This window comes from Tenebrionibacter intestinalis (assembly GCF_016632365.1).
In the GTDB taxonomy this organism is placed as follows: Bacteria; Pseudomonadota; Gammaproteobacteria; order Enterobacterales; family Enterobacteriaceae; genus Tenebrionibacter; species Tenebrionibacter intestinalis.
In genome coordinates this window covers 1-56,542 of sequence record NZ_JAEPBH010000015.1, presented here as the reverse complement: position 1 = coordinate 56,542, position 56,542 = coordinate 1, and the positions used below count along the sequence as shown (strand labels likewise).

The window sequence follows — 56,542 nt, the reverse complement described above, 5'->3', positions numbered from 1 at the left end:
CGCAGGCTTACTTGGTCCACAGGACGTTGAGATCCGTATTCCTTCCCACCGCAGCACACGCATTCAGGAAATGCATATGCTGACGGTAAACTGCCTGTGCGATCTGATTGATAACACGTTATTTCCACTACCAGGTTAATGAAAGGAGTATTCATGAAGGTACTGACGCCGCTGGCGGTTCTGATATCTGCGCTGCTATTACAGGGTTGTATCGGCGCCGCAATCGTCGGCACTGCGGCCGTTGCGACCAAAACGGCAACCGACCCGCGCTCTGTGGGAACCCAGGTTGACGATGGCACGCTGGAGCTGCGCGTTGATAATGCGCTATCCAAAGATGCGCAACTGAAGAAAGAGGCGCGTATCGGCGTAACCGCCTATCAGGGCAAAGTCCTGTTGACCGGCCAGGCGCCTACCCCTGAACTGGCTGAACAGGCTAAGAAAATCGCCCTGGGTACCGATGGCGCAGCCGAAGTGTATAACGAAATCCGCCAGGGCGAACCGATAGGTATTGGTACTGCCTCATCCGATACCTGGATTACCACCAAAGTACGCTCTCAGCTTCTGGCCAGCGATCGGGTAAAATCAACGAATGTAAAAGTGACCACGGAGAACGGCGAAGTATTTCTGCTGGGCCTTGTAACCAGCGAAGAAGGTAAAGCCGCTGCCGATATCGCCAGCCGAATAAGCGGTGTGAAGCACGTTACCACGGCGTTTACATACATCAAATAACGCATCACCGGTTACTCCCATACTAAAGCGCCCTGAGCGTTGAAAACGCAAAGGTAAGGGCGCTTTTTACAAACCAGCCACGCCACGCTGCAGCTTGTCCCACTTCGCCTGAGCCGCCCGCATGGCCTGCGCCTTTGTCGCGTAGACCGTGGTCAGCGCCAGCACGTTATCGGCGTCACCGGCCATGTATTCACCTTCGCGTGCTTCCTGCTCTTTTTTAGCTTTGGCTTTCCTGACCGGCTTTGCCTTCGGTTACGGCCTGCCGGAATACCTGAGCGCGCTTAATTCCGCCTGGCTGAATGAGTCCGCCACGTTGTTTCGCCGGAAGTATTACCAGAACGGTGCGCACGCTGGTTACATCATGTATGTGACCGACCCGGCGCAGAGCGCGACAGACGTCGAATCGCTACGCGAGGCGATGCGCAGCTCAAAAGGGCTGGGGAATTTCAAAAACCTGTTCTTCTACGCGCCCAATGGCAAACCGGACGGCATTAAAATTGTGCCATTGAGTGAAGTCGCCACTAAGGATGATTTTTTTAACATCAAGAAAGCCAGCGCCGCTGACCTGATGGACGCCCATCGCGTGCCGTTCCAGCTCATGGGCGGCAAGCCCGAGAATATTGGCTCACTGGGTGACGTTGAGAAGGTGGCGCGGGTCTTTGTGCGTAACGAGCTGTCAACTTTGCAGGACCGCTTCAGGGAGATTAACGACTGGCTTGGCATTGAGGTCATCAGGTTCAAAGAGTACACGCTCGACAACCCGGAATAACCACCACACAGGCCGCCATCATGGCGGCTTTTTCACACCCCGCCATTAAACCGCATTAGACGCCCCACACGCGCACCGACACACAACACCAGCCACGAACCGACAGCCACCACGACAGCGCCATCACGACGCGCTCAGACGTTATTTTTTAATAATGCGCACCACCTCTGGCGCGCAATGCTTTCCCCGCCACACCTGCCCGCTTAACGGGTCGGTTTTAATGCAGTTGCATGGTCACTCTGGATACGCGCCAGTGCTGGCGCTGCAGGGCCAGAACAGGCAAGCCCGGCGCATGCGAAAACATGCACCCGTTGCATGCATGACTGAATGCCAATGAATCAGGCAAACGAAAGCCCTTACATTATCGCTTAAAATTTGATAAACAAACTCGCATGGTGATAACTGCAATGGACGACTTCACTAATGACAGGGATCCCCGTTGGACCAATATCTGCAAGAGAAATCTTACACAGCAATATGCGTGACGCACGACTGCATGGCATGTCACGCAACATGGCAACACCGTCAACGTAGTATTGGTTTTATCAGAAAGTCAGGAATCGTGGGCCCTGGGACTATAAGCAATTCGACCCATACTGGGCCAACTTTGGTAATTTCAATTTTGGCGCAACAGGCACGGCAGCAGGCATACCGGCCAACATACTTCTGATGGGGGCCGGGTTCGCACAGTCAAGGGCTGGCACATCCAATCCGCTTTGGGGCAACTGGTATGACAAACCACCTTACGGCGATGACCCCACAGACCAGCGATTCATTCGTGAAGGAATTATCTATGCTCAACACCAGGGCTATTAGACACATACACTGCTGCATCACGCTATGTCTGGCATTGGTCACTGGGGGCTTTATTGTCATCAATTACAGTGACGACAACAGAAAAAATGACACACTACAGCATCGCTATGAAATAAATTCCGGTTTGTGGTTGTACATAACTGAAAACAGTAATGGCGGGGCTACTGTACCTGTCATTTATCGTTATTATTTATCATCCAGGCTTCAGGGCAGCGATAATGACATAACCAACCAGCTATTAACGCTAACTCCTTTTCTTGCAGGATATGGCAGCATCAGTGATGTCAAAATCCTGAGCACAGATAAAATAAAAATCTCATACAATGGACGGATTTTATTTCTGAATAATTCCACCACCTACAATGACAATAATAAAAACATCACTCTAAAAATTTCATACCTGATTGAGTAATGCCTAACGCCTCGCAAAGCTCGTTGTTCAACCTCGTCAGCGCCTGAAGCAAACTTCAGACGCCGACGGCGTTCTCGCTTAACTTCTTACAAGATTGAGCACTGAAACTGGCGAGCCGCTGGTCGTTTCTTCACAACCGCTCCGTTCCCATAGCAAAGGACGTTGAGGCGTTTGTGAAAACGAAAACTTCAGGGCGACTTTTCAACGCCAGCTATCCTCACGTTAGAACAACCCTGAAGACAATGAAACCCGACCTTCCTGACGGGCAAGCTGTACACGTTTTACGGCATACATTTGCGACACATGTCATGATTCAGGACGGGAACATTATTACCCTGCAGAGAATCCTGGGGTATGCAAACATCCAACAGACGATGGTCTATGCGCATTTTGCGCCAGACTATTTACAGGACGCCGTAACCCGGAACCCCCTGACAGGAGTGTCCATCCGATGACCACCAGTCAGGTCTAAATAAGTTTAATTAGTCGCAGGTTAATTACTTAACCTATTGATTAATAAAATACCCCCTTGTAAAACAAGGGGGGGTTATATGTCACCAGCTAACGCCTGCGTTAGCTTCGGTATAATTGCGTACGCTATTGCTAAAACCGTCTGGCGCGATATAGCCTTCACCATACAACGCAAAGCCGTTAATCAACTTAATGCGCGCGCCGCCGCCAACCGGGAACGCCAGGCCGAGAATGAGATTATACCCGGCCCCCACGCCGCCGGTCTGTTCGCCGTTATCAGTATTTTTCAGCCAGTTGCCCTGCGCATACAGACCGCCGCAACCACGTCCTGTCTCCGCTTCCACATTCGTCCAGCTTTTTCCCTTCTCCAGACTTATACCCATAGTAAAAACAGAACCCGAAATCAGCACAGAGGAAAGCGCCGCTGCTTTAAAGAAATTTTTCATTATGACAACCAAAAATAAGAAGCGCAGTCGTCCACTCGCGCTCCGCAAAGGAAAACGCCTGCCGTTCGCAGCGGCACGGCGTCGCTTAACAACAGGCAATACGAAGCGGGAGTGTAAAGTAATTCGTGCAGCAGGCAACCCGTATCAACAGGGCGTTGAGGCTGTGTTAACTCAACGGCCTAAACCAGAGGCATTACTGAGCGCTGGCGCTGCGCGCCATATCAAGTAATTTATCGGAGCGCAGAATCGTCACGCCGTCAGGCTGGGGTAAAAACGCGGCTTCGCGCAGGGCCAACGCAACGTCCTTTGCACGAATGGCCCGCCAGCGGCCGGGCATCAGACGAAAAAATGGCGCAAAGAGCGACTCGCTCAAACGCGGCTTCGCACGTCGCCCCAACAGCATAGAGGGCCGGGCAATGGTCAGCCGCGGCCAGTTCTGAGCGATAAGCGCCTGCTCCATTTTCCCTTTCACCCGGTTGTAGAATAACGGCGAGCCGGCGCTTGCCCCCATCGCGCTTACGACCAGCATATGCCGCGCGCCCAGCCTGCGCCCCACCAGGGCTGTGTCAATAACCAGCGTATAGTCGGCATGGACAAATGCCTGTTTACTCCCTGCGTCGCCGCGCGTAGTGCCCAGACAGCAGAACACAATATCAACCGGCCCCGTAACCGCGCCCAGCGCATCGCTAAGCTGGGGGTCGCAAGGGCTGATGACTTTCGCCATCGGCGGCAGCGGGTGGCGGCCCGGCGCAAAAATCCGGCTTACGCGAGGATCGCTGTTTAGCAAACGCAGCAGTTCACCGCCTACAAGGCCGGTCGCGCCAGTGAGCAATATCTGACTCATCACATCTCTCTTTCAGGAAAAGCAGTGCGTTAAGTATTTACGATAGCGCCTCACCGCGCGAACCGTCGGCCCTTTTACGCCGCCACAAGACCTTACTGCCAAAACCAAGCGTGTTATCGGTAAACTTTAATTCATCAGGCAGGATCTCCCAGACCGGTGCGGGCATCGTGCGCGCGATGGGAAAACGCCGCCAGTAAAGCTGGCGCTTTTGCGAGGCGTCTTCGCCGCTCAGAAGCCGCAGTTCGCCGCGAAACTGCACGCCGCGAATACGTGCTACGGTTTTGGGCTGCCCGTTAACCGTGCCGGCAACGCAGGCCCGTTCGCCGGCGATTTGCGCATGGCGCGTGGATGTATCGCTCAACAAATAAAAAGCGGCGCGCCCGGCGTCCCAGATATAGAACGCGTTAGCGCACCAGAAATCGTCACCGTTACTAACGCAATAGGTAATGACATGCTGTCGGTTAAGCCAGCGGCTTATGGTTGAAAGGGCATCCATTGCATCGCTCCCGTGTTTTTTTGAAGTTAAACGCAATCGCGCCGTGCCGCCAGCGCGCCGGCGTGATAAGGTGCGCTAACAGCCCCAATCAACAAAACAGCATGTCCGACTGGTCGTTATACATTATCCGAACCGCCCATAATCAGCTTTATACCGGCATTACGACCGATGTGGCGCGCCGCCTGCTTCAGCATCAGGCAGGCAAAGGCGCAAAAGCGCTGCGCGGCAAGGGGGATTTACGGCTGGCGTTCTGCCAGCCTCTGGGCGACCGCTCTTTGGCGCTGCGTCTGGAATATCGCATTAAGCAATTATCCAGAGCGCAGAAGGAGCGGTTAATCGCCGATGAAGCCGCGTTTACGGCGCTGCTGGAAAGCGTTAAAAATGGTTAAAGTGATCGGAATATTCTACCAGGCCGCCCACGCCGTTGAGCGCATCGTCGGCCAGTTTATGAATTAAAAAATAGGCCGCGGTATCCGGCCAGCGACAGCGCAGGCCATAGCGTGACGCAGGCTCAAAACCAAAGCGGCCATAAAGCTGCGGATCGCCAAGCGTCACCACCGCCGCATAGCCAAATTCATTGAGCGCATCCAGCCCTTCGTACACCAGATTACGCCCAATACCCTGCCCGCGCCGCGCGTCATCCACCGCCAGCGGCGCAAGGCCGACCCACTGTAGATCTTCGCCTTCAACGCTAACCGGGCTGAAGGCTACGTAACCAATCACCTGGCCTTCGTCATCCGTCGCCACAAGCCCAAGCGTTATCTGCCCGTCCTCACGCAAACGCTGAATTAATTCGGCTTCTGCATCGCCCTTAAAGGCGCGGCGTAGCAGGGCGTCGATACCCGGCGCGTCAATCGGAATTTCCACTCGAATTAGCATGGCTCACCTACCGAAGTTTCCTGTACCGCGCAAGCTGTTTTTAGCCCAGCTTCCACAAAAGCCGCCGCCTGCATAAGCAGCACATATAGCGGTTTAGGCATAGCTTCTGGTTCAATCGCATCCATAAGATTTTTAACATAAAGACCCAGCTCCGTATCGCCTTCAATGACCAGGCGGCGCTGGAAAAACAGCGTATCCGGATCCTGCTTACGCGCGGCAATCATCAGCAGATCGTGGGCGTCGGCGCTGAAGCTGACGTCTGCCTGCGCCGCTTCGCGCACGACAAGTTTGTTATCCTCAACCGATGTGAACCACAGCAAACCTAAATCGCGAACCTCAATACGCAGCCAACGCCCATTGAGGAAGTCGAGATCGCCTTCCTCCAGCGCCTGGCGAAACTGCCAACCCAGCAGTTGCTCCAGCGCCTGGCGCTTGAGCGCAAACGGCGCCAGTTGAAGCGGCATTCTCAACAGTGACGGTCCGGTACGTACCAGACGCGAACGCAGTTTATCCAACACGGGCATTACTCCCTGAAAAAAAGTCCGGGCTATTGTGCCACAACGTTTTACGTATATAGCGGCTAAAATCAACAATTGCACGCACAGAAAGCCAGCGTGCTCCCTTTTGATCAATACGCGATTAGCTGCCTCAAATCAAAAAGTGTCGCCAGAGGGTTAACTAAAATCACGCTTCGTTAACATTTTCGTCGCGTCACGCGCATAACGTCAGGATAGATTATGGAATTGCTTTGCCCCGCCGGTAACCTGCCAGCACTAAAGGCAGCCATTGAAAACGGCGCCGATGCGGTTTACATCGGTCTTAAGGACGATACCAACGCCCGCCACTTCGCCGGTCTTAATTTCAATGAAAAACGACTGCAGGACGCCGTAAATTTTGTTCGCCGGCATCATCGCAAGCTGCATATCGCCATCAACACGTTTGCGCACCCGGACGGCTACGCGCGCTGGCAGCGGGCGGTTGATATGGCAGCTCAACTCGGCGCCGATGCGCTCATTCTGGCGGATCTGGCTATGCTGGAATATGCCGCTGAGCGCTACCCGCACGTTGAGCGCCACGTCTCGGTGCAGGCCAGCGCCACCAATGAAGAAGCTATTCGTTTCTACAAAAATCATTTTGACGTGGCGCGCGTGGTGTTGCCGCGCGTGCTGTCTATTCATCAGGTGAAACAACTGGCGCGCGTTACGCCTGTGCCGCTGGAGGTGTTCGCCTTCGGTAGCCTGTGTATTATGGCCGAAGGGCGCTGTTATCTTTCTTCCTATCTCACCGGTGAATCGCCTAACACCGTAGGAGCCTGTTCGCCGGCGCGTTTCGTTCGCTGGCAACAGACGCCGCAGGGGCTGGAATCTCGCCTCAATAACGTATTGATTGACCGTTATCAGGATAGTGAAAACGCCGGTTATCCCACATTATGTAAAGGCCGCTACCTGGTTGATGGCCAACGCTATCATGCGCTTGAAGAGCCAACCAGCCTTAACACGCTGGCATTGCTGCCGGAGCTGCTGGCGGCGGGCGTTGTCTCAGTGAAAATAGAAGGGCGTCAGCGTAGCCCGGCCTACGTAAGCCAGGTCGCTAAAGTATGGCGCCAGGCCATTGACCGCTGCCTGGCCGATCCACAGCATTTCACGCCGCTTGCGTCGTGGATGGACTCGCTGGGCGCGATGGCCGAAGGCACGCAAACAACGCTGGGCGCCTATCACCGTAAATGGCAGTAGGAGAAACGATGAAATATTCCCTGGGGCCAGTGCTGTGGTACTGGCCAAAAGAAACGCTGGAAGCATTTTACCAGGCCGCCGCCGCCGGCAGCGCCGATATCATTTACCTTGGTGAAACCGTATGCAGCAAACGGCGCGCCACCAAAGCAGGCGACTGGCTGGCGTTAGCGCGCAGCCTGGCGGCTGCGGGCAAGCAGGTTGTGCTTTCCACCCTTGCGCTGGTGCAGGCATCTTCAGAAGTTAACGAACTTAAGCGTTATGTGGATAACGGCGATTTCCTGATCGAAGCAAACGATCTCGGCGTGGTAAACATGGCCGCCGAACGCCGCCTGCCTTTCGTTGCCGGCCACGCGCTAAACTGCTACAACGCGGTTACGCTGCGCCTGCTGCTCAGGCAAGGTATGACGCGCTGGTGCATGCCGGTGGAACTGTCCCGCGACTGGCTGATAAATCTGCTGACGCAGTGCGACGAGCTGGGGATTCGAAATCAGTTTGAAGTGGAAGTGCTGAGCTACGGCCATCTGCCGCTGGCGTATTCGGCACGCTGCTTTACCGCCCGCTCGCAGGACAGGCCAAAGGATGAATGCGAAACCTGCTGTATCCACTACCCTAACGGCCGGCAGATGCTGTCTCAGGAGCAGCAGCAGGTCTTCACCCTTAACGGTATTCAGACCATGAGCGGCTATGTCTATAACCTGGGTAACGAACTGCAATCCATGCACGGTCTGGTGGACATAGTACGCCTGTCGCCTGAAGGCCAGGAAACTCTCGCGACGCTTGAGGCCTTTCGCGCGAATGAAACAGGGGCCGCGCCGCTGCCGCTTACGGCCAACGCCGAGTGTAACGGCTACTGGCGCCGCGTTGCCGGGCTGGAGCTGGTGCAACGCTGACGTTAACGGGCAGCCCTCAGTTTAATGGCAAAGAGAACAATACCGGGGTTTTGTTTTCTTTGTCGTTATACGCTGATTCGCCTAATTTATTTTTCCGACATTTCGGGCTAAAAACGCACGTATCGGCGTTTATCAACGGCCTTCGGGCAGCCCGCCGGGGCAGACCTGTTTTATTCTCAGGTATTGGTGATAAGGGCATCCATCGCTGCCAGAATATCCCCCCTGTAATCACTCATATTGCAAACGAAATCCGCACGCTTAATTTTGCGCACATCCAGACAGGTAAGGGTTGGGGTGAAAATATACTACCCAGCGCCTTCAATACTTACCCGCGGTGTAATTCGGGTTTGACCCAAATGGCTACTCAACACCCGCAGCGCCGCCAGCCTTGTGGCGAGACTGTCATAAAAATCATTCTGAAGGATAAGTTAATATGGCCAGTGTGCGTTGCTCTTTGCCGAAGGTTTAGGGTACGCGTCGAATTGTCTGGCCACGCCTGGCTCCTTTCTTAAAGACCCCCGAAAAAGTCGTCATCTGTAATAGTGCCGACTTTTTCCATAAATGCGTTCATCGCCTGCATATCCGCTTTTTCTTGCTGACGCTTGCGTTGTATTTCTTCTATCGCCTGAGCAAGTAGCGCATCAAGAGTAGCCGACAGATTCATATCAAAGCTGCGAGCTTTCTCGACTAGCGCAACGCTGAGATATACGTTTGTGCTTCTTTTCTGGCCGTGGCGCGGGGCGGTTATTGTACTCATGGTCCTCTCCTTTGCGCACAGGTATGCGCATAATTGTGTTTATTACTGCACAAAAAGCAAACAAAACATCACACGCATGCCGATAAATCACCATGTAAATACGCTAAAATCTCGCTTTGATAACGGGAAGTATGCGCTATGAAAACCGCAGGCCAGCAGGGTCTGGCGAAATCTATGGCGCTGAAAAACAAAGTGAGTCACTATGTCTGATAAAATCGTCATTCCATTTTCCGTGCTGGATCTTGCTCCCATTACTGAAGGCTCCAGCGCCCCCGAAGCATTCCGCCGCTCGCTGGAGCTGGCTCAACTTGCCGAGAAGCGCGGCTACCATCGCTACTGGCTGGCGGAACACCACAATATGGCGGGCATTGCCAGCGCTGCGACATCGGTGCTGATTGGCTATCTGGCGGCCAATACCACAACGCTGCATCTTGGCGCAGGCGGCGTAATGCTGCCTAACCATGCGCCACTGGTCATTGCCGAGCAGTTTGGCACGCTGGAGGCGCTGTATCCGGGTCGTATCGACCTCGGGCTTGGCCGCGCGCCGGGCAGCGATCAGCGAACGATGATGGCGCTGCGCCGCAATATGCTTCATCAGGATATCGATAATTTTCCGCATGATGTAGCAGAGCTGGTGGACTGGTTCGACGCCCGCGATCCGGCAACGCCGGTGCGCCCGGTACCGGGGTTCGGCAGCAGACTTCCTGTGTGGCTGTTGGGATCAAGCCTGTACAGCGCTCAGTTGGCCGCAAAAATGGGTCTGCCGTTCGCTTTCGCCTCTCATTTTGCGCCCGATATGCTGCTTCAGGCTCTGCACCTTTATCGCAGCCATTTCCAGCCCTCTGCTCGCCTGCAAAAGCCCTATGTCATGGTATGCCTCAATGTTATCGCCGCCGACAGCAACCGCGACGCGCAATACCTGTTTACCTCTATACAACAGGCGTTTGTAAAGCTGCGCCGCGGCGAAAGCAGCGAGCTGCCGCCCCCCGTTGAAGACATCAACCGTTTCTGGAGCCCGGCTGAGCAATATGGCGCACAGCAGGCGCTGAACATGTCGCTGGTGGGAGACAAAGCAAAAGTACGCCACGGTTTGCAGGCTATCCTGAACGAAACACAGGCAAACGAAATTATGGTTAACGGCCAAATTTTCGATCATGAAGCACGCCTGCGCTCTTTCGAGCTGACAATGCAGGTATGCGAGGCGCTACAGGCCTGAGGTAAGCGTCAGAAGCGGCTCAGCGATTCTATCGCAACCGCTTTAAACTCGGCAAAATCCCGGCTGTCCCGTAGCCGGGACATGACTCTTTCTCGCAAAAAGGTAACAAACACGTCATAAATCGCCATCGCTTCTTCATATTCGCGCTTACTGATGGCCAGCAGAAAGATGACATAAGCCACTTCATCGCCCCACTGTATCCCCTGCGGCGCCAGTACGGTATACACCACGGTGCGCTGCGCCAACAGACCAAGGGAGTGCGGCAGCGCAATGCCTTCGCCCAGCATGGTGCTGACGATAGCTTCGCGCTCCACAACCGACGGCAGAAAATCGCTGTCAACATAGCCCTCAGCCTGTAACTGCGCGCACAGCTCATTAAATAATAACTGCTGCGTCACAGGCTTATCGATAATGCGAAAATGCCCGGCATCGAAGTACTTTTCCAGCATCCAGGGGCGCGTGCGATCCACCAGCACCAGTTTACCAATCTGGTCAAGCTGATAGTCGGTTGGAAATGGCGACATCACCACTACCGGCTTATCTTTTTCACTTACGCGGGCAGTGGAAATAACAAAGTCTTCCTCAACCTCTTCCAGTTGTTCATACTCGCGCAAAGAGATGATACGCATGATCTCCAGTTGCGGATATTTACGCAACAACATCGCCTGGATCATACGTACCGTGGAATTGCCGGTGTCACACACCAGCAGTACGTGCGGCTCGCGCCGATAACCGATATTGTAATGACGCTCCAGCCCAACGCCGATATGCAATACCAGAAAACCCACCTCATTTTCGCTGATGGTATACGGCGTGTATTTTCCCCAGCTCGACACCGCCGCCAGCGTCATATCCCAGGCAAGGGGATAATGCTGCTTGATATTCGCAAGCAGCGGATTGGGTAGATTAATTTGATAACGCACCCGGGTAATCATTGTCTTAATGTGGGTGAGCAGGTCAGCGTGCAACTGCTCATCAGCGAGCAAGTTGTAGTTAAAATGGGTGTTGATATAACTCAGTATGTAGTTCACCAGCGCTTCATCGTCGTCAGCGCTAATGGCGCTTGGCGCAACTTCCTGAATCTGGCGTGCGGCAATATGCACCCGTAACCAGTTCTCCTCCGAGGCGGACAGCGGCTTTCCGGCCAGGCTTTGCAACGCGTGCGCGATATCGCGCGCCGCGTCGCGCACGTTATCATCCACGTCGTCAGCGCTAAATCCGGACAGCGGATACCCTTCACGAATGCGCCGCACCGCTACAGCGCAATACAAACAGATAAATTGCTCGCCTTCGTCGGTCATACGAATACGGTAACGGCTAAAGCAGTCATGAACTATTGCCGCCATCTGCTGTGGCCCGCCATCGCCCAGCACGCCTTCAGTCAGGAGAGGGTTTTCACTCTCTTCAAGCCAGATCTGCCACAGTAAATCAGTAAGGCTGGCGCGAATGGACATTTCGTTGCCAAAGAGTTTCATACCGTAACGCGGGCGAGTTTCAATGGTCAGGTTGTAGCGGTTAAACCACTCACGCACTTCCGCCATATCATTTTGCAGCGTCGCGCGGCTAACGAACCATTCTTCGGCCAGGTCCTCAAGCTTGAGGGAAAACGCCGACGTCAGAAAGCGCACCAGCAGATATTGCACGCGCTCAGGGCCGGTACGCGGCGTGCGTAGCTGGCGCTGCGGCGACTCACGCAGCGCCTTGTAGCGAGAAGGATCGTGTACCTTAAGCTGATAACCCGCGCCGCGGTTGAGTACAAATTGCGCCCCATGCCGCTGCAAAAGCGCGTTAAGCGCGGCGATATCGGTGCGAACGGTACGGGTAGAAACAGAGAGCCTGCGTGCCAGTTCATCCTGCGGCAGCGTTTCATTTTGCAATAGCTCAAACAGGTGAGCCAGGCGTTGGTTGGGAAATTGCAACTCTGCTTCCTCTACTTAACCGCTTACTTCAACAGCGTAATAACCATCTGCGAAGGGCTGCCCACTGGAGTAAATTCTCCGGCAGGCGTTAATTTACCGCAATCACGGGCAACGCTAAAACGAGTAATATTGTCGCTGCGCTGGTTCATGGCGTATAACCAGCGCCCGTCCGGCGTTAACGTTATCGTGCGTGGATAATCGCCTCCGGTCCAGACTTCATCCTTAAACACAAATTCGCCATCGCTGCCAAGCGTAAAGTGGGAAATGCTATTGCGCAATCGGTTAGCGATGTAAAGATTTGTACCTCTGCTGTCCAGCGCCAGGCCTGCAGCAAAGCTGGTGCCTTTATAGCCCGCAGGCAGTGAAGATACTGTTTTACCTTCCGTCAGCGTGCCTTTTTTACCATCAAGCTTATAGCCCGTCAGCGTTGAAGCCTCTTCATTAATCAGCCATAGCGCATCGCCTTTGGGCGTAAACACAAAGTGGCGCGGCCCGGCGCCTGCGGACGACGCGGCAATAAACGGCGGATCGTTCGGCGTGAGTTTGCCGGTTTCATCATCAAAGCGATACTGATAAATCCGATCCAAACCCAGATCGGTGGCAAACACAAATTTTCCCTGCGGATCGGCGGCAATCATGTGCGCATGCGGCCCGTTGTGATCGCTGGCGGCAAAACTACCTTCTACCGCCGCTGCGGGCTTTGCCGCTCCCGGCTCGCCTTCATGCTGCTGTATATCGCAGGCCTCCCCCAGGCTGCCGTCTGCTTTTACCGGCAAGACTGCAACAGAGCCGCTGGCGTAATTTGCCGCCAACAGGTAGCGGCCATTGGGCGTCAGCGATAAGTAAACCGGCCCATCGCCGCCGGACGCAACCTGATTTAGTATTTCCAGCTCGCCGCTGTCCTTCACGCGCAGCGCCTGAATCACGCCGTTCTTCGCTTCACTGGCAAGGTAGAGCGTTTTGCCGTCAGCGGAGGCCGTTAGCTGAGCGGCGTCAGGCAGTGAACTGACCAACGTTCGCTCAGTCAGCGCCCCGGTTTTCAGATTCAACTGAAAGCGATAAAGCCCCTCTCCGTTAGGGTTGTATGTGCCGACCCAGGCATAATATTTTTGCGCCGCCAGCGCTGAACCCGCGCAGGTAGCCAGGGTAAGCGCCAGCAGAGTATGTTTCAGTGCCATGTTGTATCCTCCGTTTTACGCACACTGCACAGGAAATAAACCGAAACGATAGCGTGTCTGGCAGCAAAAGGCCACGCGGGTCATTAAAGGTTGTTAATCAGATCAGGCAGACGCACGCGTCTGAAAAAGAGAGCGCTTCACTCCAGCGCTGGGCGCAAAACGACTTCATGATTGCAGGCATACCGGTTTTACCGCGTCACTACAGCGCTGGGCGCGCGCAGGCAGGCGTAATATGTCGCCATTGCGGGTCGGATAACGTTTTTGCGCAAACGAACACAGGGCCGCCCGCTCAGCATCCGTTTTGCTGCCGGGCTTGCCCGGCAGCGGCGCAATCAATCAGCCCACCAGCTTTTTCGTCATCAACAGTAGCGTGCGCACATCTTCCGGGCGCGTATTGCCGCTTGCTTTATCGATAATTGAGCTATAAATGTGCGGGATAATTTTACTCACGCCCGCATCCAGAGCGATTTGCATAATCGCCTCAAAGTTTTCCAGATCGATACCGCCGGTCGGCTCCAGCCAGAAATCATGCTTCGCACAGGCTCTTGCGACAGCCTCGAATTCGTCACGATGCTTCAGGCCCCCCATTGGGAAGTATTTAATGGAGCTGCCGCCCATATCTTTAAGCAACGCAATCGCGGTTTCTACCGGCACGATGCCGTCCGGCTGAGCGCAACTGAGCGGACCGGTGGAAATTTTTACCATGCCGACGGTGCCGGTCGGTGAAACCAGGCCATTGACCACCGTATCGTTCTGCCCGAGCAGCGCCCGGCTTGGGCCTACGCCTGTGAAAACCTGGTTGACGTGCTGCGGCTGCACCTGGCGCGAAATTTCGCTGACCATCGCAGACTGATTCGGATCGCCCGCGCCCAGCCCCACGGAGAGCGCGTTATCAATCAGCGCGGCATATTCACGCATGTCCGCAACGGCGCTCGGCACATCAGGATAGTTTTTGGACAAAACGCCCACCAGCACGTGGCCTTCCGCCGCCTCGTAAACGTCTTTTGCGTTCTCCTTTGAACCTGCCAGTACGTTAAGGCACACGCGGTCACGGTAAAAATTGGGGGTCAGTTTCATGCCTGTTTCTCCTTGAGTAACTCGCTGATACGGCGATAAATAATATCCAACTGCGGGGCGCTTACGCTGCGCACGTCAGCTTCGATAATGCCCTCATTGGCTTTATAACCGCGAAAATAAATCGCATATTCGCCCTGCTTAAGCGCCTGCACCAGATCGCCCGTAGCAATACCGGTGGTCGCTTCATCAAATTTAATTTCCGTACGGGCGATATCGCGGCCTGCGGCATCCCACACCACGCGGGCGCTCACGCCGTTAAGCGTATTAAGAGATTCGATAAACGGCGTCATTTTCGCCACCATCTCCGCTCCGCTTTCTTTCGCCGCAGTGAGGTAGTGTTCAATGGCGCAGGTCAGGCCGAGAATCCCCTCTTTGCCCACCTTCATCGCACGGCCAATGCCGTTGGACTGGCGCTTTACCCACTCCACGTACTGCGTACGGCCAATAACCAGGCCGCTGGTCGGGCCTTCGATTGCCTTCGCGCCGCTGTAGATAACCAGATCCGCGCCGTCCTGGTAATAGCGCTGTAAATCTTCTTCCGCCGCGGCATCCACAATCAGCGGCAGATTGCGCGCGCGCGCCACCTCAGCGGCCTGCGCCACATTCAGCATACTTTTCTGCACACAGTGGTGAGACTTGATGTAGAGGATAGCGGCAGTACGCGGCGTGATCGCCGCTGCAAGCTGCGCGGCAGAGCATTCATTGGCGTAGCCTGCCTCGACGAGTTTACCGCCGCCTAGCGCTACCATCGTACCAACCGGCGCGCCGAAGTTGACGTTATGCCCCTTCGGCAGCACGATTTCATTATTTTCAACCGGCGTCACATGCAGATTTTCCAGCAGCCAGTCGCTGTCTTTGACCAACACGGCAGCAACGGACTGCGCAATGCCCGCCGACGCGCAGGCAACCACCGTCGCGCCTTCCACCCCCAGCAATTTCGCGATGTATTCCCCGGTCTTATTCACCAGATCTTTCATTTCGAAATAGTGGTTCATGCCGGTATTAACGGCCTCCACCACTTCCGGACGCGGCGTGGAAACGCCAAGGATAGTCATACGACCTGAAGCGTTAATCACCTGTTTTAAGCGATATTTTTCATATATTGAAGACATTTTCGGCTTTCCCTTGTTCAGTCGTGAACCACTTACCGGCGCGCAGCGCAGCCAGCGGCAGGATCTGCTCTTCTGCCTGGAGCGTGTCGTTCTCAGAATCGGTTAACACTACCGGCTGACGACGCACGGTAAACACCGTCAGGTCGGCATCGGCGCCGACGCTCAGCCGCCCCTTATGGGCCAGGCGCAGGCCTTCTGCGGCGTGCAGCGTCACGCAGTCAATCACCTGCGCCAGCGTCATGCCGATGGCGAGGAATTTGGACATGACGGCGGCCAGGCTATACACCGGCCCGTTGATGCGGTTTTTACAATAAATATCAGAACTAATGGTGTGCGGCAGAATCCCCATCGCAATCGCCTGGCGCGCCACGGCAAAGCTAAAACTTGCCGTGCCGTGGCCAATATCCATACGCACGCCGCGCGCCAGCGCCCGGTTTACAGACGCGCGCAACTGGCCTGCCGGCGTCAGTATACGGTTCGGCTTGCCGTTATAGCAGTGGGTAATGATGTCGCCTGAGGTCAGCAGTTCGGTAATTTCATCAAGATCCGGCGGATTGTTGCCAATATGCACCATAAGCGGCAGGCCGCCGTTTTCTTTCTGAATAGCTTTAGCGCGCTCAAGCGGTTTGATGCCGTTTGCGCCCACCACACTGCTGCTCATACGCGCTTTAATACCGACGATAAAGTCCGGATAGCGTTTAATAGCCGCGCCTGCGGCATCAGCGTCGATATGGGACATATCGGACAGCTCATTTTGGGCAATCAACCCAACGCGGGAAATATTCAGCAGCGCATAGACTTCTGTAGCGGCTTTGCGCGTTAGCGCATAAAAATCGTCAATGTCGTCCGCGCCGGTACTGCCTGCATCCACTACGCTGGTCACGCCAGTCGCGATCCCCACGCTGTCTGGCTCATCGTGATAAATCGGCGATTTGGGATAACAGTGTACGTGAGAATCGATCCAGCCCGCGCTGACGTAGCCCTTGCCTTCGAGGTTTATTTCTTCACGCGCCGGGCCAGTGACTTCGCCCAGTTCAGCAATTTTGCCATCGCTTATCGCAATATCGATAACGCGCTCGTTTGCAAGGCGCGCCCGACGCAGGATTAAATCAAACATGGGTTTCTCCTGTTAAACCGGGCGCGTTGAGCGCCCGTACAACTTAGAGGGCAACCGGGAAGAAGGCGCCGAAAAGCATAGCGCCCAGAATAGCGCCGCCGGTAATAGGCTTCTGCCAGATATAGAACACCAGCGCCCCCAGCAGCGACCCCAGACCAATAGGAATGGAAGCGCCCATCGCGCTAAGGATGATAAGCGGCCCAAGGAAACGGCCGGAAGCGTTGCCCGCGCCCATCATGACATCCGCGCCGTAAGTGGTGTTGCCCTGGCCGACGGTAAATTTACGCGCAAGGATAATGACATAGCCAATAGCAAGGCCGAGAACGAGGCCGGTCACCAGCGAGGCTGCAAAGTTTGCCACCGGGAAAACGAAGCCTGCCCCCAGAAGCAGCGCCGGTACGCCAAGCCCGATGCCGGTCTGGATTGCGCCGCCGATATCCAGAATACCTACCAGCGAACCTTCGATGATACGGGCGAACAGGAAGCTTGCGCCAAACGCCGCTACCGCGCCGTACACGCCGGTATCAATTCCGGACTTCAGCATGGCGACGAAGGCCACTTCGTTAAACGCGCCGATACCATAGAGATAGTACATATGCGTCCCGGCAAACACGCCGGCAGACAGCAGGCCAACGAAGATCGGGAACGACCAGTCGGCATACCAGAAACCTTTTTTCTCTTCCATTTGTATGCTCCTTATTTCCCGCTCATCGCGTTATGAATGAGTTCCAGCCAGTTCGGCACGCCGAGATGGAAGGATTCCAGCAGTTTCATATCGAAGCCGCGGAAGAAGCCGCTAAGGACAAACAGCACGATAATCGCCGCCATCATTACTTTGGTGACGCGGTTCCAGCCGCTCTCCTCTACGCCCTTACCGATAAGGATACCCAATACCAGACCGGGTACGGCGTTGCCCATAATCAACTGCGCCAGACCGCCGAAAATCGTCGCCCAGAAACCGGAGCGCTTGCCTGCATCAATGGCCGCCAGCCAGAAGATGACCGGCATGACAATATTCACCAGTAGATTAGCCGCCGGTACCAGCACCTTCACCGCCGTTACCTGCAAGGAGGCCGGTACGGAAGAAGCGGTCATATTCAAAAAGGCGACAACCACCATGCCAATCACGCCGCATGCAATCGCCATCTTTTTAGGATCGTGCAGCGTTTCAGCGACGTTGCGATTTTTTACCATCAGCGCCGCGGCCCCCCAGTTAGGGATAATGCGGTGGTCAACGTCCTGAGTGAAAGCGCCTGCGGCAACCGACGATGCCCAGGCATTGAAGAAGAAGCCTAATCCAAATGAGAAGTGTGAGGCCGGATCGCCCTCACAGGAATTCAGCTCCCCCAGTGTGCGAAATGCCCCCATTCCCTGGGTGGTTGGGGCATGGAACATACGTGCCGCCCCCGCACCCACACCGACGCCGACCAGCCCGCCGATAATGAGTGATTTTATTAATATTATTAAGAACATCACGCTACCCTTGTGTTGATGTTTTGTTATTGCGCGACAAAATCCACTTTGTCGAGATTCACAGACGTCACCTGCACGGTAACATCCAGTTCGACGCTGAAATTCTGCCGCTCCCGGCGCAGAAAGAAGAACAGAAACGCTTCTTTACGCACAGCCACTCGCGCCTGAACCACGCTAATGTCCTGAGGTTCAATGCGCAAAAGGATGTGGGGTGTGGACTTCATAACGGTGCCCTGAACATGATTCAGGGCATCGGCAAAGGCTTTCGCTTTGGTATCGCCTTTGCCGCAGACCCTCACCGTGGTGGTGAATTGCTCTTTCATGCGTACTTCTTATTCCAGGCTTCAACCAGACGCTCGCCCAGCTCTTCTTTATCCATAAAACCGAAACCCAGCACATTGCAACCTTCATTGATAGCAGTAACGCCCTCATCCACAGAACGCATACCGTATTTGGCTTTGTAACCGTATTTGGTCTGCGCGGTAATAGCGCCTGCGCCGCCGCTGCCGCAAAAGGAGATGCCGAAAGTGGCGTTCTCAGCCTTCATAACGTCGCCAAGTTTCATATCTGCCGCAACGCCGGGTACAACAATCGCGCGGCCGCCCGCTTTCTCAACGCCCGCCGCCACTTTCTGGCCTTTACCCAGACGATCGCCAATCACAACTGTAATCTGTTCCATTCTTTGCTCCTCAAATTTAAAGATTGTCTTTCGCCACTTCGAAATGCACTGACAGCAGCCAGGCCTCTTCAACCGGGAGGTTGCCGAATTTATCAACAACTTCTTTCGCCAGCTCCATCGATTCCTGAGAAATTTCTTCAAACAGGCTGATATCCACTTCCGGCAACGGCTCGCCCGTTACCGAACGGTGCGCCATCGCCCGCACGTGAGATTCAAGCATTTGCTCCTGCACGGCATTAGGGGTAATGCCCTTTTCACCCAGCAGCGCTTTAATCCAGGTCAACATATCTTCGCCGAGCTGCGCGGTCAGCACTGCTTTCTCGCCAGCGTTATCAATTACTACCGTTCCGTTTTCCACGCTTCATACCCTATTAACTGGTGATGGCATAAACCTACTTTCTGTAAGCCTGCGTTTGAAGCGAGTTGTTTTCCGTTTCAAAGCGGAAATGGAGCGGCGGAGAGTGATCTGCTCCACAAAAAAGGCTCAAAACGGGTCAATTAGCCTATTTTATGTGATTAACATCACGTTTTTATGTCAAAATTGAAGTGAATTACCTGTCTGTACTGGCGTTCAGTTTTGCGACGTACTTCACTTCACGGCACTTTCCTTTTAAAAACGCACTGCGCGATAAACTCATGCCCATCAATAACGACATTACATTTCGCAAGCTCACCGTATTCGCTACGTTTATGAAAAAAGAGAACATTGCCCGCACTGCCGAAGCGATGGGGTTGAGCAGCGTGAGCGTGCACCGCGCCCTGCACTCTCTGGAAGAGGAGATTCGGTGCCCGCTTTTCAGCCATAAGGGCCGCAACCTGGTGCCGCTACCGGCGGCCAGTACGCTACTGGAGTACGCAACCGACGTGATTGAAACCATGACGCGCGGCATTGAAGAAACCCGTCGCGCAAGCGGCTTTGGCCTGGCGCGCCTGCGCATTGGTACGCTGTACTCGCTGATGCTGGAAACCGTTCCACAACTCATTATGGGCATGAAATTGCGCCGTCCGGACGTTGAACTGGATTTAACCATGGGGTCGAACCAGGCGCTGCTGTCAATGCTTGATGAAGGCATGCTGGATGCGATTCTTATCCCTGTTACCGAAGATGAAATCAAACGCAACCAACTGGAAGTGCTACCGCTTTTTGAAGACGATATTTGCCTTGCAGCCCCGGCCAGCGCCGGGCTTAACCCCGATGCGCCTGCGGATTTGCGCGATTTTCTTCATCAGAAATTTGTATCGTTGCCGGAGGGGTTTGCCACCTATGTCGGCTTCCAGGAAGCCTTCCATATCGCCGGTTTTGAACCGGAAATTATCATGCGGGTAAATGATATTTTCTCAATACTAAGCCTGGTCCAGGCCGGCGTAGGCATGACGCTAATGCCAGGCAGAATGGAAAAAGTTTATGGTAACGACGTGCAGTTACTGAAGCTCGCAGCGCCGTACCAGATGCGCCAGCTTATCGCCATTGTCTTCCCACGTAACCGCGAGCACGATCCTAACCTGCTGGCGCTGGCCGCCGAAGGAAGAATGTATGCGCTGGGGCGCGGCGAATCAAAACGGTAAACATTTTCCAGCGCCTGGACGCTTTTTTCGGCCCATTTACGCTGTCAGCCGGCACTCAGTACTCCCCGTTTTCCAGGCGCTAACAGACCGGCTCAGCGCATTCGCAAGAGGTGAAGCGGGTCTGTGACCCCTGCGCGATTTTGCCGGCTCCCCGTACTAATAATCCCGCTGACGTAATTTATTCGCCATATGCACCGCCACTTCCACGCCGCTGCGCTCCAGCGATACCGCTTCTTCACGCGTAACGGCCTGGCGGGTTAGGCTGGTAAGCACGCCGCCGGGCGGCAATTCAATTGCAAGGCCCACATCGCGCTCTTCCGCTGCGGCCATTGCTTCATGCCAGCGTACGGTGCGCGACATATTTAAGGCCAGATCGTCAGCGATACGCTCTGGCTGCCAGATGACCCGAGCGGTGCTGGCGCTTAAATATTCGCAACGCGGGCGCATCGTCTCAACGCCGGCAAACGCCTGCTTTAACCTGCTCGCCGGCTCGTCGAGCAAGGCACAGTGCGACGGTACGCTCACTGCCAGCCGGCGTACGCTGCTCGCGCCTTTGCCGAGCGCCCGCCGGGCCACGCGCGCCATACACTCATCGCTCCCGGCAATAACAATCTGACGCTCGGCGTTGAGGTTTGCGATAAAGACGCCATTTTCAAGCAGCGGCTCGATCTGCTCCTGCGCCAGCCCCATGATCGCAGTCAAACCATAGCCATGCGGATACGCCTGCTCCATTAACTCCCCACGCTGCGCAACCAGCCGCAGCGCATCGTCAAAACGCAGCGCGCCCGCCGCCACCGCCGCCGGAAATGCGCCGACAGATAAGCCGCAGGTCATATCCGGCACAATGCCAGGGCGTTCCAGCTCGCGCGCCCAGGCTACGCCTGCAATCAACAGCGAAAGCTGCACGGCGCGGGTATGTTTAAGCGCATCTGGCGTATCAAGCGTATCAACCTCATCGCCCAGCGTGTGACGCGCCTGTTCAAGCGTATCCCCCGCGCAGGGCAGATTATGTAACATACCGGGACGCTGCGTCCCCTGTCCGGGAAAGGTGAAAAGTATCTTCATGGCGTCTCCTGCTGCCAGGGATCAACGGTCATCTGCGGCCCGCTCGCGGTTTTCAACAGCACGCGCCCTTCACGCAGCCACTCCGTGAGCGCAAAGCCCCCTCGCGGCGTTTCTACCTGGGTATCGGCGCGGCAAGGCAGCGCCATTGTCAAATGACGCCACTGTTCAAGCTGTACACAATCCGGCCGCTGCGGCGCACGGATCAGCAAATCAATATCGCTGTCGGCGTGCAGCACGGGAATGCCGGTCGCCAGCGCATAGCCAGCACTGCCTGCAATGCCCCATGACCATCTCCACTCGCGCATCGCCAACTGAATAGCCGCCTGCACCGGCGGCTGAGAAACAAACGGCGAATGCAACAAATATTCCAGGTCTGCCAGCGCCTCCGGCGTTACCCGGCGTACAACATGTGAGGCGCTCGCCCAGCCTGCGGCACGCTGGTCGCGCCGCAGACCGCGTACGCCTACCGGAATCATGCCGCCTGCGTGAATGTCCCGCCGCACCACCACAGGCAACTCAGGGCGCCACTGGGCGCTCACCCAGAGCGCATCGGCTCCCTGCAGCGCTTCACGGGTATCAAGCCAGAGTAAATCGTGGGGCTGCGGCGTTTGCATCATTTACATTCCTGCCGTCAGCGAGATAAACAGCGGCAGCGTGAGGATACACAGAACCGAGCTTATCAGCAGCACCGCTTCCGCATCCGGCGACTGTACGCCAAAGCGGTTGCCGAACACGACGCCAAAGAAACCCGCAGAAAGCGCAACCATCAGCACAGCGGTAATAGCCACCTGTCCGTGCAGGCCCAGCGCAAGCACAATACCCCAGGCGATAAACGGCTGGATAAGCATAGTGGTAATACTGGAAAGGATAACCACGGTATTAATCTTCAGGCGACGGGCGGACAGTATCACACCAGTCAGGAACAGCGCGGCGGCCGTCGCGGCGAGGCCCAGCGGTTTAATGGCCGACAATACCAGATCCGGCATTTTAACGCCGAGGGCAGAGAGGATAACCCCAAGCAGCGGCCCAAGCACAATAGGCTTTTTGATAGAACGCCACATCAGCACACCGGCAGCATGGCCAGCGACGAACCCGTCTGGCCGCCGGCGGCGCGCGCTTTTTCACGCTCCAGCACCAGCAGACAGACGGGCGTCATCAGCACGGAACCGCAGGCGATGGACACCGCCACAGACAGCGAGGTGGACGGCCCTTCTCCCAGCACGGAGCCCAGGATAGGCAGGCCAAGCGCGGCATAGTTAGGCAATGCCACGGTGAGTGTCAGCACGGCCGCATCCTGTGGCGATTTGTGGAATACCTTTACGGCCAGGAAATAGATGGCGGCCCATACTATCCACATCGTGAGCGTAAGAACAATCACCAGCGGCGACTGGGCGACAATGCCCGCCCACGGAGTCTGAACGGTGGCGCTGAACAGCGCCGCAGGTAGCGCAAAATCCATAACAAAAATATTGAGTAAGGACACATTCTGGTTATCCACCATTTTTGCCTTACCCGCCCAGAAGCCTAAAAACATGATGACAAAGATCGGTGCAAGGGCATGAATGATCACATAGGTCATATAATTCACCTGTAAATGAGAAGAAATAGCGCGCGCGCAATATTATTTTTTACAGCCGCCCGCGCGAAAACCCGTTACAGCTTCCGCCGGGCGCGCTGGCAGGTTACTTCCAGGCTTCGCGCATACGCTCACGCACAAGCGCGGAACTGCGGCGGTTTTCCGCCCCAAGACGGTTCTTCAGTGTGTTATCCTGGCGGGCATCGCTTACCGCCTGCTGTAGCACGGCGGTGACCTGGGCGATATCGTCTGACGTCGGCGCAACAGGGTTGCTGATATCCAGCAGCGCCGAGAGCAGACCCAGCGTTTTGTAATTGCCGATGTCATAGGCCATTGGCGCAATAGTGGAAGCCAGCTTTTCCAGTTCCGCCACGCTGCGCAGCGTAATACGCGCCGCAGACGCTTTCCCCATCGCATGTATCTGTACGCCGTCGTCGTTAAAGGCAATCAGGCGGTTGGCCTGATAGCCGTGGGCAAGAAACGCCCCGGACATCGCGTTACCGACAATAAGCCCAATAACCGGGTGACCGGCGAGACGCGCGTTAGCATACGCCGCGGCCGCGGCGGCAAGCGCCTGATGGATACCGAAGGCTTCTTCGCGACGGCCATAGGCCTGGCTCGGCACGTCAATAACGGCCACGATGGGGCGTTTAACGGCCTTATCGGCATCTGCCGCGATGGTTTCGCTGACAACTTTACCCAGCGTCCACCCTTCAAGCAGCCCCACTTCACCGCGCGCGGCGCGCGGGTAATGGTTATTCGCATCCGGCACCACCGCGATAAAGCGCGCCGTTTCACCGGCAAGATCGGCATCCGCCACCTGTACCGACGGACACAGACCGCTCATGCGCTGCGCATTGGGCGCCAGTTTTTCCAGCCAGGTGGCTGCGCGGCTTTGCGTCTGGCTCATTGATTCACCTCCCCAAAAAGCGTTTTGATCTGCTCACTGTCGGCCTGCTGACGCGTATCGAAACGGGTTAGCCTGTCGAGATACCATTGATAATTATCCGTGCGATTTTTCTCCGGCAGCCCTTTGGCGATAAAGTCATTCATCGCCTGTTTAACCGCGTTCACCCCATCCAGCACCAGGCAATCCGCCAGCCCGCTACGGTAGCGGGTTTCACCGCCGGTCATGCTCCAGATAAAAGGGCGGTCGCGGGAGTCGTACTCTTCAATTCCCGCTTCCTGTTCAATAACCTGCGGCCCGTTCAGACCAAGGCGGGCTTCGCGGGTAACAATAAGATAGCTGCACAACGCAGCGGCAATAGACATCCCGCCAAAGCAGCCCACGGTTCCGGCTACAATACCGATGACCGGCGTGTAGCGGCGCAAATCCACGATCGCCGCATGGATATCAGCGATCGCCGCCAGGCCAAGGTTCGCTTCCTGAAGACGTACGCCGCCGGTTTCAAGGCTCAGAACAGCCTGGGTTGGAATGCCGTTGCGGTTATCTTCCGCCGCCAGCTCCAGCGCCGCCGCCATTTTCGCGCCAGACACCTCACCCATACTGCCGCCCTGGAATGCGCCTTCAATCTCTATAACCACCGCCGGTTTACCGTTAATCGCGCCTTTAGCCACTACCATGCCGTCATCTGCCTGCGTCACTATCCCCTGCGGCCCCAGCCACGGCGAGATAATGCCGTCAAACGGATCGAGCAGTTCACGATAGCTGCCCGCATCCAGCAGCGCCCGGGCGCGCTCACGCGCTCTGAGTTCAATAAAACTACGGTCATCACGCATGGCTCACCTCTTCAAATACCTGTTCGATACGAATGCGCGCGACGCCGGGCGTCGCGCCGAAATCGTGGATTTGCATCCGGCCTGCGGGCAGCTCGCCCGTAAGGATCAGACGCTCGAACAGCGCCTGCCAGCGCGCCTGGCTGTTGTCCACCGACGTGATGATATCGACAACAAGCGTTTCGCCTTCATCTGCCGTAAACAATACTTCCATATCGCCGGACCCGACGACGCCGGCCAGCGAATGGCCGCTAACGGTGCGGGTTGCCGGAAATGACAATGTAATTTGTTCCATAACACCCTCTTGATTCTGTTTATCTGCCCTCAGAGCAGGAATGGCTGCGCAATGCGGTCAAGCAGCAGCGTAGCGGCCAGCAGATCTGCCGCTCCGCCCGGCGAGGCATTGAGCGCAAGCATCTGTTTATCAAGCCGTGAGAGCGCCGCTCTGCCCTGCGGGTGAGCGCATCCGCCCGCCATTAGCACCGCACGCGCGCCGTTTTGCATCGCTTCCAGACCGTTAAGTCCAGCCCGGGTGAGCACGCAGGTATCGCTCAGCGAGGTCATAATCGCCATCAATGCATCAATCTGCGCTTCGCTTTCATTCGCTCCAAGGCGGCGGCTAAGCCGTAACTGCGGCAGCGCCAGCCGCGTGACGTGCGGAAAACCCGCCTGCGCCTCTTCGCGCGCGCCCGCAACCCGATAGCGATGCGTAGCGCGCAGCCCATTGCTGAACACCTTCGGCGCCATGCTGTCAGGCAACTGCGCCAGTTGCGCGGCGGTATCGGCAATGGCTTGCACATCCGCCTCGTTACCAGGCATCGCCGCAGCGCTTACCAGCAGGCCCAGCGCCCAGATAGCGCCGCGGTGAGTGTTCACTCCGCCAGTGGCCTGCAACATCTGGCTTTCACCCTCCCGCCCCAACCGCCCTACGCTCTGGCGCAGGGCAATATCAACCGGACGCTGCCAGCTTTGCAGCGCCAGCGCATAAAAAGTGGGCGTAAGGCTGTGCGCGGAACGCTCCATCAGGTCCAGCGTCAGATCCTGATGCGCGCCGCTTCCACGGCTGTCAACCAGGCCTGGCTTAGGGCTAAGGCGCGCTTCATCTATCAGGCTTTGCGTGGCAAGGCTCGCTAACTGCCGCGCGCGCGGCAGGCAGCCTGTCTGCGGCTGTAGTCTCATTACCAGCTCCGGAATTTTGCTGGCGGGTTATAAAGGCCGCCTGACCACTCAACCAGATCCGCAACGCTGCCTGCAGCCAGTAAAGAGCGGGTCGCTTCAGTACGACGGATCCCAATATCCTCCGGGTAGACAACTTTGCCGCTGCGGCGCAATTGCTCAACGCGGCGAGCGTCAACGCCCAGACCGATATCGGTAATGCCCGCTACCGCAGCGACCATCGCCCGACGTTCTTCGAGGTTTTCAGCGCGGTAGAGGTAAGCAATCCCTTCTTCGGTCAGCACGTGGGTAACGTCATCGCCGTAGATCATGACTGGCGCCAGCGGCATACCGGAAGCTTGCGCCACATCAACAGCGTCAAGTTTTTCCACAAAGGTAGGCTTCACGCCGGCCTGGAAGGTTTCCACCATCTGCACGACCAGCTTTTTGCCGCGCTGCATCGGATCCTGTTCGGTCATCATATTGAGCCAGGCCGGGGTAGCATGGCGGCGGCCGTGCGGATCGTGGCCCATATTGGGCGCGCCGCCAAAGCCGGAGAGGCGCGTGCGCGTTACGGTAGAGGAGTTGGCAAGGCCGTCAATCTGGAGTGTGGAGCCGATAAACATATCCACAGCATACTGGCCCGCTAACTGGCATAAGGCGCGATTAGAGCGCATAGAACCGTCAGCGCCGGTAAAGAACACATCCGGGCGCGCGCGGACATACTCCTCCATCCCCAGCTCGCCGCCGAAACAGTGAACACTTTCCACCCAGCCGCTTTCAATGGCCGGAATGAGCGTCGGGTGCGGGTTTAGCGTCCAGTGTTTACAAATTTTACCTTTAAGGCCAAGCTGTTCGCCGTAAGTCGGAAGCAGCAACTCAATGGCGGCGGTATTAAAGCCAATACCGTGGTTAAGCGACTGTACCTGGTGTTCGGCATAGATCCCCTTAATCGCCAGCATCGCCATCAGGATATGCTCCTGTTTAATCAGGCGCGGATCGCGGGTAAATAGCGGTTCAATAAAGAACGGTTTGTCAGCGACGACCACGTAATCTACCCACGACCCGGGGATATCTACGCGCGGCAGATCGGTTTCATCGTCCACCAGTTCATTAACCTGCGCAATAACGATGCCGTCATGAAACGCCGCCGCTTCAACCAGCGCGGGCGTATCTTCGGTACCAGGCCCGGTATAGAGGTTGCCTTTACGGTCGGCTTTGTAACCCGCAATCAGCGCCACGTTCGGCGCCAGGTCTACATACAGGCGCGCATAGAGTTCGATATAAGTATGAATAGCGCCGATTTCCAACACACCATCTTCAAGCAGTTGCGAGATGCGCAGGCTTTGCGGGCCGGAGAAGGAGAAATCGAGCTTACGAGCGATACCTTTTTCAAAGATATCAAGATGTTCGCTGCGTCCAACGCTTGGCATGATCATATGCAGATCATGCACTTTCTGAGGATTAACCTGCGCAAGCGTGCGGGAGAGAAAATCCGCCTGCTTCTGATTATTCCCTTCCAGTACCACGCGATCGCCAGGCGCGATAAGTTTTTCCAGCATGTCGGCAAGCTCCCCGCCGGGGAGCACTTTTCCCTGAACGGGAACCGACGCGACGCGCCGCTGTTTTTCAATGCGGCGCGTGTTCCAGACCCGTGCTGGCGTTTGCCCAGATAACATTATTAACCTCCTGATTCAGCGAATCATTTTGATTTGCCTAACGTTGGTTAAAGTGTGTACCTGTGCGCCCCCTGCATCAATTAACCGCAGAGGCGAATCATTAGCTTTTAAGTAACCTTTCGGACATGTTTCGTGATGTAGATCACGTACAAAATTTCAGTTTAGCAACTATATAAAAAGCGAGAACTGACTACAGACGCGGCATATGCCAGAGTAAAACGAAAAAAACAGGTGAAGTCAGCGGATGTTAAAAACATAAATTTATTTAATATGATTTAACGTCTTCGCCTCAATTTTAATGCGATCGTTTTCATGCCCGATTTTGCCAACCACGCGCACCTGTCTGCCAATGAGGCGACGCGCTTTGTTGCAGCGTTCTACGTTGATTAGAATGCGCCCGGTGCCGTCGCGCAGCCAATAGCGATCGCTCTGCCCTGCACGCCCGGTAATTTTCCCTTCCACCACAACGTGCGCATTTTCCCGCTGAGCTTTTGCGTCACGCACGGTCATCTCCTGTTGGGAAGGGCGCGTAGCCAGCGCGGCAGTACTCATGCACAGCAGCCCAAACGTTAGCAGCAGATATTTCTTCATGTCCCTGTTCCCTGAGTCTGTTTTCCGATGTTTGCATTGCGGATATAGCGCTAACTGTAACACGGCTCAACGCTGGCGCGGCCTCCCCCTCCCGGCGGCGGCGCGCAGGTAAATGGGTAAAAAAGACCTACGCGATATTTAACCAAAATAAATACCGACTCCCTTAGATAAAAAAACCATCACAAGCCACATAGCAACTATATAAAACCAACTTCAAAGAGCGGCCTCGGGTCTGAAAAGCAAAAAATGTAAAATCCGGCGGCTTAGGGCCTACTCCAACCGTGTCAGAACCTGATACAGCGGCGCAAGGCGACGAAACCCATCTCGCAAAATATCCGCCAGTTCGGCAGTATAAAGCGAAGCCATATCCTGCCGTTCATCAATCAGGGCAAACGTTTTTTTGTTATACCAGTCCGCCAGCTCAGGCGGCAGCGCTTGCCCCCGCGGGCGTTTATAGCTTTCTCCTACAAGCGCGAACCCGCAACGAATATCCGCTACTGTTCGCAGGAAGCTGCGCGGGTTATCGGCAATATAATCCCGAAAACGCGCCATCGTATTGTGAGAGGCGCTGTAGTACCCCATGCCATAGCGCCAGCCGCCATACGATATTTCGAAGAAAAAAGTGGGGGAATCAGAAAGTGTTTTACGGGGCCGTTTAAAATATATCCACACGTTGCTTCGATAAGGAGATTTATCATGGGAAAAACGGGTATCCCGATGGATGCGTGAAAGGGTTTTCCCTACCGCCGGGCGAACCTCCAGCCGGTCGTCAATCAACCGCATGTCGGGCGCCAGGGTTGCCACCAGCGCGCGTAATGGAGACACAATGCCCCAATCGTAGGTTTCACGGTTGGCGCTAAACCATTCTTTGCTGTTGTTTCGGCTTAACAACTGCAAAAAATCCAGCGCATCGGGCGTCAGCCCGGTAAAGGTTGTCATGCTTTTCTCCGCTGACTTAACAGACCTGAACTCACCATAGCGGGCGCTGCCGGCAAGAACCAGCTTATAAAGTCCGTTTTGCGTAACGTGCCGAAAAAGTGTGAATGAATCCGGACTTACCGGCCCGCCCTTGCGGCTAACGCAACGGCTTGTGATAAGGATGACGGGTTTGTTGTAATGCTTGCGCAGCGGCTTTCGCCCCGGGAAATTTGCCTTCGTCAATCTGGCTGATGCGTCAACAGAAACCGTGGCGAAATGCCTGCATTTTCGGGGCTGACTGGCAATTTTTCTTTCAATGTCGGCGGTATGGCTTTCTGCGCACGCTGCGCTGGCGCCGGGCGAAAGCCGCGCAGCGGCCGCATTTCGCCACAACGCCGCGTTACTGCCCGGCGATTTTCATTTCCGGCAGCAGCACGGAACCGCACTGGATGTTGCTGCGCATTTCGATGTCGTTACCCACGGTAACGATGTTGCGCCACATATCCTTTAAATTTCCGGCGATGGTGATTTCACTTACCGGATACTGAATTTCACCGTTTTCAACCCAAAAGCCCGATGCGCCGCGCGAATAGTCGCCGGTAATGCCGCTTACGCCCTGCCCCATTAATTCAGTGACCACCAGCCCTGTTCCCATCTCTTTGAGCAACCCGGCAAAATCCAGCCCCTGGCCGGCAATACGCCAGTTGTGAATGCCCCCCGCATGCCCGGTGCTTTGCAACCCCAGCTTACGCGCCGAATAACTGGTAAGCAGCCACTGTTGCAGTACGCCATCTTTAATTATATCGCGACGCGACGTGGCGACGCCTTCGTTATCAAACGGCGTGGAGGCCAGCCCTTTAAGCAGGTGCGGATGCTCTTCAATTGTCAGCCACGTCGGCAGAATCTGCGTACCGAGGGCATCGAGCAGGAAAGTGGATTTACGGTAAACCGCGCCGCCGCTGATAGCCCCCACCAGATGGCCGAAAAGCCCGGTTGCGACTTCATTAAGGAAAATAACCGGCGCGGTCATGGTGGAAAGTTTACGCGGCGCCAGGCGCGCCAGAGTACGGCGGGCGCACTCAGCCCCCACCCATTCGGGGCTTTCCAGCGCATCCAGCTCGCGGGAAAGGGTATAAGCGTAATCGCGCTCCATCACGCCGTTTTCTTCACCAATAACGCAGCTGGAAAGAGAGTGGCGCGACGAACAGTAGCTCTGTAACATGCCGTGGCTGTTGCCAAATACCTTTACGCCATAGTGACTGTTAAAACTGCCGCCTTCGGTGTTAATAATGCGTTTGTCCGCCTGCAGCGCCGCCTGCTCTGCACGCGCGGCCAGCGCGATCGCCTGTTCCGGCTCTATTTCCGCCGGATGAAAAAGATCAAGATCCGGCGCCTCAAACGCCAGCAGATCCTTTTGCGCTACGCCCGCGCAGGGGTCCGGCGAGGTATAGCGGGCGATATCGATCGCCGCTTGCACCGTGCGGCTAATAGCCTGCGGGCTGAGATCCGTAGAAGACGCGCTGCCTTTGCGATTTTGATGATAGACGGTAATGCCCAGCGCGCCGTCACTGTTGAACTCAACATTTTCCACCTCGCCGTAGCGGGTGCTCACGCTGATGCCGGTAGTATTCGAAACGGCCACTTCCGCGCCGTCGGTGCGCCCTGATGCCAGCTCAAGCGCCTGCGCCACGGCGTTTTCCAGGGCTTTACGCTTCTGTGCAGCTTGTGTGTTTACTTTCATTACCAATGCCATACTGTAAGTGACGATGCATGAAGTCTATCAGAGAACCCTTTGGGCATGCGCGCCCGGGGTGATAGTATTGCTCTCTTTTTTAAGGAGCCTGAAATGACCAAGCAGCCTGTAGACTGGCTCGACGACACGCCCGGTGATGACGAAAACAAAGACGACGAAATCATCTGGGTCAGTAAAAGTGAAATTAAGCGCGATGCCGAAGAACTCAAACGCCTGGGCGCCGAAATGGTGGATCTGGGTAAAAACGCGCTCGATAAACTCCCGCTTGATGAAGAGTTACGCGATGCGATCGAACTGGCGCAGCGCATCAAGCGCGAAGGCCGACGCCGCCAGTTACAGCTTATCGGTAAACTGCTGCGCAACCGCGACGTGGATCCTATCCGCCAGGCGCTGGATAAGCTGAAAAATCGCCATAATCAGCAGGTGGCGCTGTTTCATAAACTCGAAGATCTTCGCGACCGCCTGATTGAAAACGGCGACGAGGCGATTGTTGAAGTCCTCACCCTGTGGCCACAAGCCGATCGCCAGCAGTTGCGCGCCCTTATCCGCAACGCGAAAAAAGAGAACGAAGGCAAGAAGCCCGCAAAATCCGCACGTCTGATTTTCCAGTATCTACGGGAACTGAGCGAAGCGCAGTAGCCTGCCGCTAAGCTAAAAAATGAATCCGGGCATCGACGATCCCGGATTTTTTTGTCCCCCTTCAAAAGCCGGGAGCATAAAATCAGCCGGCCAGACGCAGCCGTATAAAGGACGCGCGTGTATACTACAGGCATATTTTCTCTCTATATGGATAATAAAGATGAATCGGAATCTGATAAAACTTATTAGCGCTGTTGTGCTGATTTTTACGCTGTCGGGATGCGGCTATAACGACATTCAATCCAGTGACGAACAAACCAATACGACCTGGTCGGAAGTCTTGAATCAATATCAGCGACGCGCAGATTTGATCCCTAACCTGGTTGCCAGCGTTAAGGGTTACGCCACTCATGAAAAAGAGCTGCTGGAAGCGGTTACGCTCGCGCGTTCGCGGGCCAATACCGCTACCCGGAACCTGAAGGCCAATCCGGACGACGAGCAAAATCTTGAGCAGTGGCAACAGTCGCAGGTGCAGGTTACCCGCACGCTCGGCCAGATGATGGTACTGGGGGAGCGCTATCCGGAGCTGAAATCCCAGGAGCTATTTCAAAACCTGATGGTGCAGCTTGAGGGCACGGAGAACCGCATCGCGGTGGCGCGCGGGCGCTATATTAAAGCCATCGAACTGTACAATATCACCGTGCGCCAGTTTCCGGCTGTCATGACGGCAAAAGTGATGGGCTACAAGCCGAAGAAAAACTATCTTCCGGACGATGTTGAAACCATCACCAAAGCGCCCACTATTGATTTCGGCGCGAAGTGATGCTGCGGGAGGCGATAATGCGCATCGTTTTTCTACTTTTTGCGCTGCTCAGCGGCCAGGCTATGGCCGCTGATGTCCCCGTACCTGAACTACGCCAGCAGGTAACCGACCTGACGGGCACGCTCAGCCGTGAGGAAATCAACGCCTTAACGCAGCAGGCGCAAAAGCTGGCTCCCGCTCAGCTTGCCATTCTGGTGTTACCCACCACCGGCCAGGAAACCATTGAGCAATACGCAACTCGCGTTTACGACAAGTGGCGGCTGGGAGACAGGCAGCGCAGCGACGGCGTGCTGCTGCTGGTGGCGTGGCAGGATCGTACCGTGCGTATTGAGGTAGGGTACGGTTTTGAAGGCGCCCTGACGGACGTACAGAGCAGCCAGATTATCCGCACGGCAATTATCCCCGCCTTCCGGGAAAACAGGCTGGCGCAGGGCTTACAGCAGGGCGTATCGCAAATTGGCGAACTGCTGGCAAAGGAACAATTCCCGTCCCGGGAAACGCCCGCAACAGCCAGTAAATATGACGATAGCGGCTCTCTTTTTGAATATCTGGTGCTGGGCCTGTTCGCGCTTCCGGTTTGGATTTTCCGCAAAGGCAACGTGGTGATGCGCGGTATTAAAAGCGGCGTTACCATTGGCGCCGGAAGCTGGCTCTGGTCGCTGTTCTTCTCAGCATCAGCGCTCCCCTTTAGCCAGGTGGTATACATTACGCTGGGCAGCTCGGTGGCCGCCATTATTCTACTGCTGGCCGCCAGCGCAAAATTTCACGGCGGCGGTGGCGGCGGTGGCTTTCGCGGCGGCGGCGGCGGCTTTAGAGGCGGATTTGGCGGCGGTGGTTTTCGCGGCGGCGGCGGTTCCAGCGGCGGCGGCGGCGCTTCCGGGCGCTGGTAAGTCACGTTCCTTCACCAGGCTTCGTCCCTTAATCCTGCATGGATGCCGCTGACAAGTGCCGGGGCGAATGTTCCCACAAGAAAAACCAGTACGTTGAATTTGGTTTGATATCAACAAAGCGGGCAACCCACTCGTTGCCCTTTTGTTAACATTCAGAGGCGGGTTTAGCAGGCCTGATGCGTTTCTGATGGTTTTTTTGATTCGCCAGTCCGCCCCCCCCCTGTGCCGCATTGTCGTCAAAGCGAGGCTGCTGGCGAATCACGCCCGTTATGCGGTTTCCGCTGGTTTTTTCGCCAGCGCATCGAGTAATTTCTGATGAATACCGCCAAATCCGCCATTGCTCATAACAAGAATAGTGTCGCCAGGCTGTGCAGATTTCACAATCATCCCGACCAGTTCATCCAGATCGGCGCTCCAGTGCGAAGGCTGAATACAGGCTTCCGCCACTTCCGCCACCTGCCACGGTATATGCTGCGGCTGAAGCAGAAAGACTTCGTCCGCACGACCCAGCGCTGGCGCCAGTTCGTCCTTGCTGATCCCCATTTTCATGGTATTGGAGCGCGGTTCCAGCACGGCCAGGATACGCGCCGTACCGCCAACTTTTCCGCGCAGCGCGGCCAGAGTGGCGAGGATGGCCGTCGGGTGGTGGGCAAAATCATCATAAACCGCCACGCCACCGGCTTCGCCGCGCAGTTCGAGGCGGCGGCGAGCATTGACAAATCCGCCTAACGCTTTTGCGGCCTGCGCTGGCGCAATGCCCACATGGCGCGCGGCGGCAATAGCCATCAGGCCATTGTGCATATTGTGTTCGCCCACAAGCGACCAGTTCACTTCACCCACACATTCGCCGTCTAACCAAACCTGCCAGTTGGCGCCGTCATTGGTTAATTTCTTCGCCTGCCAGCGCCCGTGCTCGCCCGCTGTTTCCTGCTCGCTCCAGCACCCCATGCCAATGACCTGTTTCAGATTAGCGTCGCTTTCAGGCCACAGAATACGCCCCTGCCCCGGCACAATACGCACCAGATGATGGAACTGTTTCTGAATTGCTTTCAGGTCGTCAAAAATGTCCGCATGGTCAAACTCAAGATTGTTGAGCACCAGCGTGCGCGGGCAGTAATGAACAAATTTAGATCGCTTATCAAAAAACGCGCAATCATACTCATCGGCTTCAATCACAAAAAACGGGCTGCCGCCGGGGCGGGCAGAGACATCAAAGTTGCCCGGCACGCCGCCAATCACAAAGCCCGGCTGATAGCCGCACTGTTCCAGAATCCAGGCCGCCATGCCTGCCGTCGTCGTTTTGCCATGCGTGCCGGCAATGGCGATAACCCAGCGGTCGCGCAATACAAAATCGTGCAGCCACTGCGGGCCGGACATATAAGGAATGCTCTGTTCCAGCACCGCTTCCACACACGGGTTACCACGCGTCATAGCGTTACCGATGATAACAAGGTCAGGACGCGGCTCAAGCTGAGCGGCGTCATAGCCCTGAATAAGTTCGATCCCCTGCTGTTCCAGCAATGTGCTCATCGGCGGATAAACATTATCGTCCGAACCGGTGACGTCATGCCCGAGCGCGCGTGCCAGTATAGCCAGGCCCCCCATAAAGGTGCCGCAGATCCCCAGAATATGAATACGCATAGTTACTACCCCTGGTAAGTTCGGCGCACATTCTACCCCTATGTGAAGGGGGGAACTACGCCCTTTCAGGTTTTTCTATAGCTAGCTGGCGCGATTCACCTGTGCGCCTGTCGTTGATTTTTTGTTAAGCTCGTTTCCTGTTATTCCAACAAGCGAATGCAGGGATTGATTTATGAAGACGTTAGGTGAATTTATTGTCGAGAAACAGCACGAATTCTCTCATGCCACAGGCGAGCTGACGGCGCTGCTTTCGGCGATAAAGCTCGGCGCGAAAATTATCCATCGCGATATCAACAAAGCGGGTCTGGTGGATATTCTCGGCGCAAGCGGAGCAGAAAATGTGCAGGGCGAAGAGCAGCAAAAGCTCGATCTGTTCGCTAATGAAAAACTTAAAGCGGCGCTTAAAGCACGCGATATCGTGGCCGGTATCGCTTCTGAAGAAGAAGATGAAATCGTGGTGTTTGAGGGCTGTGAGCACGCGAAATATGTCGTGCTGATGGATCCGCTGGACGGTTCCTCAAACATTGATGTTAACGTCTCTGTCGGGACCATTTTCTCTATCTATCGTCGCGTCACGCCGGTCGGCATGCCAGTAACGATGGAAGATTTTCTGCAGCCGGGCAACAGGCAGGTGGCTGCAGGCTATGTTGTATACGGCTCCTCCACTATGTTGGTGTATACCACCGGCTGCGGCGTACATGCCTTCACCTATGACCCCACGCTTGGCGTATTTTGCCTAAGCCAGGAACGCATGCGTTTTCCGGCGCGGGGCCGTATGTATTCCATTAATGAAGGCAACTATATTCGCTTTCCGCAGGGCGTGAAAAAATACATCAAATTCTGCCAGGAAGAGGATCAGGCCACGCAGCGCCCTTATACGTCGCGCTATATTGGTTCACTGGTTGCAGATTTTCATCGCAACCTGCTTAAAGGCGGGATTTATCTTTACCCAAGCACCGCCAGCCACCCTGAAGGCAAGCTGCGCCTGCTTTACGAATGTAACCCGATGGCGTTTCTTGCCGAGCAGGCGGGCGGAAAGGCAAGCGACGGCAGGCAACGCATTCTGGATATTGTGCCGGACAGCCTGCACCAGCGTCGCTCATTTTTCGTCGGATCTGACCATATGGTGGACGATGTTGAGCGTTTCATTCGCGAAAACCCGGATAATTAATCCCCCCTGCGCCCCAGCCGGGGCGCCTACTCTCCCCTCACTGCCCGCAAGGCTTGAATAAGCAACAGACTGTAACGACTGTAAATGCGCGCTACCTGAATGCATTTTTCCGCCAAATAAGCGAAAAGCAATCCCCTGATAAATCGGGTGAAATAAATAAGCATAGCTGAAATAAATAAGCGGATATTAATATTGGCTATCGTCATAATTACCCACCAAAAATTGCAGGCAAGGAAAAGCCTGAGGGCCAGAAATGAAATATTTTTCACACCGACGCTCATAAGAAAATAGTTTTACCATGCTAATCAATGAAGAAAAATTCTGTAATGGTTCCTTTTCAACTTTTTACAGAAATAATTAAAAATAGCCTGCTGATACAGAAAAAATCACCCTGCCGCGCGCACGATTGCGTAACGTCTGCTATCTTTAAACGGGTAATTTGCAGCCAGACAGTAGGCCGATAACATGAAAACGTAAAAAAGATTTGGCATCAAAAAAAGCTTTTTTTACTTTAACTGATTCACACTCATTTAAAGAATATGTTAGCATCCGGCACGAATACCAGCCGGAACAGGCTGGGTTATAAAAAATGGGTTATAAAAAATAGTTTTCCAGATTCTGAAACATTGACCTATACTCCAGGAATAATGTTTTAATTAATGAAAAATATCATTACGCTACCTAAGCACACCTGTCGACAGGCCAATATCCTATGCCTTTGAGAACTGCTGGCGTTTTCTATCGCCGTCAAAATGACTCCTTTCCCGTCTCATCGTTCCGAGAGCAATAGCAATGAAGACAATGACAACTCCGCATTACAATCAGGACGCTATTGTCACGAACAGACTAAAAAAATTAGAGAAAATAGCGACGCCGGTATTCTTCGCCATTCCGCTGTGTTTGTGGCTGGCTGGCGGCAAAACGCTGGCGCTCTGGACACTGTGTATCTGGCCGCTCTATTGCGTTACCTATCTTGTGACTTTCCACCGCATCTTTCGCCATTACTCATCACCTGAATTGCGCAAGGTAGCCGTCATGTCAAACCAGCACGTTTTTTACCAAATGTCCTGGCTGATTCTGGTTCTGATAAGCCTGCTGTGCATCTTTTTGATATTTCAGGCCATCGAATAGTCCGTCTGCCCAGGCTTAAAGGCTCCCCCTTACGCTATACCGTTTCCTTTTGCGCAGGCGTTTCGTTGCTTTCGCACGTATCGAACCTGAAGCCGCATCAGAAATGACCGGACTTTGCCGCCCGTCTCGCTCCCCGGCTGCGGCGAAATCAGGCGAAGACTTTTACGTTGTGTCCTGGCTATAATGTGCGGCACTGGTTGCCACACAGTTTAAGGAATCAAACATGAGCTTACTGAACGTTCCTGCGGGAAAAGATCTGCCGGAAGATATCTACGTTATTATCGAAATCCCGGCAAATGCCGACCCAATCAAATACGAAGTTGATAAAGAAAGCGGCGCGCTGTTTGTTGACCGTTTCATGTCTACTGCGATGTTCTATCCGTGCAACTACGGCTATATCAACCATACCTTGTCTCTGGACGGCGACCCGGTTGACGTACTGGTGCCAACGCCGTATCCGCTGCAGCCAGGCGCGGTTATTCGCTGCCGCCCAATCGGCGTGCTGAAAATGACCGACGAAGCCGGCGAAGACGCAAAGCTTGTTGCCGTGCCACACACAAAGCTAAGCAAAGAGTACGATCACATTAAGGATGTGGACGACCTGCCAGAGCTGCTGAAAGCTCAGATAACCCATTTCTTTGAGCACTACAAAGATCTGGAAAAAGGCAAATGGGTGAAAGTTGACGGCTGGGGCAACGCCGAAGCCGCAAAAGCCGAAATTATCTCTTCTTTCGAACGCGCAGCGAAAAAGTAACGTTTTCACATGCAGGCATGCCTGCGGTCAAATCATGCCGAGCGGCTAAACGCTGGTCGGCATTTTTTTGCGCCTGTGTTTCCGGTGTGCGTTTACTTATTTCCATAAAAAACCGCGCCGAAGCGCGATCTCTTTATTAACAAAGAGGGCAAAACATCGTTTTGCCCTCTTTGCAACTACCCACCTAAAATTAATCTTTTGATTTATATAGTTAATTTCTGGCGTTTTGGGCCAAAATCTTTCAGCCCGGCGTTTGCCGACCGTTTCGCCACACCGAAGCATAGCGAACTTGCACAGGCGTTAACCCACGCGCAGTCAGCTCTCCTCCCTGTCCAGCCAGTCGCCGCTGTCGATTGGCGTTAATCCATCAACCGGGCGCTGGTAGACGTACATCCACGCGCTGCCGTAAGGCGTGCGAATCAGCTTACGCTGATATTCTCCGCCTTTCGTACGCAGCGCGTCCAGCTCAGCCAGGGTGCTGGCGTCAATGCGGTAAACTTCACCGTTCACAGCCCCTTCGCCCGGCACCGCGCCCGGATAATGGCCGAGGCTGTAGAGCCGATAACCCTGTTCACAATGTTCACCGAGCAACAGAGCATTGGTCATCCAGTGGCTGTTGCCCTGTTTGCGCCGTAAACTGCCATAGACAAATATTCGCATTGCTAAAACTCAAACTGATAGAGCAGATCGAGTGCCTGATCTACGCCAGACACCGCTTCCAGGTACAGTTTAGGCATGAGGCGATAGCGTAACGTCAAGGTTGCCAGCGAATCAAAGATACCCATTCCGTATTTCACCTGCAGACCTGGCAGCACGTAACCGCTGACGACTACCTGGGATGAATCCCCCACCCCCGTAGTGTCCAGCGCCAGATTACTGACGCCGAAGGTCTCCCCGATTTTACCCACAACCTGCCCACTTTGCGCAACCCCCAAACCAATAAGCATCGAGGTCATTTCCTGACTGTCGCTGCCCGTACTGTCCAGGCCATGTCCGCGTAACAAATAAGAAAGCGCTTCCTGCTGGGGCATTGACGGATCGGAGAAGATCTCCACTTTAGGTTCATCCGCCTGCCCGGTAACGCGAACCCCGGCAGTCACGTTGTCTTCGGTAGCTTCCGGATTACGGATAGCTTCAATGTTAAGCAACGGCTGATCCGGCGGGCCGGAGAACAGCAACTCGCCTTTATTAACCAGCAGGTCCTGACCATAAGCGTGGAAGCGCCCCTGCGGAATATTAATCTGCCCGTTAAGCCCCAGCCCCTGTTTATCCTGCGCCACTTTCAGATCGCCTTCCAGCCGCGCCTTCAGGCCAAAAGCGCTCATATGCACATTTTTACCTACATGGACGGTCAGATTACTGTTGATCGGGATCGCCGCCGTTTTGGCCTCTTTCGGCTGCAGATTCTTATCAAGCAACACCTCATCGCTGGAAACCCCAACCGCGCTTTCCGGCAGGTCGTGCACTACGATACGCGCCCAGGGCACATCCACATTGCCATTGAGCGTAAACAGCGCAGGCGTAGCTTCAAATACCACATCCGGCGATACGTCAAGCCGTACCATAGGCGGCACGGTAATACGCACCCGGTTCCCTTTCGCGGCAATGCGCGCGCGCCAGTTCTCAAGCTGACTCCAGTCGGCGTCGCCACTGAGGTTAATCTGCCCGCGCTGAGTGCGAACCACGCCCTGAAGCTGTGATGTCATGCCGTTGAAGAGCAGCGCCAGCTCGCTGGGTTGCATGTCAAACGGCATAAAATTCGCATCAATATCCAGCCCGTTCAGTTTCAGATCGCCGTAGAGCTGCGGGCGCTGGGCATTGCCGCCCAGCCGCAGGCTGGCATTAAGCGCGCCAGCGGCCTTCTCGCCGCGTGAGAAAATAGCGTTAATCATCGCCAGTGAGAAGTTGCGTATATGAATATCGCCCGCCAGGCCGCGCTGCCCCTGCGGATCGTTAACCTGTACCTGGCCATCGAACTGGCCGTTATTGTGCAACCGAATCATCCAGCCAAGCAGGGCGCGGTTGTTGCGCAGCTCAGCATCAAGGTTCAGCGTATCAAACGCCACCGGCAGCGGGTTCTGGTTCACCAGTTGTGTGATTTTAACACCGCGTCCCTGTAGCGTAACTTTCCCCTGCGGCAGGCCGCCGTTATTGTCCCAACTCACGTCGGCCTTACCGCTGAACACGCCGCTGGCCTGCGTTTCTTTCGGCAAAAACGGCTTAAGCATCGCCAGAGAGAAGCGGTTAAGGTTGATCTGCGCACGTCCGCTCGCCCCGGCATCAATGGTTTGCGGCACGCAAAGCTCAGCGTCAGGATTATTCCAGCAGTGCGGCCCTACGCTAATCTTTTGCTCCTGTCCGCGATAATCGAGCGCAATCGCGCGCGTCAGCGTCCACGGGCCAACGGGCGTATCAAAACGCGTATCGCTTAACTGGCCGCGCCAGCGCTGCGCTTTACGGTCAAACGCGCCGCTTAGCTGTAAATGGCCGGACACCGGCTCGCCCTGAACGCGCAGTTGCATCTGGTGTTGCTGTTCGCTGCCTTTGGCATCCAGTGTGACCTGGCGAATATCCACGTCCGGCTGGCGGATACTATCCACCCGCAGGCCGAGCGTGCCGGCTATCTGTTCGCCGGATTTGACATCGCCTTTAAGTATTACGCGGGCAATGGACAATGCCTGCCAGCGCAGGCTGTTGGCCGTAATATCAGCCTGAATCTGCGGCGCCTTGAGCGTACCAAGTACTTTTATATGGCCCTTAGCCGTACCGCCGAGGCCCGGCAGCGCGTTATCCAGATTCGGCGCATCAATACTGGCATCCAGCGCCAGCGCCTTATCGCTCAAATCGCCTTTAATATCAACCGTGTTACGCCCCAACGCTGCGTGCAGCCCCGGAATGTTCCACTGCATATAGCTGTTCCCCTTCAGCTTGCCGTTAACGTCAACGCGGTTTTGCTTCACGTTGCCGGTAATGTTCAGCTCAGGGACGTCCATCTGCCAGCTACCGCCGTACAGACTGCCGCGCGTTTTAATCAGGCCATCGAGTTTTGCAGGCCAGTCCGGCATCTGCTTTGCGGTATTGATGCCCTCAAGCGACAGTTCACTGCGCCAGCTAATCGCCTGCTGCCAGTCCAGCACCGCCTTAAGGTCGATATTGCCCTGTAACGCCGCCACGCGCAGCTTATCAAGATTAACCTGCCGCTCATTCCCCTTCGCATCCAGCGTAATGACGGCAGGCGGTATCTGCTCGCCTTTCACCGCAGTGCGCATCGATAACGTATAGTCGGTCATTTTGCCGGTCAGTTTGAACTTCAGGTCGTCGGCCTGATAGGCTTTTTTCCCGTCCAGCGGCCAGTAAAGCTGCTTGCTGTTCACCTCAAGATTGAGCGGCAATCCGGCTTCCGCCAGCCGGGTTTGCGCGCGCGCATCCACGCCAATCGGCCCGGAAAGGCTCACGCCCAGTTCCAGTTGCTCACGCAGCGCGCCGCCGATTTTTAGTTTGATTTTCTCACCCTTAACAGGATCAACGTTCAGGCTGCTGTTCAGGGTCATCGCCACCGGCCAGCTACCGCGCAATTGCGCGCTGCCGCTGGCGTTAACGGTGCCTTTATCCGTATCAATATCCAGCGTATCAAGGCTCATCCGGCCGTTGCTGCTGCTTACTTTAAGCAGCAAACTGTTGACCATCAGATCGACATCGCCGGTCAGGCGTAAACGCTCGCCGCGAAACGCCTGAATATTGAGGTTAACCGGCAGGTCAACATCGGTCATCTCCGGCAACAGCGGCTTTGAGAACATCTCGCGTAACGTTTCCCCTAAGGGAGGCTCGCTGGCTTTGGGCTTTTCTATCTTCGGCTCAACGACCTGCTCCTGCGCCACTTGCGCCGCTTCAGGCAGCGCAATCAATAATCCTTGCAGGCTGCTGGGCATAAGCGTCATGTCGCGCGCCTCCCAGTTCAGCCCCGAGGTAAAAGACATCACCGATACGGTAGTGTCGTCGATTTTTATATTCACATTGCTCAGCGCCACGCGGCTGAGCGTGATGGGATATGGCGCGCTCAGGTTAAGCGGGCCGCTGTCTTCTTCCGGGGCAGGATCAGACGGCGGCATTTTTTTGGTATCAATCGCCACGTTGATATCGCTAAGAGAGATATCGTTTACGCACAGGCGACTGTCGCGCAGGCAACTGAGTTTCACTGCCAGATGCAGCTCACCGGCCTGCACGTTCACGCCCGGCTGTTCGTAGGTCACGTTTTTTAACGTCAGATCACGCCAGCCGCCGGTCACCTGGCTTATGTGTAACCCCGGCACCCAGCGGTTAGCGGCTTTAAAGATCGTATGCAGGCCCGTCGTCGTGCCCACCAGCAACCCCACTGCGCCGATAACAAGCAGCAATACCACCAGCACGGCGAGGCTAATTTTCTTCCAGCGTTTCATAATTCAGGCCCCAGACCGATGTAGAACTGCAAACCGTGCTCCTTGTCATCGGCAACCGGCACGGCAAAGTCAAGCTTCACTGGCCCAACCGGCGATTGCCAGCGCACGCCGACGCCCGCGCCAGTTTTAAAATTGCTTTGCTTGATATCGTTAACCGCTTCACCTGAATCAATAAATACCGCGCCCCACCATTTGCCGGTCACGTTGTACTGATACTCTGCCGAACCGGTGATAAGTTTAGAGGCGCCGCTCAGATAGCCATCCGCGTCTCGTGGAGAAATGGATTTGTAGTCATAGCCGCGAATACTGCGATCGCCGCCGGCGAAGAAACGCAGGTCGGGCGGCACGCGCCTGAAATCATTCGTTTCAATCCAGCCCAGATTGCCGCGAAATACGAAGCGATGCTTATCATAGAGTGAACGAATCCAGACGTTTTGCGCCTGCAAAACAATAAAGTCGATATCAGAACCCCAAAGCGTGCTTGAGTAATCAACAGAATAACGCTGGGAGTCACCCCAGCTCGGCATCAGACCGCCGCGCGAACGCGTGCGGCTCAGGCTGGCGCCGGGGTAGAGCAGCATTGTGCTGTCAGTCACGTTCCCCTGGGTAAAGTGGTCGAGACTCCAGCGCAGATTGAGCGCCCGCTGCCAGCCGCTGGACATATCCCAGTTGCGCGACAGCGCAAGCGTGGTGGAATCGGCTTGCGTATCATTCAGGTCGGTACGCTTAAAACCGCCCTGTATCGTGTAATACTGTTCCAGCGGGTTTTTAAGCAAGGGAATTTTATAGCTGAAATCAAGCTGCTGCTCCGGCGCGGAGATGCTGGCGCTGGTGGTAAAGCCGTGCCCGCGGGTATTCACCCACGGGCGTTTCCAGGTTGCCTTCACGCGCGGCCCAACGTCGGTCGAGTAGCCGACGCCCGTTTCAATCGTATTGCGGGTGCGCGGAGTAACCACGCCGTGCAGCGGCAGCCTTTTTGTCTGGCGGGCTTTTTCAAACTCCGGCGCCACAACGACGGAGTTAAACCACCCCGTGGCGGCCAGGCGGCGGTTTAACTCAGCCAGATCCGCTGAGCTGTAATAATCGCCCTGCTCAAACGGCACCAGACTATACAAGTATTCTTCCCGAATCTGGGAGCCGTCAAAAGTCACAGGGCCGAAGCGGTATCGCTCGCCGCTGTCATAGTCAATATCCCAGAATGCCTGGCGGCGCTCAACGGATACGCCAAGCTGGCTCTTTTTAAATTCGCTGTCAAAATAGCCCTTACGCAACGCGACGCCGGTAAGGCTTTTTTTAAAGCTATCGTAGTCGCTGTGATTGAGTACAGTGCCAATTTTTGGGCGTTCGCCCAGCAGCGCCAGGTAATCCTCGTCAGTGCGCGCGCCGCCGCGTAGTATCACATCAGTACCGCCAATGCGTACCGGCTCCCCAGCCTGGACGTTTGCCTTAAGCACCGGACGGCCGCCGCCTGCGGGCGCTGGCAGTAACGTAAAATCAATCTGCGGCTCGTAATAACCCAGCGCCTTTAACCCTTCACGAATGGCGTCATCAACGCGCGCCTGAAAACGCCTGTCCGCCGTGACCTCATCGGTTTCGATGGTAGAAAGCTGGGCGCGCACATTTTTTTCAAGCCTGCCGCTTAGCCCTTCCACCTGCAGCCTTATGGTCGCAGCACTCGCTAAACCGCTCACCAGCCATAACCCGGCCAGCCATAAAATACGAATACGTGGCACGTTCGCTCCTGATAACCCTTGTTTTCAGCGCCGCAAAACCCTGTCGCCGCTCCACGGTAAAAACCCCCTGAATAAGAAGGGAGTGGAAAATTTGCCAGGTTCCCAATAATTTTTTTTAAATATTAAGACGCCTTTATTGTCCGCAAATCATCGCCAGGTTACAACTGTGTGACGCCTGTAGCGGATTTTTAAACAGCTTTTAGGGGAAAACACGTGAAGATATTCGATAAATCCCACCTTATTTCACCGGCTGACGCCTTGCCGGGCCGTAACACGCCCATGCCGGTCTCCAGCCTGCATGCCGTAAACGGGCATTCAATGACGAATGTTCCGCCGGGTATGGAGATAGCGCTGTTCGCTATGGGCTGTTTCTGGGGCGTTGAGCGTCTTTTCTGGCAGTTGCCCGGCGTCTACAGCACGGCGGCAGGTTACACCGGCGGCTATACGCCCAACCCCACCTACCGTGAGGTATGCAGTGGAGAAACCGGTCACGCCGAAGCGGTGCGCATCGTCTTCGATCCAAACACCCTCAGCTATGAGCGACTGCTGCAAGTTTTCTGGGAAAATCACGATCCGGCTCAGGGAATGAAGCAAGGCAACGATCGCGGCACACAGTATCGTTCAGCTATTTATCCGCTAACGCCTGAACAGAACGCCGCCGCACGCGCAAGCCTGGCGCGTTATCAGGCGGCAATGGCGGCTTCGGGCGACGGCCGCGCTATCACCACTGAAATTAGCGACGCCACGCCGTTTTACTATGCCGAAGACGATCACCAGCAATATCTGCACAAAAATCCATACGGTTATTGCGGCATTGGCGGTACTGGCGTCTGCCTGCCGCCAGAGAAATAATTCGCCGGGCAGCGGGCTGTTGCGCGTTCAGAATTTGCCCTCTGGCAGGCGCGACGCGGCTTACGTTATACTAGCCGCGAAACATGACTGGCCCTGCCTCTGCGGGTCGGTCTTTTAGTGTGTTATCCGTTTCGTTTTAATCGCAGTCGTTCAGGCATTTCCCTGACGACAGGCCGCGCGTACGGGTAACAATCACATCGATTTATCAACTTCCCTTCCGAGGATCCGGTCTGTAGGGCTGGATAAGATATGTTAAACAGTATTTTGATAATACTTTGCCTGATTGCCATCAGCGCGTTCTTTTCGGTGTCTGAGATATCGCTGGCCGCGTCACGTAAAATCAAACTTAAGCTGATGGCCGATGACGGTAACATCAACGCTCAGCGGGTGCTGAAGATGCAGGAAAGCCCGGGTATGTTCTTCACCGTGGTGCAAATCGGCCTCAACGCTGTAGCCATTCTTGGCGGTATCGTTGGCGATGCTGCTTTTTCTCCCGCCTTCCGGGATCTTTTTATCCGCTTTACATCCCCTGAACTGGCAGAGCAAATCAGTTTTATCCTGTCGTTTACGCTGGTCACCGGCCTGTTTATTCTGTTTGCCGATCTGACCCCGAAACGCATCGGTATGATAGCCCCGGAAACCATTGCGTTACGGATAATCAACCCGATGCGCTTCTGTCTCGTTGTTTTTCGCCCGTTGGTGTGGTTTTTCAACGGCCTGGCCAACATCATTTTCCGCATATTCAAGCTGCCAATGGTACGAAAAGACGATATCACCTCAGACGACATCTATGCCGTAGTGGAGGCCGGCGCGCTGGCAGGCGTATTGCGTAAGCAGGAACACGAGCTGATTGAAAATGTGTTTGAACTGGAATCGCGTACCGTGCCGTCGTCAATGACCTCGCGCGAAAATATTATCTGGTTCAACCTGCACGAAGACGAGCAGAGCCTGAAAAACAAAATCGCCCATCATCCACATTCCAAATTTCTGGTGTGTAATGAGGATATCGACCACATTATCGGCTATGTAGACTCCAAAGAGCTGCTTAAGCGCGTGCTGGGTAATCAGAGCCTGGCGTTAAGCAGCGGCGTGCAAATTCGCAATGCGTTAATCGTGCCGGATACCTTGACGCTATCCGAAGCGCTGGAAAGCTTTAAAAGCGCCGGGGAGGACTTTGCCGTTATCATGAACGAATATGCGCTCGTTGTCGGCATTATTACCCTGAATGATGTAATGACCACGCTTATGGGCGATCTGGTCGGTCAGGGCATGGAAGAGCAGATTGTCGCCCGCGACGAAAATTCATGGCTGGTGGAAGGCGGTACGCCGATTGACGACGTGATGCGCGTACTGGACATTGACGAGTTCCCGCACTCCGACAACTATGAAACCATCGGCGGCTTCATGATGTATATGCTGCGCAAAATTCCAAAACGTACGGATTCCGTAAAATATTCCGGCTATAAGTTTGAGGTGGTGGATATTGATAACCACCGCATCGATCAGTTGCTGGTCACGCGCATCGACAGCAAGCCTGCCGCGCCGCTGCTGCCAAAAGCGCCGGACGAACAGAGCGCCGTATAAATTTCATACACGCCCCCCGCAGCGGGATAATGCGGGCCGCACAGGGTTAAGCGGGGGCTTCGTTCATTAAAAGCCCGATACCAAAGGGGACAGCATCAGCGGCGCACGGCAAAGTCATTCTTGCTTCGCGCTGCGCTCATCGCCCGCCCATGAGCCTGCGAGGCCCGACGGCCTGTCTCGTTCAGCGGGCGTTGGCTCCTGCGCTGTAAGCCGGTATACGTTAAAAACGAACCCAGATGCTGGCCAAATAAAAGAAAAGAGGCCCGGTCATGGGCCTCAATATGTCATGTTTTTTGCATTGTTATGAACGGTTATTCATAAACATGCTTAACTGACCGGCATTAACCCCACAGGGGCCGTTACTTTCCTGCCCTTAAGTTACGCCATCTCAGTTTGCATACGCATTACCTGGCGGTTAACCTCAGACATAACAGATAAATGCTGCTTGTCTTTCACCTTTGGCAAAAGAATTTTGCCCTTATCAAACTCAAAAGCGCCAACGTCTTTAATATACAACCGCCCACGGAACAGAATTTTCACGTATTTGGCTATCTGAAGCGGGTTGTAACGCTGGAAAATTTTCATCGTTCAGTACTCCTGCTAGTATCTACGCCCCTGCGGTGCCACAATTAGCCCTGACTGATGAAGCGCAAAAGGATGATGCTCAGGAACTATAGCGCATAAGTGGAAGATGTACCCAGCCCATACAATTTTATTTACGTTATTATTACAATTTTACAGAGTAATCTTTTCGCAAATAGAGACAACCAAGTATAAACCCCCAAAATCTACAGCTTTTGTGCGCTGTTTCGCAGACTGGCACTAACATTGCGTGAAAGCCCGGCGAGGTGAGCATAAGCTTTGCTTATCGCATCCATATTTGAATTTTTTACAACAAAAAAACAACAATCAGGAGCAACCATGAGCCTGCGCATCGCATTCGCTATCGCCATATTACTGCCTTTTACCGCAGCCGCGCACAACTTCAAGCTTAACCAGCGCGTTCCCCCGGTTGGCATTGCCGATCGGGGGGAACGGGTGCTCAATAACGGCGCTTTCAGTGATAAAAACTGGAACAGCGCACAACTGCCAGGCAAAGTGCGCGTACTACAACACATCGCCGGGCGTTCATCGGCCAAAGAGATGAACGCTGCGCTAATCGAGGCGATAAAATCCGCGAAGCTTCCTCGCGATCGCTATCAAACCACTACGGTAATTAATACCGACGACGCTATTGCGGGTACCGGCATGTTTGTACGTACCAACATCGAGCGCAACAAACGCCAGTATCCGTGGTCGCAGTTTATCGTAGACAGCAAAGGCGCAGCGCGTAAGGCATGGCAGCTGGAGGCTAAAAGCTCCGCTATCGTAGTGCTGGATAAAGATGGCCGGGTACGCTTCGCTAAAGATGGCGCACTGACTCAACAGCAGACGCAGCAGGTTATTAACCTGCTGCATTCACTCCTTAAAAAATAGAGACCCGAAAGCCTGGGTTAAGGAAAGATTCACGCGGAGTATAATCCAGAGGGCGGCCCGTCCAGTCATTAACATGCGCCCCGGCCGCAATAGCGATAGCATGCCCCGCAGCGGTATCCCAGATGTGGGTGGTTTCGCCAAAGCGAGGATAAAGCTGCGCTTTTCCCTCAGCCACAAGGCAAAACTTTAGCGACGAGCCGATGGCCGTGGTCTGATGTTCACCCAGTTGCTGTAGGTACTCGGCCAGCTCGGCGTTATCGCTGTGAGAACGGCTTATCACCACCTGCGGCGGTCTTGCGTCGCGCACCTGTATCGGGTTGCGCACGCCGCTCTCTTCTTTCCATGCTTTACCCTGCTGCGCACTATACATGACCGCCAACGCGGGCGCATACACCACGCCGAGCACCGGCTTGCCGTTATCAATAAACGCAATATTAACCGTGAATTCGCCGTTGCGCTTAAGGAATTCTTTCGTACCGTCCAGCGGGTCGACTAACCAGTAGCGTTGCCAGCCGCGGCGCGCGTCCCAGCCGGGCGGATCTTCTTCAGACAACACGGGAACATCCGGCGTTAACGCGCGCAATCCATTAATAATAACGGTATGGGCGGCGATATCCGCCGCAGTGACCGGTGAGTCATCGGCTTTGCTGGCAGTCTGTAACGGTTTTTCACCGTTATAAACCTGCATGATGGCATCGCCCGCATCCCTTGCAAGTTTGCAAATATTTTCTAGCATCGTTCACCTCTTAACGTTCACCGCAATGACGTACCGCGAAAAGGGTTAACCCGTTGTTTTATTAATCGGGTTTTATAACTCATTACGCCGGGCTGCGCTATCTGTGAAGCGATTCCGGTTTACGTCTTTCAAAATCTGGCAGTATTCTCTGTTCTGCCTGCAACGGGCACGGAGCTACAACGTTTTTTGTGGAGCAGATCTTAAAAGGACGATAACAATGATTAAGTTTAGTGCAACGCTTCTGGCCGTGCTGGCTATCGCCGCCACACACGCTGCTACGGTAGACCTGCGCATTCTGGAAACCACAGACTTGCACAGCAATATGATGGATTTTGACTACTACAAAGATGTCCCCAGCGAGCGGTTTGGTCTGGTGCGCACAGCCAGCTTAATCAAAGCGGCGCGCGCGCAGGCCGTCAATAGCGTGCTGGTAGACAACGGCGATGTGATTCAGGGCAGCCCACTGGGTGATTACGCCGCAAACGGCGGTCTTAACAATGGCGGCATTCATCCCGTCTATAAGGCGATGAACTCGCTAAACTATACGGTCGGCAACCTCGGCAACCACGAATTTAACTACGGACTGACCTATCTGCATAAAGCGCTGGCGGGCGCGCGCTTTGCGTATATCAACGCCAATATTATCGACAGCGCCACCGGCAACCCCATGTTCACGCCTTATCTGATTAAAGAAACCGAGGTGAAGGACCGTGAAGGAAAATCCCATACTCTGCGCATCGGCTATATTGGTCTGGTTCCGCCACAGATAACCGTGTGGGATAAGGCGCATCTCAACGGTAAAGTTACAGTTAGCGACATCACCGATACCGTTCGCCGCTACGTGCCCAAAATGCTGAACGAAGGCGCAGATCTTATTGTGGTTGTTGCACATTCGGGGCTTTCCAGCGAGCCATACCGCGCTATGGCGGAAAACTCAGTTTACTATTTAAGCCAGGTACCCGGCGTCGATGCCATCCTTTTTGGTCACGCTCACGCCATCTTCCCCGGCAGCGATTTCGCCAACATTCCCGGCGTCGATATTAAAAAAGGCACCATCAACGGCGTGCCGGCAGTCATGCCCGGCATGTGGGGCGACCATCTTGGCGTGGTCGATCTGGTGTTGAATAACGACCAGGGCAGTTGGAAAACAGTGAGCGCGCAGGCCGAGGCGCGGCCTGTTTTCGATAAAGCCCACAAACGCGCCCTGGCGGCAGAAGATAGCAACCTGGTAAAAATCCTGGCGCGCGATCACGAAGCGACGCGGAAGTTTGTTGCTAAGCCTATTGGTAAATCCGCAGATGATATGTACAGCTACCTGGCGCTGGTGCAGGACGATCCAACAATTCAGGTGGTCAACAACGCTCAGCGCGCCTGGGTTGAGCGCCATATTCAGGGCGACCCGGACCTGCAGGGGCTGCCGGTGCTGGCTGCCGCCGCGCCTTTTCGCGCTGGCGGGCGAAAAAACGATCCCACTGGCTATATCGAGGTGGCGAAGGGGCCGCTGACCTTCCGCAATGCCGCCGATCTTTATATCTATCCCAACACGCTGGCAGTGGTAAAAATCAACGGACAGCAATTGCAGGAGTGGCTGGAATGCGCCGCCGGGATGTTCAACCAGATAGACTCGAACAGCGAAAAGCCGCAGCCGCTACTAAACTGGGACGGCTTTCGCACTTATAATTTCGACACCATTGACGGCGTAAAATACCAGATAGACGTTACGCAACCGGCGCGCTACGACAGCGAATGCCAGCTAATTAACCCGCAGGCAAAGCGCATTCAGGCATTAAGCTGGAACGAAAAGCCTGTCGATCCGCAGGCATTATTCCTTGTTGCTACCAATAATTACCGCGCCTACGGCGGTAAGTTCGCAGGTACTGGCGAGCAGAGCGTCGTGATTGCCGCACCAGACGAAAACCGCGCGATTGTCGCGGCCTGGATTACCGAACAGTCGCGCAGGAACGGCGAAATCCATCCGGCGGCCGATCGCAACTGGCGGCTGGCTCCGGTTACCAGCAAGGCAGCGCTGGATATCCGCTTTGAAACCTCGCCTTCGGCAAAAGCCGCTGATTTTATTCACGCCCACGCGCAATATCCGGTAAAGCGGATCGATACGGATAACGCTGGTTTTGCCATTTATCAACTGGATTTACGTAACCCCTGACAGCGCTGCGCCCCCTGCGCCGTCGGGGGGCTGCCTCACATAATCGCAACATTTATGAAATGTAAGCCAAACCGGCTGCGACAAGGCATTACCTCGCCTGTACCATAAAAAGACGCATATTTGCTCACAGGAGCCGCTATGGTACGCGGAGTGTCGTTTGCCCTGCTGGCGGGGCTGATGTGGGGGCTGATTTTTGTCAGCCCTGAAATTATCGCTGAATACCCCGCAGCGCTTCAGGCCAGCGGGCGCTATGTGGCGCTGGGTTTGATCGCGATACCGCTGGCGTGGCTAAACCGCGCCCGGTTACGTTCACTGAAACGGGCCGACTGGTTGACGGCGCTAAAGCTTTCTGCCGTGGGCAACCTCATCTACTACCTGTGCCTTGCCGCTGCTATCCAGCGCACCGGAGCGCCAGTCGCCACGATGATTGTCGGTACGCTGCCAGTGGTGCTGCCTGTGTGTGCAAACCTGCTCTATAGCCAGCATGATGGCGCGCTGACGTGGCGGCGGCTGCTGTTTTCGCTGTGCGTCGTCGCTATCGGGCTGGCGCTGGTTAATTACTCTGAACTATGCGGCGATCGGCCCGTGCAAGGCGGGTGGCGGTATCTCAGCGGACTGGCGCTGGCGGTGGCGGCTTATGGTTTGCTGGGCCTTTTACGCGTTACAGAATGCGCGTTGGTTGCGCCATAACCCGCAAAAAAATCCGTTGATGTGGGCAACGGCGCAGGGGCTGGTGATACTTCCCTTTTCACTGCTCGGCTATGCCAGCACCTGCATCTGGCTGTCGCGCCATGCCCCCGCATTCTCCCTGCCGTTCGGCCCACGCCCCGGTGTATTTATTCTGCTGATGATCGCCATCGCCGTATTGTGCTCCTGGCTTGGCGCGCTGTGCTGGAACGAAGCCAGCCAGCGTCTTCCAACGGTTATCCTTGGCCCGCTGATTGTTTTTGAGAACCTGGCAGGGCTGCTTTATACCTTTCTTCTTCGCCAGAGCTGGCCGCCGCTGGCCACGCTGCTGGGTATTGCGGCGCTGATCGCCGGCGTAACGATGGCGGTGTACGCCAGGCCAAAAAGAACGGGCGCAAAAAGCCCCTCTACCTTAAAAGAGGTATAGCCCGCGCATTAAGATGCATTTAAAATGCAATTTATAAATTGACTGATGAGGATTCAGGCTATGGCATTGCGTGACCAGGCTTTGGGCGAACTGGCATTAACTATTCCGCGCGCTTCTGCGCTGTTTCGTAAATACGATCTGGATTTCTGCTGCGGCGGCAAACAAACGCTTGAGCGTGCCGCTACCCGTCGTGAGCTGGATCTGGACGCGATTGAAGCCGAACTGGCTCTGCTGGCCGAGCAGCCTCAGGAAAAAGACTGGCGCAACGCGCCGCTGGCCGACATTATCGATCACATCATCGTACGCTACCACGACAGGCACCGCGAACAATTGCCGGAATTGATCCTTCAGGCAACCAAGGTTGAGCGCGTTCACGCCGATAAACCCAGCGTTCCACGCGGCCTGGCTAAACAGCTAACCATGCTGCACGAAGAACTTTCCAGCCACATGATGAAAGAAGAACAAATCCTGTTTCCCATGATCAAACAGGGGATGGGCACACAGGCTATGGGGCCGATTAGCGTCATGGAAAGAGAACACGACGAGGCCGGCGAACTGCTGGACGTCATTAAGCATATTACCCATAACGTCACGCCGCCGGCAGAAGCCTGCACCACCTGGCGCACACTGTATAACGGCATCAACGAAACGATCGATGATCTGATGGATCACATCAATCTTGAAAATAACGTTCTGTTTCCGCGCGCCCTCGCTGGAAAATAAATGAAAAGGCGCCCTGAAGGCGCCTGAATGTTACTCTTTTTGGCCCGTTTTAACGGGCCTTTTTTAATGCCGCGCGCCCGCGAGGCGTTTCTTACCGATAACTAACCAGCACGCCCCCAGTACGATAAACCACAGCGGCGTCACCAACAGCGCCTGACGCGTATCGTCTTCCAGCGTCAATAGCGCCAGCACAAAGACAAAGAACGCCATACACACCCAGCACATCAGGCGGCCAAGCGGCATTTTATAAATAGACTTTTCATGTAATTCAGGGCGCTGGCGGCGATACACCAGCCATGAACACAGGATAATCGTCCAGACAAACATAAACAGAATCGCCGACACGGTGGTAACCATAGTAAAAACGGTAATAACGTCGGGAATAAGGTAAACCAACACCACGCCGCCCAGCAGGCACAAACAGGAGAAGGACAGGCCAGTGGCGGGAACAGCGCGGCGCGACAGCCTGCCAAAGCTCCGCGGCGCGGCGCCATCCTGCGCCAGACCATAGAGCATACGGCTGGTAGAAAAGACGCCGCTGTTGGCGGAAGAGGCCGCGGAGGTCAACACCACAAAATTAATAATGCTGGCTGCGGCAGGCAGCCCTGCCAGTACGAACAGCTCAACGAACGGGCTTTTGCTCGCCACCACAGAACCCCAGGGCGTTACCGACATAATGACGATCAGCGCGAAAACATAAAACATAATGATACGAATCGGGATGGAGTTGATAGCGCGCGGCAGAGATTTTTCAGGATCTTTCGTTTCGGCAGCGGTAGTGCCCACCAGTTCAATACCGACAAACGCAAACACCGCAATCTGAAAGCCCGCAAAGAAACCGCTGATGCCTTTCGGAAACCAGCCGCCATCGTTCCACAGATGCGTAAACGACGCCTGCACGCCGCCCGGTGACGTAAAGTGCATCAGCACCATCACCAGGCCAACAACAATTAGCGCGACAATAGCGACGATTTTGATCATCGCAAACCAGAATTCCATTTCACCAAACAGCTTTACTGTGGCCAGGTTTAGCGTCAGCAATAACACCACAACCGCCAGCGCCACCACCCAGTCGGAAAGCCCCGGAAACCAGAACTGGGCATAGGCGGCAATCGCCACCACATCGGCCATACCCGTCACGACCCAGCAGAACCAGTAAGTCCAGCCCGTAAAATAGCCTGCCCACGGCCCCAGAAGATCGGCTGCAAAATCGCTGAAGGATTTATATTCGAGGTTGGAAAGCAGCAGCTCGCCCATAGCACGCATAACAAAAAACAGCATAAAGCCGATAATCATATAGACGAAAATGATCGACGGCCCCGCAAGGCTGATTGTTTTCCCTGAACCCATAAAAAGGCCGGTGCCTATCGCGCCGCCAATAGCAATAAGCTGAATATGACGATTGGTGAGATTACGCCGTAGCGTGCGTTCTTCCGGCTCCTGCGCCTCATCAGCGGCTTTAATCTGGTCTACCATATTTTTTTATACCTGCGTTGTGTGTTGTGAGGCTCTGCGGCCTTTATTCTGACATTATTATTCCGGGCCTGGCGAATAAATGCCCGAACGGATGAGAATGTCTTATCTCATCCTGAAGAAGATGTTAATAGAATGTTCAGAAATGGTATTGTTTCATTCTCATTACGCGAAACGACTCACAAAAATACCTTTCCTGCCTCGCTTTGCAAGTTAAAATTATTTATTTCCAGGCGGCCCTGAAACAGAACGTTAAACGGGCCATGTAAAAACCCGCGCGAGGTTTAGCGTTATGGCTATCGCGGGTATATAAACGGGTTACAGCCAGCCGTTTTCACCAGATTGCAGAGCAACACACGCCTATAGTAAAAAAGAGCAGGCGAAAATCAATGGGTTGATTTTCCTTATTTTTTTATTGTTNTAAAAAAGAGCAGGCGAAAATCAATGGGTTGATTTTCCTTATTTTTTTATTGTTTTTCATCCGTCCTGTCTGCGACAGGACGGGGTTTGTCAGCCGTCTCAGAGCAGGCTTTTCGCCTGCTCTGATTGTTGTCAAAGAAGGAAAAAACGGGGTTTTTCCTTCTTTGTGTTAAGCAGGCGAAAATCAATGCTTTGATTTTCCTTTTTTTATTGTGTTTCATCCGTCCTGTCTGCGACAGGACGGGGTTTGTCAGCCGTCTCAGAGCAGGCTTTTCGCCTGCTCTTTTTATGCCAGCCGGGAAACGTTACAGTATTTCCAGCAGCTCCACGTCAAAGACCAGCGTGCTAAACGGTGGGATAGCCGCGCCGGCGCCGCGTTCGCCGTAAGCCAGGTTATAAGGGATAGCCAGCTCCCATTTAGAGCCTACCGGCATTAGCGTCAGCGCTTCAATCCAACCTGCAATCACGCCGGTAACCGGGAATTCCGCCGGTTCACCACGCGTAACCGAGCTGTCGAACACGGTGCCGTCAATGAGTTTCCCGGTGTAATGCACGCGCACGCGGTCCTGGCGTGACGGAATCGGGCCATCGCCCTGCGTCAGCACGCGGAACTGTAAACCGGATTCGGTGGTGTTAACGCCGTCTTTCTTCTGGTTTTCAGCCAGGAACGCCTGGCCCTGCGCCGCCATTTCTTTCTGCCGCTCCTGGCGCACAGCATCAGCGCGTTCATGAATTTCGCGTAACGCACGATGTACAACGTCTACCGGAACCGCTGGCGCATTCCCTTCCAGCGCATCGCGCAGGCCAGCAACCAGCGCTTCCGGCAGCAGCCCCTGTAAACCAGACTCGCGCAACTGCTGGCCTACCTGTAAACCGATACCGTAGCTTGCTTGCGCTTCAACGCTGTCAAAAGAAGGGGTTGTCATGGCTTTTCCTTTCATTGGGTTAAAAGTAGCGGCAGCATAGCAGCCCTGCACCGTCGGGTAAAATACTCATGGGAGGTGACAAACGCGTGCGAATTAGAAACAATAGCAATCCGCAGTTCCTGGAGTCTGGCAACGCTCAGATCGTCACGCTGTTTACAGGCCATTACTGACGTAGAATGCGCTGAAAAGAGAAAATTTGTCGTTTCGCCGCCCGGAATCGCGGCGTTCATGCAATTTTTACAAGGAGTATGGGGAGCGTATGCCAACGCGATTCATAGTGAAAACTTTTCTGGCGCGCGCCTGGCAAGCGCCAGAACACATAAGGCTTATGGATCCGCTGCCGCCCATGCATCGCCGCGGCATTATACTCGGCGTACTGCTGGTGGTTATCGGCGTGCTGATGCCTTCGCCGGAAGAACGTAAGGCAAGTATGATGCGCGATATGCTTAACCGTTTCTTGCCCACACCGCCTGCAGAAATTGCGCCGACGGAGCTGGCTCCCGTTCCCTTTCAGGGAAATGACATTGAACAGCGCTGGCGGGCCTATCGTATTGGGCGGGGTAAAACGCTGTTACAGATGTTCCGTGAAAATCATCTGCCTACCGCTGACGTTTACGCTATGACGCAGGTTGAAGGTAGCGATAAGCCCTTAAGTAATCTGCAAAGCGGCCAGATCGTGCGTATTCGCCAGAATGCCAGCGGCGTAATCACAGGCCTGACCATTGAAGGCGGCAATAATCCCGTTCTCTTTGCCCGCCAGCCTAATGGCAGATTTATGCGCGTTAACTGATTCCCTCCCGCAGAAATGCAAAAAGCCCGCTTAGGCGCTGAGGGATCCCCACAAACTCAGCGCTAATAAACCA

The 56,542-nt window shown here is 54.9% G+C and carries 54 protein-coding genes and 6 pseudogenes (1 of these 60 cut by a window edge); 24 read left to right on the top strand and 36 right to left on the bottom strand.

Going from position 1 to position 56,542, the window contains the following annotated elements; translation table 11 throughout:
- On the top strand, window positions 1–139 hold the 3' end of the coding sequence (gene diaA, locus JJB97_RS07455) for a DnaA initiator-associating protein DiaA (RefSeq protein WP_238713399.1). 449 nt of this gene lie to the left of the window's left edge; the window shows 139 of its 588 coding nt (coding positions 450–588); the start codon falls outside the window, past its left edge; the stop codon is at window positions 137–139.
- A 14-nt stretch (window positions 140–153) separates the two neighbouring features.
- Complete coding sequence (dolP, locus tag JJB97_RS07450) at window positions 154–729, top strand: division/outer membrane stress-associated lipid-binding lipoprotein (protein ID WP_238713398.1); 576 nt, start codon at window positions 154–156, stop codon at window positions 727–729.
- Between the two features lie 75 nt (window positions 730–804).
- Here dolP and JJB97_RS07445 read toward each other — a convergent pair.
- A pseudogene (locus JJB97_RS07445) lies at window positions 805–981 on the bottom strand (phage late control D family protein); the annotation flags it as partial.
- Between the two features lies 1 nt (window position 982).
- Between JJB97_RS07445 and JJB97_RS07440 the strand changes: the two are divergent.
- The 4 genes and pseudogenes from JJB97_RS07440 to JJB97_RS07425 form a co-directional block, all read left to right on the top strand.
- Window positions 983–1,498, top strand: a pseudogene (locus JJB97_RS07440) (phage portal protein); the annotation flags it as partial.
- A gap of 597 nt (window positions 1,499–2,095) precedes the next feature.
- Window positions 2,096–2,314 (top strand): annotated as a pseudogene (locus JJB97_RS07435) (polymorphic toxin type 44 domain-containing protein); the annotation flags it as partial.
- Window positions 2,229–2,726 carry a hypothetical protein gene (locus tag JJB97_RS07430; RefSeq protein ID WP_238713397.1) on the top strand — a complete coding sequence of 166 codons (498 nt, stop codon included), beginning with the start codon at window positions 2,229–2,231 and terminating at the stop codon, window positions 2,724–2,726. The pseudogene JJB97_RS07435 and the gene JJB97_RS07430, both read left to right, overlap by 86 nt.
- A gap of 173 nt (window positions 2,727–2,899) precedes the next feature.
- A pseudogene (locus JJB97_RS07425) lies at window positions 2,900–3,181 on the top strand (tyrosine-type recombinase/integrase); the annotation flags it as partial.
- Between the two features lie 99 nt (window positions 3,182–3,280).
- Here JJB97_RS07425 and JJB97_RS07420 read toward each other — a convergent pair.
- The 3 genes from JJB97_RS07420 to JJB97_RS07410 form a co-directional block, all read right to left on the bottom strand.
- Complete coding sequence (locus JJB97_RS07420) at window positions 3,281–3,643, bottom strand: YfaZ family outer membrane protein (RefSeq protein WP_238713396.1); 363 nt, start codon at window positions 3,641–3,643, stop codon at window positions 3,281–3,283.
- A 193-nt stretch (window positions 3,644–3,836) separates the two neighbouring features.
- Window positions 3,837–4,487: a Rossmann-fold NAD(P)-binding domain-containing protein gene (locus JJB97_RS07415; RefSeq protein WP_238713395.1), complete on the bottom strand. Its 651-nt coding sequence runs from the start codon at window positions 4,485–4,487 to the stop codon at window positions 3,837–3,839.
- A 37-nt stretch (window positions 4,488–4,524) separates the two neighbouring features.
- Window positions 4,525–4,983, bottom strand: coding sequence for a YhbP family protein (locus tag JJB97_RS07410; protein ID WP_238713394.1), 459 nt, complete (start codon window positions 4,981–4,983; stop codon window positions 4,525–4,527).
- A gap of 101 nt (window positions 4,984–5,084) precedes the next feature.
- Between JJB97_RS07410 and JJB97_RS07405 the strand changes: the two genes are divergently transcribed.
- Window positions 5,085–5,372: a GIY-YIG nuclease family protein gene (locus JJB97_RS07405; protein WP_238713393.1), complete on the top strand. Its 288-nt coding sequence runs from the start codon at window positions 5,085–5,087 to the stop codon at window positions 5,370–5,372.
- Here JJB97_RS07405 and JJB97_RS07400 read toward each other — a convergent pair.
- A complete protein-coding gene (locus JJB97_RS07400) occupies window positions 5,359–5,862 on the bottom strand; it encodes a GNAT family N-acetyltransferase (RefSeq protein ID WP_238713392.1) in 504 nt (167 codons plus the stop codon). The two genes, JJB97_RS07405 and JJB97_RS07400, sit on opposite strands and share 14 nt — an antisense overlap.
- Entirely contained in the window at window positions 5,856–6,380 is a 525-nt protein-coding gene (gene ubiT / locus JJB97_RS07395) for a ubiquinone anaerobic biosynthesis accessory factor UbiT (protein ID WP_238713391.1), read from the bottom strand. The genes JJB97_RS07400 and ubiT overlap by 7 nt, the downstream gene beginning before the upstream one ends.
- Before the next feature lie 219 nt (window positions 6,381–6,599).
- On the opposite strand from ubiT, the gene ubiU reads away from it, so the two are divergent.
- Both ubiU and JJB97_RS07385 read left to right on the top strand, forming a co-directional pair.
- The gene (gene ubiU / locus JJB97_RS07390) at window positions 6,600–7,595 is read left to right on the top strand and encodes a ubiquinone anaerobic biosynthesis protein UbiU (protein WP_238713390.1); all 996 of its coding nucleotides are present in this window, start codon (window positions 6,600–6,602) and stop codon (window positions 7,593–7,595) included.
- Window positions 7,596–7,603: 8 nt separating this feature from the next.
- Window positions 7,604–8,485 (top strand): U32 family peptidase, encoded by an 882-nt coding sequence (locus JJB97_RS07385; RefSeq protein WP_238713389.1) that lies wholly within the window; start codon window positions 7,604–7,606, stop codon window positions 8,483–8,485.
- Window positions 8,486–8,993: 508 nt separating this feature from the next.
- Here the strand turns inward: JJB97_RS07385 and JJB97_RS07380 are convergent.
- A complete protein-coding gene (locus tag JJB97_RS07380; RefSeq protein ID WP_238713388.1) occupies window positions 8,994–9,242 on the bottom strand; it encodes a type II toxin-antitoxin system CcdA family antitoxin in 249 nt (82 codons plus the stop codon).
- A 202-nt stretch (window positions 9,243–9,444) separates the two neighbouring features.
- Between JJB97_RS07380 and JJB97_RS07375 the strand changes: the two genes are divergently transcribed.
- The gene (locus JJB97_RS07375) at window positions 9,445–10,458 is read left to right on the top strand and encodes a luciferase-like monooxygenase (protein ID WP_238713387.1); all 1,014 of its coding nucleotides are present in this window, start codon (window positions 9,445–9,447) and stop codon (window positions 10,456–10,458) included.
- Between the two features lie 8 nt (window positions 10,459–10,466).
- Here the strand turns inward: JJB97_RS07375 and JJB97_RS07370 are convergent, their stop codons facing one another.
- The 10 genes from JJB97_RS07370 to JJB97_RS07325 form a co-directional block, all read right to left on the bottom strand.
- Window positions 10,467–12,377, bottom strand: coding sequence for a BglG family transcription antiterminator (locus tag JJB97_RS07370; RefSeq protein ID WP_238713386.1), 1,911 nt, complete (start codon window positions 12,375–12,377; stop codon window positions 10,467–10,469).
- A 23-nt stretch (window positions 12,378–12,400) separates the two neighbouring features.
- The gene (locus JJB97_RS07365) at window positions 12,401–13,555 is read right to left on the bottom strand and encodes a lactonase family protein (RefSeq protein ID WP_238713385.1); all 1,155 of its coding nucleotides are present in this window, start codon (window positions 13,553–13,555) and stop codon (window positions 12,401–12,403) included.
- Between the two features lie 336 nt (window positions 13,556–13,891).
- Complete coding sequence (gene dagF, locus JJB97_RS07360) at window positions 13,892–14,632, bottom strand: 2-dehydro-3-deoxy-phosphogluconate aldolase (protein ID WP_238713384.1); 741 nt, start codon at window positions 14,630–14,632, stop codon at window positions 13,892–13,894.
- Window positions 14,629–15,744: a DgaE family pyridoxal phosphate-dependent ammonia lyase gene (locus JJB97_RS07355; protein WP_238713383.1), complete on the bottom strand. Its 1,116-nt coding sequence runs from the start codon at window positions 15,742–15,744 to the stop codon at window positions 14,629–14,631. Before JJB97_RS07355 ends, dagF begins: the two co-directional genes overlap by 4 nt.
- Complete coding sequence (locus JJB97_RS07350) at window positions 15,728–16,861, bottom strand: amidohydrolase/deacetylase family metallohydrolase (RefSeq protein WP_238713382.1); 1,134 nt, start codon at window positions 16,859–16,861, stop codon at window positions 15,728–15,730. The genes JJB97_RS07355 and JJB97_RS07350 overlap by 17 nt, the downstream gene beginning before the upstream one ends.
- Before the next feature lie 43 nt (window positions 16,862–16,904).
- Window positions 16,905–17,546, bottom strand: coding sequence for a DUF4310 family protein (locus tag JJB97_RS07345; RefSeq protein ID WP_238713381.1), 642 nt, complete (start codon window positions 17,544–17,546; stop codon window positions 16,905–16,907).
- Window positions 17,547–17,557: 11 nt separating this feature from the next.
- Window positions 17,558–18,334 (bottom strand): DUF4311 domain-containing protein, encoded by a 777-nt coding sequence (locus JJB97_RS07340; RefSeq protein ID WP_238713380.1) that lies wholly within the window; start codon window positions 18,332–18,334, stop codon window positions 17,558–17,560.
- 26 nt (window positions 18,335–18,360) lie between these two features.
- Window positions 18,361–18,657 (bottom strand): DUF4312 family protein, encoded by a 297-nt coding sequence (locus JJB97_RS07335; RefSeq protein WP_238713379.1) that lies wholly within the window; start codon window positions 18,655–18,657, stop codon window positions 18,361–18,363.
- Entirely contained in the window at window positions 18,654–19,013 is a 360-nt protein-coding gene (locus JJB97_RS07330) for a glycine-rich SFCGS family protein (protein WP_238713378.1), read from the bottom strand. Before JJB97_RS07330 ends, JJB97_RS07335 begins: the two co-directional genes overlap by 4 nt.
- A 16-nt stretch (window positions 19,014–19,029) precedes the next feature.
- A complete protein-coding gene (locus JJB97_RS07325) occupies window positions 19,030–19,371 on the bottom strand; it encodes a glycine dehydrogenase (RefSeq protein WP_317978212.1) in 342 nt (113 codons plus the stop codon).
- Window positions 19,372–19,649: 278 nt separating this feature from the next.
- On the opposite strand from JJB97_RS07325, the gene JJB97_RS07320 reads away from it, so the two are divergent.
- Complete coding sequence (locus JJB97_RS07320; RefSeq protein ID WP_238713377.1) at window positions 19,650–20,579, top strand: LysR family transcriptional regulator; 930 nt, start codon at window positions 19,650–19,652, stop codon at window positions 20,577–20,579.
- A gap of 156 nt (window positions 20,580–20,735) precedes the next feature.
- On the opposite strand, the gene mdcH is transcribed toward JJB97_RS07320, so the two are convergent.
- The 11 genes and pseudogenes from mdcH to pmbA form a co-directional block, all read right to left on the bottom strand.
- Complete coding sequence (mdcH, locus tag JJB97_RS07315; RefSeq protein ID WP_238713376.1) at window positions 20,736–21,644, bottom strand: malonate decarboxylase subunit epsilon; 909 nt, start codon at window positions 21,642–21,644, stop codon at window positions 20,736–20,738.
- A complete protein-coding gene (locus tag JJB97_RS07310; RefSeq protein WP_238713375.1) occupies window positions 21,641–22,261 on the bottom strand; it encodes a malonate decarboxylase holo-ACP synthase in 621 nt (206 codons plus the stop codon). The genes mdcH and JJB97_RS07310 overlap by 4 nt, the downstream gene beginning before the upstream one ends.
- Window positions 22,262–23,223, bottom strand: a pseudogene (locus tag JJB97_RS07305) (AEC family transporter).
- Between the two features lie 103 nt (window positions 23,224–23,326).
- A complete protein-coding gene (gene mdcE, locus JJB97_RS07300; protein WP_238713374.1) occupies window positions 23,327–24,130 on the bottom strand; it encodes a biotin-independent malonate decarboxylase subunit gamma in 804 nt (267 codons plus the stop codon).
- Window positions 24,127–24,960 (bottom strand): biotin-independent malonate decarboxylase subunit beta, encoded by an 834-nt coding sequence (locus JJB97_RS07295; protein WP_238713373.1) that lies wholly within the window; start codon window positions 24,958–24,960, stop codon window positions 24,127–24,129. The genes mdcE and JJB97_RS07295 overlap by 4 nt, the downstream gene beginning before the upstream one ends.
- Window positions 24,953–25,252 (bottom strand): malonate decarboxylase acyl carrier protein, encoded by a 300-nt coding sequence (mdcC, locus tag JJB97_RS07290; RefSeq protein WP_238713371.1) that lies wholly within the window; start codon window positions 25,250–25,252, stop codon window positions 24,953–24,955. Before mdcC ends, JJB97_RS07295 begins: the two co-directional genes overlap by 8 nt.
- 29 nt (window positions 25,253–25,281) lie before the next feature.
- On the bottom strand, window positions 25,282–26,136 hold the full coding sequence (locus JJB97_RS07285; protein WP_238713370.1) for a triphosphoribosyl-dephospho-CoA synthase: 855 nt from the start codon (window positions 26,134–26,136) through the stop codon (window positions 25,282–25,284).
- A complete protein-coding gene (gene mdcA / locus JJB97_RS07280) occupies window positions 26,136–27,791 on the bottom strand; it encodes a malonate decarboxylase subunit alpha (protein WP_238713369.1) in 1,656 nt (551 codons plus the stop codon). The genes JJB97_RS07285 and mdcA overlap by 1 nt, the downstream gene beginning before the upstream one ends.
- Before the next feature lie 261 nt (window positions 27,792–28,052).
- A complete protein-coding gene (locus JJB97_RS07275; protein ID WP_238713368.1) occupies window positions 28,053–28,382 on the bottom strand; it encodes a NirD/YgiW/YdeI family stress tolerance protein in 330 nt (109 codons plus the stop codon).
- Between the two features lie 270 nt (window positions 28,383–28,652).
- Window positions 28,653–29,321 (bottom strand): DUF2461 domain-containing protein, encoded by a 669-nt coding sequence (locus JJB97_RS07270; protein ID WP_238713366.1) that lies wholly within the window; start codon window positions 29,319–29,321, stop codon window positions 28,653–28,655.
- 379 nt (window positions 29,322–29,700) lie between these two features.
- Entirely contained in the window at window positions 29,701–31,053 is a 1,353-nt protein-coding gene (gene pmbA / locus JJB97_RS07265) for a metalloprotease PmbA (protein WP_238713364.1), read from the bottom strand.
- 93 nt (window positions 31,054–31,146) lie between these two features.
- Between pmbA and yjgA the strand changes: the two genes are divergently transcribed.
- The 3 genes from yjgA to JJB97_RS07250 all read left to right on the top strand — a co-directional run bounded on the left by yjgA (window position 31,147) and on the right by JJB97_RS07250 (window position 33,345).
- On the top strand, window positions 31,147–31,692 hold the full coding sequence (gene yjgA, locus JJB97_RS07260; RefSeq protein WP_238713363.1) for a ribosome biogenesis factor YjgA: 546 nt from the start codon (window positions 31,147–31,149) through the stop codon (window positions 31,690–31,692).
- A gap of 160 nt (window positions 31,693–31,852) precedes the next feature.
- A complete protein-coding gene (locus JJB97_RS07255; protein ID WP_238713362.1) occupies window positions 31,853–32,455 on the top strand; it encodes a LemA family protein in 603 nt (200 codons plus the stop codon).
- A gap of 17 nt (window positions 32,456–32,472) precedes the next feature.
- Window positions 32,473–33,345: a TPM domain-containing protein gene (locus tag JJB97_RS07250; RefSeq protein ID WP_238713361.1), complete on the top strand. Its 873-nt coding sequence runs from the start codon at window positions 32,473–32,475 to the stop codon at window positions 33,343–33,345.
- 267 nt (window positions 33,346–33,612) lie between these two features.
- On the opposite strand, the gene mpl is transcribed toward JJB97_RS07250, so the two are convergent.
- Window positions 33,613–34,986 carry a UDP-N-acetylmuramate:L-alanyl-gamma-D-glutamyl-meso-diaminopimelate ligase gene (gene mpl, locus JJB97_RS07245; RefSeq protein ID WP_238713360.1) on the bottom strand — a complete coding sequence of 458 codons (1,374 nt, stop codon included), beginning with the start codon at window positions 34,984–34,986 and terminating at the stop codon, window positions 33,613–33,615.
- A gap of 172 nt (window positions 34,987–35,158) precedes the next feature.
- Between mpl and fbp the strand changes: the two genes are divergently transcribed.
- The 3 genes from fbp to ppa all read left to right on the top strand — a co-directional run bounded on the left by fbp (window position 35,159) and on the right by ppa (window position 38,042).
- Window positions 35,159–36,157, top strand: coding sequence for a class 1 fructose-bisphosphatase (gene fbp / locus JJB97_RS07240; protein ID WP_238713358.1), 999 nt, complete (start codon window positions 35,159–35,161; stop codon window positions 36,155–36,157).
- A gap of 792 nt (window positions 36,158–36,949) precedes the next feature.
- Window positions 36,950–37,288, top strand: a complete 339-nt coding sequence (locus tag JJB97_RS07235; protein ID WP_238713356.1) for a hypothetical protein — start codon at window positions 36,950–36,952, stop codon at window positions 37,286–37,288.
- Between the two features lie 223 nt (window positions 37,289–37,511).
- A complete protein-coding gene (gene ppa / locus JJB97_RS07230; protein WP_238713355.1) occupies window positions 37,512–38,042 on the top strand; it encodes an inorganic diphosphatase in 531 nt (176 codons plus the stop codon).
- A 315-nt stretch (window positions 38,043–38,357) separates the two neighbouring features.
- On the opposite strand, the gene JJB97_RS07225 is transcribed toward ppa, so the two are convergent.
- From JJB97_RS07225 to tamA, 3 genes are read right to left on the bottom strand one after another with little or no spacing between them, the layout of a single operon-like run.
- Window positions 38,358–38,702, bottom strand: coding sequence for a gamma-glutamylcyclotransferase family protein (locus tag JJB97_RS07225; RefSeq protein ID WP_238713353.1), 345 nt, complete (start codon window positions 38,700–38,702; stop codon window positions 38,358–38,360).
- Window positions 38,703–38,704: 2 nt separating this feature from the next.
- On the bottom strand, window positions 38,705–42,478 hold the full coding sequence (gene tamB, locus JJB97_RS07220) for an autotransporter assembly complex protein TamB (protein ID WP_238713352.1): 3,774 nt from the start codon (window positions 42,476–42,478) through the stop codon (window positions 38,705–38,707).
- Window positions 42,475–44,211, bottom strand: a complete 1,737-nt coding sequence (tamA, locus tag JJB97_RS07215; RefSeq protein WP_238713350.1) for an autotransporter assembly complex protein TamA — start codon at window positions 44,209–44,211, stop codon at window positions 42,475–42,477. The genes tamB and tamA overlap by 4 nt, the downstream gene beginning before the upstream one ends.
- A 213-nt stretch (window positions 44,212–44,424) precedes the next feature.
- Here tamA and msrA point away from each other — a divergent pair, with 213 nt between their 5' ends.
- Window positions 44,425–45,063, top strand: a complete 639-nt coding sequence (gene msrA / locus JJB97_RS07210) for a peptide-methionine (S)-S-oxide reductase MsrA (protein WP_238713349.1) — start codon at window positions 44,425–44,427, stop codon at window positions 45,061–45,063.
- Between the two features lie 249 nt (window positions 45,064–45,312).
- Window positions 45,313–46,647, top strand: a complete 1,335-nt coding sequence (locus JJB97_RS07205) for a hemolysin family protein (RefSeq protein WP_238713348.1) — start codon at window positions 45,313–45,315, stop codon at window positions 46,645–46,647.
- 378 nt (window positions 46,648–47,025) lie between these two features.
- Here the strand turns inward: JJB97_RS07205 and JJB97_RS07200 are convergent, their stop codons facing one another.
- On the bottom strand, window positions 47,026–47,232 hold the full coding sequence (locus tag JJB97_RS07200) for a DUF1107 domain-containing protein (RefSeq protein ID WP_238713346.1): 207 nt from the start codon (window positions 47,230–47,232) through the stop codon (window positions 47,026–47,028).
- A 336-nt stretch (window positions 47,233–47,568) separates the two neighbouring features.
- Between JJB97_RS07200 and JJB97_RS07195 the strand changes: the two genes are divergently transcribed.
- Entirely contained in the window at window positions 47,569–48,123 is a 555-nt protein-coding gene (locus tag JJB97_RS07195) for a YtfJ family protein (RefSeq protein ID WP_238713345.1), read from the top strand.
- Here the strand turns inward: JJB97_RS07195 and cysQ are convergent.
- A complete protein-coding gene (gene cysQ, locus JJB97_RS07190; protein WP_238713344.1) occupies window positions 48,113–48,859 on the bottom strand; it encodes a 3'(2'),5'-bisphosphate nucleotidase CysQ in 747 nt (248 codons plus the stop codon). The two genes, JJB97_RS07195 and cysQ, sit on opposite strands and share 11 nt — an antisense overlap.
- Window positions 48,860–49,076: 217 nt before the next feature.
- On the opposite strand from cysQ, the gene JJB97_RS07185 reads away from it, so the two are divergent.
- From JJB97_RS07185 to ytfE, 3 genes and pseudogenes are all read left to right on the top strand, one after another.
- Window positions 49,077–51,023 carry a bifunctional 2',3'-cyclic-nucleotide 2'-phosphodiesterase/3'-nucleotidase gene (locus JJB97_RS07185; RefSeq protein WP_238713342.1) on the top strand — a complete coding sequence of 649 codons (1,947 nt, stop codon included), beginning with the start codon at window positions 49,077–49,079 and terminating at the stop codon, window positions 51,021–51,023.
- Window positions 51,024–51,161: 138 nt separating this feature from the next.
- Window positions 51,162–52,137 (top strand): annotated as a pseudogene (locus tag JJB97_RS07180) (DMT family transporter).
- A gap of 60 nt (window positions 52,138–52,197) precedes the next feature.
- On the top strand, window positions 52,198–52,860 hold the full coding sequence (gene ytfE, locus JJB97_RS07175; protein ID WP_238713340.1) for an iron-sulfur cluster repair protein YtfE: 663 nt from the start codon (window positions 52,198–52,200) through the stop codon (window positions 52,858–52,860).
- Between the two features lie 63 nt (window positions 52,861–52,923).
- Here ytfE and cycA read toward each other — a convergent pair whose 3' ends face one another.
- On the bottom strand, window positions 52,924–54,336 hold the full coding sequence (cycA, locus tag JJB97_RS07170) for a D-serine/D-alanine/glycine transporter (RefSeq protein ID WP_238713339.1): 1,413 nt from the start codon (window positions 54,334–54,336) through the stop codon (window positions 52,924–52,926).
- 722 nt (window positions 54,337–55,058) lie between these two features.
- The gene (fklB, locus tag JJB97_RS07165; RefSeq protein ID WP_238713338.1) at window positions 55,059–55,679 is read right to left on the bottom strand and encodes an FKBP-type peptidyl-prolyl cis-trans isomerase; all 621 of its coding nucleotides are present in this window, start codon (window positions 55,677–55,679) and stop codon (window positions 55,059–55,061) included.
- A gap of 259 nt (window positions 55,680–55,938) precedes the next feature.
- On the opposite strand from fklB, the gene JJB97_RS07160 reads away from it, so the two are divergent.
- Window positions 55,939–56,469 carry a LysM-like peptidoglycan-binding domain-containing protein gene (locus tag JJB97_RS07160; protein WP_238713337.1) on the top strand — a complete coding sequence of 177 codons (531 nt, stop codon included), beginning with the start codon at window positions 55,939–55,941 and terminating at the stop codon, window positions 56,467–56,469.
- Window positions 56,470–56,542: the final 73 nt, after the last annotated feature.

Bases quoted from the DNA above. Each gene is read 5' to 3' on its own strand.
- yjgA (WP_238713363.1), top strand. From the start codon at position 31,147: ATGACCAAGCAGCCTGTAGACTGGCTCGACGACACGCCCGGTGATGAC.
- JJB97_RS07250 (WP_238713361.1), top strand. From the start codon at position 32,473: ATGCGCATCGTTTTTCTACTTTTTGCGCTGCTCAGCGGCCAGGCTATG.
- JJB97_RS07185 (WP_238713342.1), top strand. From the start codon at position 49,077: ATGATTAAGTTTAGTGCAACGCTTCTGGCCGTGCTGGCTATCGCCGCC.
- JJB97_RS07400 (WP_238713392.1), bottom strand. From the start codon at position 5,862: ATGCTAATTCGAGTGGAAATTCCGATTGACGCGCCGGGTATCGACGCC.
- JJB97_RS07355 (WP_238713383.1), bottom strand. From the start codon at position 15,744: ATGTCTTCAATATATGAAAAATATCGCTTAAAACAGGTGATTAACGCT.
- tamB (WP_238713352.1), bottom strand. From the start codon at position 42,478: ATGAAACGCTGGAAGAAAATTAGCCTCGCCGTGCTGGTGGTATTGCTG.
- ubiU (WP_238713390.1), top strand. From the start codon at position 6,600: ATGGAATTGCTTTGCCCCGCCGGTAACCTGCCAGCACTAAAGGCAGCC.
- JJB97_RS07365 (WP_238713385.1), bottom strand. From the start codon at position 13,555: ATGGCACTGAAACATACTCTGCTGGCGCTTACCCTGGCTACCTGCGCG.
- JJB97_RS07405 (WP_238713393.1), top strand. From the start codon at position 5,085: ATGTCCGACTGGTCGTTATACATTATCCGAACCGCCCATAATCAGCTT.
- JJB97_RS07335 (WP_238713379.1), bottom strand. From the start codon at position 18,657: ATGAAAGAGCAATTCACCACCACGGTGAGGGTCTGCGGCAAAGGCGAT.
- JJB97_RS07330 (WP_238713378.1), bottom strand. From the start codon at position 19,013: ATGGAACAGATTACAGTTGTGATTGGCGATCGTCTGGGTAAAGGCCAG.
- dagF (WP_238713384.1), bottom strand. From the start codon at position 14,632: ATGAAACTGACCCCCAATTTTTACCGTGACCGCGTGTGCCTTAACGTA.
- ppa (WP_238713355.1), top strand. From the start codon at position 37,512: ATGAGCTTACTGAACGTTCCTGCGGGAAAAGATCTGCCGGAAGATATC.
- mdcE (WP_238713374.1), bottom strand. From the start codon at position 24,130: ATGAGCCAGACGCAAAGCCGCGCAGCCACCTGGCTGGAAAAACTGGCG.
- mdcC (WP_238713371.1), bottom strand. From the start codon at position 25,252: ATGGAACAAATTACATTGTCATTTCCGGCAACCCGCACCGTTAGCGGC.
- JJB97_RS07270 (WP_238713366.1), bottom strand. From the start codon at position 29,321: ATGACAACCTTTACCGGGCTGACGCCCGATGCGCTGGATTTTTTGCAG.
- JJB97_RS07420 (WP_238713396.1), bottom strand. From the start codon at position 3,643: ATGAAAAATTTCTTTAAAGCAGCGGCGCTTTCCTCTGTGCTGATTTCG.
- JJB97_RS07430 (WP_238713397.1), top strand. From the start codon at position 2,229: ATGACAAACCACCTTACGGCGATGACCCCACAGACCAGCGATTCATTC.
- mdcH (WP_238713376.1), bottom strand. From the start codon at position 21,644: ATGAAGATACTTTTCACCTTTCCCGGACAGGGGACGCAGCGTCCCGGT.
- mpl (WP_238713360.1), bottom strand. From the start codon at position 34,986: ATGCGTATTCATATTCTGGGGATCTGCGGCACCTTTATGGGGGGCCTG.
- JJB97_RS07200 (WP_238713346.1), bottom strand. From the start codon at position 47,232: ATGAAAATTTTCCAGCGTTACAACCCGCTTCAGATAGCCAAATACGTG.
- JJB97_RS07340 (WP_238713380.1), bottom strand. From the start codon at position 18,334: ATGTTCTTAATAATATTAATAAAATCACTCATTATCGGCGGGCTGGTC.
- fklB (WP_238713338.1), bottom strand. From the start codon at position 55,679: ATGACAACCCCTTCTTTTGACAGCGTTGAAGCGCAAGCAAGCTACGGT.
- JJB97_RS07275 (WP_238713368.1), bottom strand. From the start codon at position 28,382: ATGAAGAAATATCTGCTGCTAACGTTTGGGCTGCTGTGCATGAGTACT.
- JJB97_RS07345 (WP_238713381.1), bottom strand. From the start codon at position 17,546: ATGGAAGAGAAAAAAGGTTTCTGGTATGCCGACTGGTCGTTCCCGATC.
- JJB97_RS07255 (WP_238713362.1), top strand. From the start codon at position 31,853: ATGAATCGGAATCTGATAAAACTTATTAGCGCTGTTGTGCTGATTTTT.
- JJB97_RS07415 (WP_238713395.1), bottom strand. From the start codon at position 4,487: ATGAGTCAGATATTGCTCACTGGCGCGACCGGCCTTGTAGGCGGTGAA.
- JJB97_RS07310 (WP_238713375.1), bottom strand. From the start codon at position 22,261: ATGATGCAAACGCCGCAGCCCCACGATTTACTCTGGCTTGATACCCGT.
- JJB97_RS07195 (WP_238713345.1), top strand. From the start codon at position 47,569: ATGAGCCTGCGCATCGCATTCGCTATCGCCATATTACTGCCTTTTACC.
- JJB97_RS07205 (WP_238713348.1), top strand. From the start codon at position 45,313: ATGTTAAACAGTATTTTGATAATACTTTGCCTGATTGCCATCAGCGCG.
- mdcA (WP_238713369.1), bottom strand. From the start codon at position 27,791: ATGTTATCTGGGCAAACGCCAGCACGGGTCTGGAACACGCGCCGCATT.
- JJB97_RS07375 (WP_238713387.1), top strand. From the start codon at position 9,445: ATGTCTGATAAAATCGTCATTCCATTTTCCGTGCTGGATCTTGCTCCC.
- fbp (WP_238713358.1), top strand. From the start codon at position 35,159: ATGAAGACGTTAGGTGAATTTATTGTCGAGAAACAGCACGAATTCTCT.
- JJB97_RS07235 (WP_238713356.1), top strand. From the start codon at position 36,950: ATGAAGACAATGACAACTCCGCATTACAATCAGGACGCTATTGTCACG.
- JJB97_RS07320 (WP_238713377.1), top strand. From the start codon at position 19,650: ATGCCCATCAATAACGACATTACATTTCGCAAGCTCACCGTATTCGCT.
- JJB97_RS07380 (WP_238713388.1), bottom strand. From the start codon at position 9,242: ATGAGTACAATAACCGCCCCGCGCCACGGCCAGAAAAGAAGCACAAAC.
- JJB97_RS07295 (WP_238713373.1), bottom strand. From the start codon at position 24,960: ATGCGTGATGACCGTAGTTTTATTGAACTCAGAGCGCGTGAGCGCGCC.
- JJB97_RS07160 (WP_238713337.1), top strand. From the start codon at position 55,939: ATGCCAACGCGATTCATAGTGAAAACTTTTCTGGCGCGCGCCTGGCAA.
- JJB97_RS07225 (WP_238713353.1), bottom strand. From the start codon at position 38,702: ATGCGAATATTTGTCTATGGCAGTTTACGGCGCAAACAGGGCAACAGC.
- cysQ (WP_238713344.1), bottom strand. From the start codon at position 48,859: ATGCTAGAAAATATTTGCAAACTTGCAAGGGATGCGGGCGATGCCATC.
- ytfE (WP_238713340.1), top strand. From the start codon at position 52,198: ATGGCATTGCGTGACCAGGCTTTGGGCGAACTGGCATTAACTATTCCG.
- JJB97_RS07285 (WP_238713370.1), bottom strand. From the start codon at position 26,136: ATGAGACTACAGCCGCAGACAGGCTGCCTGCCGCGCGCGCGGCAGTTA.
- JJB97_RS07385 (WP_238713389.1), top strand. From the start codon at position 7,604: ATGAAATATTCCCTGGGGCCAGTGCTGTGGTACTGGCCAAAAGAAACG.
- pmbA (WP_238713364.1), bottom strand. From the start codon at position 31,053: ATGGCATTGGTAATGAAAGTAAACACACAAGCTGCACAGAAGCGTAAA.
- cycA (WP_238713339.1), bottom strand. From the start codon at position 54,336: ATGGTAGACCAGATTAAAGCCGCTGATGAGGCGCAGGAGCCGGAAGAA.
- JJB97_RS07350 (WP_238713382.1), bottom strand. From the start codon at position 16,861: ATGTTTGATTTAATCCTGCGTCGGGCGCGCCTTGCAAACGAGCGCGTT.
- JJB97_RS07410 (WP_238713394.1), bottom strand. From the start codon at position 4,983: ATGGATGCCCTTTCAACCATAAGCCGCTGGCTTAACCGACAGCATGTC.
- dolP (WP_238713398.1), top strand. From the start codon at position 154: ATGAAGGTACTGACGCCGCTGGCGGTTCTGATATCTGCGCTGCTATTA.